The organism is Roseibium sp. JB4-4 (assembly GCF_055693425.1).
Map to the genome: position 1 here is coordinate 344,326 of NZ_CM146333.1, position 57,671 is coordinate 401,996.

General features: G+C 53.9%; 46 protein-coding genes, 1 tRNA gene and 2 pseudogenes (2 of these 49 only partly in view). 29 read left to right on the forward strand and 20 right to left on the reverse strand.

The window, feature by feature from the left end:
• Positions 1 to 1,300, reverse strand: partial view of a helix-turn-helix domain-containing protein gene (locus tag ACZ1HV_RS01630; protein WP_472717108.1) — the 5' portion only. It extends 551 nt beyond the left edge of the window; 1,300 of the gene's 1,851 nt are visible here — the first part of the coding sequence; the start codon lies at positions 1,298 to 1,300; its stop codon lies beyond the left edge, outside the window.
• A gap of 284 nt (positions 1,301 to 1,584) precedes the next feature.
• On the opposite strand from ACZ1HV_RS01630, the gene ACZ1HV_RS01635 reads away from it, so the two are divergent.
• Genes ACZ1HV_RS01635 through ACZ1HV_RS01645 form a run of 3 tightly spaced genes read left to right on the forward strand, consistent with a single transcriptional unit; the run spans position 1,585 to position 6,373 of the window.
• Positions 1,585 to 3,261 (forward strand): hypothetical protein, encoded by a 1,677-nt coding sequence (locus ACZ1HV_RS01635; protein WP_472717109.1) that lies wholly within the window; start codon positions 1,585 to 1,587, stop codon positions 3,259 to 3,261.
• Entirely contained in the window at positions 3,216 to 5,795 is a 2,580-nt protein-coding gene (locus ACZ1HV_RS01640; protein WP_472718389.1) for an autotransporter outer membrane beta-barrel domain-containing protein, read from the forward strand. Before ACZ1HV_RS01635 ends, ACZ1HV_RS01640 begins: the two co-directional genes overlap by 46 nt.
• Positions 5,796 to 5,845: 50 nt before the next feature.
• Positions 5,846 to 6,373 carry an invasion associated locus B family protein gene (locus tag ACZ1HV_RS01645; protein ID WP_298963125.1) on the forward strand — a complete coding sequence of 176 codons (528 nt, stop codon included), beginning with the start codon at positions 5,846 to 5,848 and terminating at the stop codon, positions 6,371 to 6,373.
• 51 nt (positions 6,374 to 6,424) lie between these two features.
• Here ACZ1HV_RS01645 and ctlX read toward each other — a convergent pair whose 3' ends face one another.
• Complete coding sequence (gene ctlX, locus ACZ1HV_RS01650; protein WP_472717110.1) at positions 6,425 to 7,354, reverse strand: citrulline utilization hydrolase CtlX; 930 nt, start codon at positions 7,352 to 7,354, stop codon at positions 6,425 to 6,427.
• A 127-nt stretch (positions 7,355 to 7,481) separates the two neighbouring features.
• On the opposite strand from ctlX, the gene ACZ1HV_RS01655 reads away from it, so the two are divergent.
• A complete protein-coding gene (locus tag ACZ1HV_RS01655) occupies positions 7,482 to 7,907 on the forward strand; it encodes an Lrp/AsnC family transcriptional regulator (protein WP_472717111.1) in 426 nt (141 codons plus the stop codon).
• Between the two features lie 157 nt (positions 7,908 to 8,064).
• Here the strand turns inward: ACZ1HV_RS01655 and ACZ1HV_RS01660 are convergent, their stop codons facing one another.
• The gene (locus tag ACZ1HV_RS01660) at positions 8,065 to 8,532 is read right to left on the reverse strand and encodes a GrpB family protein (RefSeq protein WP_472717112.1); all 468 of its coding nucleotides are present in this window, start codon (positions 8,530 to 8,532) and stop codon (positions 8,065 to 8,067) included.
• Positions 8,533 to 8,836: 304 nt separating this feature from the next.
• On the opposite strand from ACZ1HV_RS01660, the gene ACZ1HV_RS01665 reads away from it, so the two are divergent.
• Positions 8,837 to 9,283: a hypothetical protein gene (locus ACZ1HV_RS01665; protein ID WP_472717113.1), complete on the forward strand. Its 447-nt coding sequence runs from the start codon at positions 8,837 to 8,839 to the stop codon at positions 9,281 to 9,283.
• Positions 9,284 to 9,749: 466 nt separating this feature from the next.
• On the opposite strand, the gene ACZ1HV_RS01670 is transcribed toward ACZ1HV_RS01665, so the two are convergent.
• From ACZ1HV_RS01670 to ACZ1HV_RS01700, 7 genes and pseudogenes are all read right to left on the reverse strand, one after another.
• The gene (locus ACZ1HV_RS01670; RefSeq protein WP_472717114.1) at positions 9,750 to 10,298 is read right to left on the reverse strand and encodes a regulatory protein RecX; all 549 of its coding nucleotides are present in this window, start codon (positions 10,296 to 10,298) and stop codon (positions 9,750 to 9,752) included.
• A pseudogene (locus ACZ1HV_RS01675) lies at positions 10,288 to 11,123 on the reverse strand (MBL fold metallo-hydrolase). The gene ACZ1HV_RS01670 and the pseudogene ACZ1HV_RS01675 overlap by 11 nt, the downstream one beginning before the upstream one ends.
• A pseudogene (locus ACZ1HV_RS01680) lies at positions 11,120 to 11,925 on the reverse strand (TatD family hydrolase). Before ACZ1HV_RS01680 ends, ACZ1HV_RS01675 begins: the two co-directional pseudogenes overlap by 4 nt.
• Before the next feature lie 151 nt (positions 11,926 to 12,076).
• Positions 12,077 to 13,147 (reverse strand): DNA polymerase III subunit delta', encoded by a 1,071-nt coding sequence (locus ACZ1HV_RS01685; RefSeq protein WP_472717115.1) that lies wholly within the window; start codon positions 13,145 to 13,147, stop codon positions 12,077 to 12,079.
• Positions 13,147 to 13,833 carry a dTMP kinase gene (gene tmk, locus ACZ1HV_RS01690; RefSeq protein ID WP_298822581.1) on the reverse strand — a complete coding sequence of 229 codons (687 nt, stop codon included), beginning with the start codon at positions 13,831 to 13,833 and terminating at the stop codon, positions 13,147 to 13,149. The genes ACZ1HV_RS01685 and tmk overlap by 1 nt, the downstream gene beginning before the upstream one ends.
• A 93-nt stretch (positions 13,834 to 13,926) precedes the next feature.
• Positions 13,927 to 15,132, reverse strand: a complete 1,206-nt coding sequence (locus tag ACZ1HV_RS01695; RefSeq protein ID WP_472717116.1) for a D-alanyl-D-alanine carboxypeptidase family protein — start codon at positions 15,130 to 15,132, stop codon at positions 13,927 to 13,929.
• Between the two features lie 75 nt (positions 15,133 to 15,207).
• Complete coding sequence (locus tag ACZ1HV_RS01700; protein ID WP_472717117.1) at positions 15,208 to 16,326, reverse strand: septal ring lytic transglycosylase RlpA family protein; 1,119 nt, start codon at positions 16,324 to 16,326, stop codon at positions 15,208 to 15,210.
• A 756-nt stretch (positions 16,327 to 17,082) separates the two neighbouring features.
• Here ACZ1HV_RS01700 and ACZ1HV_RS01705 point away from each other — a divergent pair.
• The 12 genes from ACZ1HV_RS01705 to ACZ1HV_RS01760 all read left to right on the forward strand — a co-directional run bounded on the left by ACZ1HV_RS01705 (position 17,083) and on the right by ACZ1HV_RS01760 (position 34,269).
• A tRNA-Ser gene (locus tag ACZ1HV_RS01705) sits at positions 17,083 to 17,172 on the forward strand.
• A 281-nt stretch (positions 17,173 to 17,453) separates the two neighbouring features.
• Positions 17,454 to 19,349, forward strand: a complete 1,896-nt coding sequence (locus ACZ1HV_RS01710) for a DUF4114 domain-containing protein (RefSeq protein WP_472717118.1) — start codon at positions 17,454 to 17,456, stop codon at positions 19,347 to 19,349.
• Positions 19,350 to 19,623: 274 nt separating this feature from the next.
• Entirely contained in the window at positions 19,624 to 21,213 is a 1,590-nt protein-coding gene (locus ACZ1HV_RS01715) for a PilZ domain-containing protein (protein WP_472717119.1), read from the forward strand.
• Positions 21,213 to 22,823: a glycosyltransferase gene (locus ACZ1HV_RS01720; protein ID WP_472717120.1), complete on the forward strand. Its 1,611-nt coding sequence runs from the start codon at positions 21,213 to 21,215 to the stop codon at positions 22,821 to 22,823. The genes ACZ1HV_RS01715 and ACZ1HV_RS01720 overlap by 1 nt, the downstream gene beginning before the upstream one ends.
• A gap of 165 nt (positions 22,824 to 22,988) precedes the next feature.
• Entirely contained in the window at positions 22,989 to 24,257 is a 1,269-nt protein-coding gene (locus ACZ1HV_RS01725; protein ID WP_472717121.1) for a hypothetical protein, read from the forward strand.
• Positions 24,250 to 24,465, forward strand: coding sequence for a hypothetical protein (locus tag ACZ1HV_RS01730; RefSeq protein WP_472717122.1), 216 nt, complete (start codon positions 24,250 to 24,252; stop codon positions 24,463 to 24,465). Before ACZ1HV_RS01725 ends, ACZ1HV_RS01730 begins: the two co-directional genes overlap by 8 nt.
• Positions 24,462 to 25,688 carry an SEL1-like repeat protein gene (locus ACZ1HV_RS01735; protein ID WP_472717123.1) on the forward strand — a complete coding sequence of 409 codons (1,227 nt, stop codon included), beginning with the start codon at positions 24,462 to 24,464 and terminating at the stop codon, positions 25,686 to 25,688. The genes ACZ1HV_RS01730 and ACZ1HV_RS01735 overlap by 4 nt, the downstream gene beginning before the upstream one ends.
• 3 nt (positions 25,689 to 25,691) lie before the next feature.
• A complete protein-coding gene (locus tag ACZ1HV_RS01740; RefSeq protein ID WP_472717124.1) occupies positions 25,692 to 27,200 on the forward strand; it encodes an MBOAT family O-acyltransferase in 1,509 nt (502 codons plus the stop codon).
• A gap of 11 nt (positions 27,201 to 27,211) precedes the next feature.
• Positions 27,212 to 29,176, forward strand: coding sequence for a hypothetical protein (locus tag ACZ1HV_RS01745; protein WP_472717125.1), 1,965 nt, complete (start codon positions 27,212 to 27,214; stop codon positions 29,174 to 29,176).
• A 68-nt stretch (positions 29,177 to 29,244) separates the two neighbouring features.
• Positions 29,245 to 30,120, forward strand: coding sequence for a Tll0287-like domain-containing protein (locus tag ACZ1HV_RS01750; RefSeq protein ID WP_472717126.1), 876 nt, complete (start codon positions 29,245 to 29,247; stop codon positions 30,118 to 30,120).
• Positions 30,075 to 32,741, forward strand: a complete 2,667-nt coding sequence (locus ACZ1HV_RS01755) for a PAS domain S-box protein (protein ID WP_472717127.1) — start codon at positions 30,075 to 30,077, stop codon at positions 32,739 to 32,741. The genes ACZ1HV_RS01750 and ACZ1HV_RS01755 overlap by 46 nt, the downstream gene beginning before the upstream one ends.
• 37 nt (positions 32,742 to 32,778) lie before the next feature.
• The gene (locus ACZ1HV_RS01760) at positions 32,779 to 34,269 is read left to right on the forward strand and encodes a sigma-54-dependent transcriptional regulator (RefSeq protein WP_472717128.1); all 1,491 of its coding nucleotides are present in this window, start codon (positions 32,779 to 32,781) and stop codon (positions 34,267 to 34,269) included.
• Between the two features lie 39 nt (positions 34,270 to 34,308).
• On the opposite strand, the gene ACZ1HV_RS01765 is transcribed toward ACZ1HV_RS01760, so the two are convergent.
• Both ACZ1HV_RS01765 and ACZ1HV_RS01770 read right to left on the reverse strand, forming a co-directional pair.
• Entirely contained in the window at positions 34,309 to 34,881 is a 573-nt protein-coding gene (locus tag ACZ1HV_RS01765; RefSeq protein ID WP_472717129.1) for an NUDIX hydrolase, read from the reverse strand.
• A 1-nt stretch (position 34,882) separates the two neighbouring features.
• The gene (locus ACZ1HV_RS01770) at positions 34,883 to 35,722 is read right to left on the reverse strand and encodes a hypothetical protein (protein WP_472717130.1); all 840 of its coding nucleotides are present in this window, start codon (positions 35,720 to 35,722) and stop codon (positions 34,883 to 34,885) included.
• Between the two features lie 480 nt (positions 35,723 to 36,202).
• On the opposite strand from ACZ1HV_RS01770, the gene ACZ1HV_RS01775 reads away from it, so the two are divergent.
• Positions 36,203 to 37,612, forward strand: a complete 1,410-nt coding sequence (locus tag ACZ1HV_RS01775) for a nucleotide sugar dehydrogenase (RefSeq protein ID WP_472717131.1) — start codon at positions 36,203 to 36,205, stop codon at positions 37,610 to 37,612.
• A 158-nt stretch (positions 37,613 to 37,770) separates the two neighbouring features.
• Here the strand turns inward: ACZ1HV_RS01775 and ACZ1HV_RS01780 are convergent, their stop codons facing one another.
• The 6 genes from ACZ1HV_RS01780 to ACZ1HV_RS01805 all read right to left on the reverse strand — a co-directional run bounded on the left by ACZ1HV_RS01780 (position 37,771) and on the right by ACZ1HV_RS01805 (position 44,133).
• Positions 37,771 to 38,310 (reverse strand): GNAT family N-acetyltransferase, encoded by a 540-nt coding sequence (locus ACZ1HV_RS01780; protein ID WP_472717132.1) that lies wholly within the window; start codon positions 38,308 to 38,310, stop codon positions 37,771 to 37,773.
• Between the two features lie 206 nt (positions 38,311 to 38,516).
• The gene (locus ACZ1HV_RS01785; protein WP_472717133.1) at positions 38,517 to 39,488 is read right to left on the reverse strand and encodes a D-2-hydroxyacid dehydrogenase family protein; all 972 of its coding nucleotides are present in this window, start codon (positions 39,486 to 39,488) and stop codon (positions 38,517 to 38,519) included.
• A complete protein-coding gene (locus tag ACZ1HV_RS01790; RefSeq protein WP_472717134.1) occupies positions 39,485 to 39,724 on the reverse strand; it encodes a hypothetical protein in 240 nt (79 codons plus the stop codon). The genes ACZ1HV_RS01785 and ACZ1HV_RS01790 overlap by 4 nt, the downstream gene beginning before the upstream one ends.
• A 41-nt stretch (positions 39,725 to 39,765) precedes the next feature.
• Positions 39,766 to 40,857: a 4-oxalomesaconate tautomerase gene (locus tag ACZ1HV_RS01795; protein ID WP_472717135.1), complete on the reverse strand. Its 1,092-nt coding sequence runs from the start codon at positions 40,855 to 40,857 to the stop codon at positions 39,766 to 39,768.
• A 65-nt stretch (positions 40,858 to 40,922) separates the two neighbouring features.
• On the reverse strand, positions 40,923 to 42,950 hold the full coding sequence (locus tag ACZ1HV_RS01800) for a tripartite tricarboxylate transporter permease (RefSeq protein ID WP_472717136.1): 2,028 nt from the start codon (positions 42,948 to 42,950) through the stop codon (positions 40,923 to 40,925).
• A gap of 76 nt (positions 42,951 to 43,026) precedes the next feature.
• Positions 43,027 to 44,133 (reverse strand): tricarboxylate transporter, encoded by a 1,107-nt coding sequence (locus ACZ1HV_RS01805; RefSeq protein ID WP_472717137.1) that lies wholly within the window; start codon positions 44,131 to 44,133, stop codon positions 43,027 to 43,029.
• A 127-nt stretch (positions 44,134 to 44,260) separates the two neighbouring features.
• Here ACZ1HV_RS01805 and ACZ1HV_RS01810 point away from each other — a divergent pair, with 127 nt between their 5' ends.
• Positions 44,261 to 44,932, forward strand: coding sequence for a response regulator transcription factor (locus ACZ1HV_RS01810; RefSeq protein ID WP_472717138.1), 672 nt, complete (start codon positions 44,261 to 44,263; stop codon positions 44,930 to 44,932).
• Complete coding sequence (locus ACZ1HV_RS01815; RefSeq protein WP_472717139.1) at positions 44,929 to 46,308, forward strand: sensor histidine kinase; 1,380 nt, start codon at positions 44,929 to 44,931, stop codon at positions 46,306 to 46,308. Before ACZ1HV_RS01810 ends, ACZ1HV_RS01815 begins: the two co-directional genes overlap by 4 nt.
• Positions 46,309 to 46,317: 9 nt before the next feature.
• Here ACZ1HV_RS01815 and tcuB read toward each other — a convergent pair whose 3' ends face one another.
• Both tcuB and tcuA read right to left on the reverse strand, forming a co-directional pair.
• On the reverse strand, positions 46,318 to 47,385 hold the full coding sequence (tcuB, locus tag ACZ1HV_RS01820; protein ID WP_472717140.1) for a tricarballylate utilization 4Fe-4S protein TcuB: 1,068 nt from the start codon (positions 47,383 to 47,385) through the stop codon (positions 46,318 to 46,320).
• Positions 47,375 to 48,760 (reverse strand): FAD-dependent tricarballylate dehydrogenase TcuA, encoded by a 1,386-nt coding sequence (gene tcuA / locus ACZ1HV_RS01825; protein ID WP_472717141.1) that lies wholly within the window; start codon positions 48,758 to 48,760, stop codon positions 47,375 to 47,377. Before tcuA ends, tcuB begins: the two co-directional genes overlap by 11 nt.
• 79 nt (positions 48,761 to 48,839) lie before the next feature.
• On the opposite strand from tcuA, the gene ACZ1HV_RS01830 reads away from it, so the two are divergent.
• The 9 genes from ACZ1HV_RS01830 to ACZ1HV_RS01870 form a co-directional block, all read left to right on the forward strand.
• Positions 48,840 to 49,766, forward strand: coding sequence for a LysR family transcriptional regulator (locus ACZ1HV_RS01830; RefSeq protein WP_472717142.1), 927 nt, complete (start codon positions 48,840 to 48,842; stop codon positions 49,764 to 49,766).
• 133 nt (positions 49,767 to 49,899) lie between these two features.
• A complete protein-coding gene (locus ACZ1HV_RS01835; RefSeq protein WP_472717143.1) occupies positions 49,900 to 50,235 on the forward strand; it encodes an MHYT domain-containing protein in 336 nt (111 codons plus the stop codon).
• Between the two features lie 20 nt (positions 50,236 to 50,255).
• The gene (locus ACZ1HV_RS01840; protein WP_472717144.1) at positions 50,256 to 51,152 is read left to right on the forward strand and encodes a LytTR family transcriptional regulator DNA-binding domain-containing protein; all 897 of its coding nucleotides are present in this window, start codon (positions 50,256 to 50,258) and stop codon (positions 51,150 to 51,152) included.
• Positions 51,153 to 51,574: 422 nt separating this feature from the next.
• A complete protein-coding gene (locus ACZ1HV_RS01845) occupies positions 51,575 to 52,441 on the forward strand; it encodes an FAD binding domain-containing protein (protein WP_472717145.1) in 867 nt (288 codons plus the stop codon).
• A 21-nt stretch (positions 52,442 to 52,462) separates the two neighbouring features.
• Positions 52,463 to 52,972, forward strand: a complete 510-nt coding sequence (locus ACZ1HV_RS01850) for a (2Fe-2S)-binding protein (protein WP_472717146.1) — start codon at positions 52,463 to 52,465, stop codon at positions 52,970 to 52,972.
• Entirely contained in the window at positions 52,969 to 55,389 is a 2,421-nt protein-coding gene (locus ACZ1HV_RS01855) for an aerobic carbon-monoxide dehydrogenase large subunit (protein ID WP_298822548.1), read from the forward strand. The genes ACZ1HV_RS01850 and ACZ1HV_RS01855 overlap by 4 nt, the downstream gene beginning before the upstream one ends.
• A gap of 157 nt (positions 55,390 to 55,546) precedes the next feature.
• Positions 55,547 to 56,428, forward strand: a complete 882-nt coding sequence (locus ACZ1HV_RS01860; RefSeq protein WP_472717147.1) for an AAA family ATPase — start codon at positions 55,547 to 55,549, stop codon at positions 56,426 to 56,428.
• A 3-nt stretch (positions 56,429 to 56,431) separates the two neighbouring features.
• Complete coding sequence (locus tag ACZ1HV_RS01865) at positions 56,432 to 57,631, forward strand: vWA domain-containing protein (protein ID WP_472717148.1); 1,200 nt, start codon at positions 56,432 to 56,434, stop codon at positions 57,629 to 57,631.
• A gap of 18 nt (positions 57,632 to 57,649) precedes the next feature.
• A protein-coding gene (locus ACZ1HV_RS01870; protein ID WP_472717149.1) for an XdhC family protein crosses the window boundary here: on the forward strand, positions 57,650 to 57,671 show its start. The gene runs 851 nt beyond the window's last position; the window shows 22 of its 873 coding nt (coding positions 1–22); its start codon is at positions 57,650 to 57,652; its stop codon lies beyond the right edge, outside the window.

Sequence of the window (57,671 nt, forward strand, 5' to 3'; positions counted from 1 at the left end):
TCGCAATGTAATAGCCCCAGGAAATTGGGTAGCGAATGATGAGTTCGTAGGCGTAGGTGGCGTTGGTAATTTCAAGTGGGAAAGAGAAAAAGTAGACCGCGACAACCAGGCCGCTGGTAAAGAACAATAACGAAAGAGCAATCGGCATTGCCTGTGGCAATCCTTCTCTGATTTTGTGCAGAGCGACGATCAACAGAACCAAGGGGCAGAAGAAGTAAATAACATGCAATGGCACTGCCAGTGTCCATGGATCCAGGACCGCAAGAACAGTTGAGATAATGGTGGTCACAGACAAGACGGAAAACAAAACCCTCAGGCGTTTCTGGCCTGCATCAACCTCGAGCAAAATTCTGCAGTATTGGACATTTGCAAAGGCCGCGACCCCGGTGAAAAAGAACATGACCGGCGACATCACCGATACGGGCAGGGTGATGCCCAGAATTTTATGAAGCCACCCATCATAGAGAAACGAGAACAAAAACTGACTGACGAGATAGAGCGAATAATATTTGTAAAAACGGGTTTCTATCTGACGAAAAATGATCAGGCTGAAGATCGTGATTGATAACACATAGCTCAAAAACAATGCATTCAATATCATCATGCCGGTGGACCAGTCTGCAAACAGGTCCGGCGTGATGATGACCGGTTTCAAAGTCGGTTCAACGGTTCCGGCAACACGAAGATAGAAAACTTTTCTCTCGTCTGGCCCCACAACAAGAGGCAGGCCGGGCTTCATGGAACGAGATGCTCTTTCCAATTGAGGAACGGTGCGGCCATCTCGAGCTATGAAGACTAATTCTTCTCGGGTTTGTTCATAAATAATTACGTCATCGAAAATGGTTTCAGCAAATGCGACCAGCCAGTGTTTTCTTGTTTCATGGTCGTTGTTTACAGCAAAGCGGAGCCATAGGGTTTGGCCGGGCAAAGGCGCTTGCAGCGCCGTGGCACAGGGAAGTCTGGTAAACTCCTTTTGGGTAATCTCACCGGTCTTCAGAGAGTCTGAGAGATCAATATAGTATTCCGCGTTCAGTGAGCGCAGTTGATCGCTTTGATTTTCCGAAAGAGTGTTTTCAAGTCCATTGATAAAACCGGTCGCGCATGTGTTTCCGGGATCTTCAGCTTTTGACTTAACAGTCGCTATGAAGATCAAGAATAGTGTGGCGAACACAAGCGCAGTTCGCAGTTTATATCTCTTCATGAACCTCTGAACTTCGATCTGACCGGCAGCTTGCACATTCGCGCGCATATCGGACAAATGCAAGCGCATATCCGTCAAAATACGGATGTCATATTCCAAACATTGCACGTGCTTGTCACAAAGCCTGACTGCTCCGGACCCGCTGCTGCATTCAGCATCATTCAGCGGGCACTCAACATGACTTTGTGACAATGAAGCGGCTTGATTTGACCTTCTATATGTTTGGACATCGCACGAGACATCTCTCGGTGTTGACAATAACGGCGGCAGCGCTGCCGTTGCCGGAATTCGCGACTGCGTGCAGGTGCCGGGCTAAGATCATTTTAGGCGCAGCAATTCTACTCGGTGTTTCAGCCGCGCCAAGCGTGTCGGCGGATTTCAATGTGTCAACCGAGGCGGAACTGCGTGGAGCGATCTTTGCTGCCAACACCAATGGTGAAGCGGACAATACGATCAACCTGTCTGGAAATCTTGCCGGGTCAAACGCACTGACTCAGTCGCTTCCGATGATCACTGGTGATCTGACAATCAATGGGAACGGCAACACTATTGATGCCAACGGCAATGGCCGCGTTTTTTTCGTCCAGGCTGGTACGGTTTCAATCAGCAACGTGACGGTGAACAACGCCGTTGCTCAGGGCGGTGCTGGCGGGAATGGTGACGCAGGCGCTGGCGGCGGCGGGCTTGGTGCCGGTGCAGCTGTCTTTGTGAACACTGGCGCTGTCGTAACAATCTCAGGTGTCAACGTCGGCGATGCCTCGGCAACAGGTGGAGCTGGTGGAAATGGTGGTGTCAATGACAACAGCGGCGGAGGAGGCGGCGGAGGAATTGGCGGAAATGGGGGACAAGGTAGTCTGGCTGCAAGCGGCTTTGGTGGTGTCGGCGGCGGCGGTGGTGGTTACGAAGGGAATGGTGGGGACGGTGGGTTCCTAGGTGACGGTAGCGGTGGCGGTGGCGGTGAATTTGGCAACGGTGGCAACGGTGGTACTGGTTTGGGCAGTGACGGTGGTGGCGGCGGTGGTGGTCAACAAGGCAATGGCGGCGACGGTGCATTCAAAACTGGCGGCGGCGGTGGCGGAGCGACTGCGAACGGAATGAACGCTAGTGTTTCAGCCGGCCTAGGCGGTGGAGCTGAAGGTGGCGATGGCGGTGACTTCAGTTCGGGCGAAGACGCAGCCGCGTTCGGTGGCGGTGGAGGAGGAGGAAATGAAACAGGAGGTAATGGCGCGTTTTCCGGTGGCGGCGGTGGTGGTACAGAACTGTTTTCTGGCGGTATTGGCGGTGTTGGCGGTGGCGGCGGCGGTGGTGGAAGTCTTGTTGCCGCGTCGAACAGGGGCGATGGTGGTGACTTTGGCGGCGGCGGCGGTGGTTTTAACGCAGGGAACGGAGGTTTTGGCGGCGGCGGCGGCGGTTCAAATACAGATGGGTCAATGGGCGGTGGGGGAGACGGAGGCTTCGGCGGTGGCGGTGGCGGTGGTGACCGCATTGGCCTGGCAGGACGCTTTGCCGGGCGAGGTGGAGTCGGTACGGGCGCTGATGGGGGCGGCGGTGCGGCCCTGGGCGGTGCAGTGTTCGTGCGCGATGGCGGCAGCCTGACGATCGCTGACACCGACTTTTCCGGTACCTACAATGTAACGGCAGGCAGCACCGGCGGCACTGGCAGCGCGACAGCTGGTCAGGAGCTGGGCCGGATTTTTTATCTTGATGGTGCGGGAACGACGACTCTGGAAGTCAATTCTGGTACCCGGGCGTTGGCTGGCTCCGATGCGATTGCTGGAACCGGGGCGATTTCAAAGTCAGGCACCGGTACATTGGTGCTGGCGGGCGACAATACCTATACCGGCGGCACAACGGTAAATGGGGGAACCCTGCAGCTTGGCGACGGCGGGACAATCGGTAGCGTCATCGGTGGTATCATCAGCAACGCTACACTGAGCTTCAATCGCTCTGATGTCGTCACATTTTCCGAAGTCATATCCGGCTCAGGGGAGTCTCCCAGGCGGGAAGCGGTACGCTGGTTTTCACAGGCACCAACACCTACACCGGCGGCACGACGGTGACGTCGGGCACGCTCGTCAACCAGGGCACAATAGCCGGGGCTGTTGTCAATAACGCAAGTTTCACCAATCAGGCCGGGGCCACGACGGGGGCGGTAACCAGTGCCGGCACCGGATCGAATGCTGGCACGATTGCGTCTCTGATCAACACCGGTGGCACTTTCACCAACACGGGAACGATTGCCGCAGGCGCCTCCAACAGCGACGGCACGACAACCAACACCGGGGCGATTGGCGGCGCGCTTGTCGTCTCGGGCGGTGTGTTCAACCAGAACGCAGGCGGAACGCTTGTCGGCAACACGACTGTCAGCAGTGGACAGCTGAATGTGAATGGGACGGGTACACTTTCGTCTGCCAGCGTCACCGTCAACGGCGGAACGCTGTCCACCGATGGCGGATCGCTTGCGGCCACGGCCGGTGTTCAGGTGAATAGCGGAACCTTTCAGCTTGAGGGTGATGAGACGATCAACACACTGATCAATGCGGGGACGGTGGCAATTGGCGCGGGCAACACGCTTTCCGCAGCCGTCATCACCAATTCCAGCGGCACGATCCGAGTTCGTGAAAATGCGACGCTTCAGGGCACCGGCAATACACTGAATAACAGTTCTCTCATTGATGTTGCCACGAATGGCACGGTGAGCGATGCCGGAGCGATCAACAATCTGGCCAATGGCTTTATCAACTTCAACGGCCCCGGCGGCACAGCCACATTTGCCTCAACAACAACCGGTTCTATCTTCAATGACGGCACCATCAATGTCGTTGACGGCGATGTTCTGGTGACCGGCAATCTCACCAATCAGGGCAGCGGACAGCTCGATGTCGCTGGCGGTGACATGACCGGCATCGGCGTGCTGACCAACACCTCCACAGCCACGTCCGGTGTCTCGGTTGGAGAAGGGCGGCTGCTGTCGGCCGATACGATCGTCAACAGCACAGGCGCGATGCTTTCCAATGCGGGAACGCTGACCGCGGCCAGCGGCTTGACCAACGCGACTGGCGCGACGCTCACGACCACTGGGACGTTGAATGGGGCGGTGACCAACAGGGGCACCCTCAATGCGACGGGCACGATCAACGGTGCTTTTACCAACGGGGGTGTCATTTCGACAGGCGGCAGCGGGGCTATTGCAGCGGTCACCATCAACGGCAATCTCGTACAGACGGCCGATGGATCTCTTGTTGTCGATGTGGACGGGGCAAGCAGCACCAATGATCGTGTAACGGTCACCGGCACGGCAGATCTGGCCGGTACCGTCGATCTCAATCTGATAGGCGCTGATCCTGTCGGGCTCTTTACGATCGTCAGTGCAGGGGGAGGGGTCACCGACAACGGGCTTGCGCTCGGCACCATGCAGACCTTCACCAATCCGCTGACCGAGGTTCAACTGGTCTACCCAAACGCGAACGATGTGGCGCTCAACTTCAGCTTCACTGCCGAGGCAGGCACTTTCAACTCGAACCAGACAAACACCCTGACCACGCTCAACGCGATCAACAGCGGCGATACCGGCGAGACTGGCCCGATAATCCAGGGATTGTTCAATCTGGGATCTGTCGAGCAAATGAGGACAGCCCTCAATCAGCTTTCTCCGGAGATCGCGCTCAACACCGAGACGGCCTCTTTGTTCTCCGCGGCTAATTTTACGAACAGTCTGTTTTCGTGTCCCGTTGAAGGCGGGGCCCATGCGTTCATACGCGAGGGCGATTGCCTTTGGCTACGCCCGCAGGGGCGTCTTCTGAGTGTTGACGAAACAGCGGAACGGATCGGCTTTGAAGAACGCGTTGCCGGCATTTCCGTTGGCGGGCAGTATCAAGTCTGGACAGACTGGTACACAGGGTTCGGGCTTGGATACGAGCAGGGCACCCTGGACAGCAACGCCAGTGCCAGTGCCCAGAGTGACCGCTTTCATCTCGGGGGCACGCTGAAGTACCAGCATGGTGCTCTGTTGATCGCAGGGGCTGTCTCCGGTGGCATCGGCGCTTATGAAACCACCAGAAGTGTCAACTTCGGCGGTCTTGGTGCGGTCAACAAAGGCGGCTACGACATCTCCTATGCAGGTGCCCAGATGCGTGCTGCCTATCTGCTGGAAGACGGCGGTTTTTTCGCCAAGCCGCAGGTGGATCTGTATCTTGCCTATCTTGACCGTGACGGCTTCGCAGAGACCGGCAACTCTGCGACAGCTCTCAGTGTGGACAGCTCCCAAGAGACGTATTTTTCGGTCACGCCCGCGATTGAAATCGGAAGCGAGCATGCGCTGCCCAATGGCTGGACAGCCCGCATGCGCCTCAAGGCCGGTGTCACGCTTTCTTCGCAGGACCAGAACTCTCTGAACGCCCATTTTGCAGGTGCTCCGGCCAGCGCGCCGGGCTTTGAGAGCACGTCTGACGTAGACAACGTTCTTGCCGATGTGGAAGCCGGCGTGACGTTGCTGTCGGCCGGCAACACATCTCTCGAATTCGGCTATCAGGGCCGCTTGTCACCTGGTACGCGCCAGCATGGAGGTTTCATCAAAGCTTCGCTGAAATTCTAACGCGGCCTCGCCGTCAATCCAGCCTTTCCAATCTAAAAAGGAGTTTGACTATGAACCAGCTTAGCCACCGTTCAGCGTGGGCTCTCCTTCCGTCAAGTTTGATCGCGGTGACAATTGCCTGTACTCCACCTGCTTTGGCGCAAACGAAAGCCAACACAGAAGCTGGAAAAAACGGCTCAAACTGGATTGTGAATTGCGGCAATCAGAGCGGGCAGGCGACCAGATTTTGTACCATGTCACAGACTATTCTTGAAACTCATTCGCGAAAACGGATTGTCAGCGCTACTATTGTAAAGGATAGCGGGGCCTGGGCCATGGGGCTATTGCTTCCTCATGGTCTCGATTTGACCTCAGGTGTAGCAGTCTCGATTGATGACGGAACGGCAACTCGATACCCGTTTAGGACAGCCGACAAACACGGCGCTTACGTGCGGGTTGCACTGCCAACCAGAATGATTGCAGAAATGAAGTCGGGGCAGGTGATGCGGATTGGGGTTGTCAGCGTCGGAAACCAAAGTGCAAAAATGGAACTTTCACTGACCGGTTTCTCAGGATCCCTGGCGCTCATGGACCGATGAACGCTGCAATCAGGCACAGAAAGACTGAGATAGATCAGGTGTTCAAACCACTCAGGGCCTTTCACTCAAATGAATGCCTGCGATCATGCAACGGACGGAGCCACCGGCAAGCTCTATGGTCGGGATGTTGAGCGGCAACAGTGAAACATGAGCTTCAAGAAGTGCTTTCTGGCTCGCATTCAGCGATTCCAGGGCTCGTTGAGACAAGGCCAGTACCGGGCCATCTGAGCCGGATAATTCAATTGCATTTCCCGCAAAATCAGCGATCTGCTGCTGCGAAAGTTCGATGACTTCGCGGTGTCCGCCATGGATACGGTCAAGGACTTCCTTTCGGCGTACCCTGTCTGAAATGCAATTGCTTCCTATCATCGCAAATCCGGTTCCAATGCACATCAAAACGTTGGTGTGATAGATAGGTGTTCCTGACAAATCGAAAGCATCGAAAACCATTGGTTCGTAGTCGAAGTGCGCGCAAAAGCGCTCCAGCAAGACTTCGCTGGTTCGTCTGGACCGGGCCGCATAGGCGACACGTTCAAGATGGTCGATGACCATGGCACCCGTGCCTTCCAGAAAGAGGCTGTCTTGTTCCAGACCGGAATAATCCCTGATGTCCTGAACTCGAAATCTCTGTTTCAGCAGCTCCAGCACGTCGTGCCGGCGTTCTGAGCGTCGGTTGGGCGAGTACATTGGATAGACGGCAACATGGCCGCCTGAATGCGTGGAAAACCAGTTGTTTGGAAAGACTGAATCCGGCGTTGCGGCGCTTTTATCCTCAAATAGATGTACCCTGATACCGGCATCTGACAGCGCGCTGACAGCTTGTGTCACCTCACTATGAGCTTGCGAAGCGATCTGTTCCGCCGTGCTGCCGGCAGCCTGTCCCTGAAACGTATTGTCTTTGGCTGTCTGGACGTTTGGTGTGAAACGATGAGGCCTGATCATAACCACCGATTTTGGCGCTTGTATCGAAATGTTGTGCATCTAGCTCTCCGGCGACTTCAGGTGCCTGCGCAACGATAAGCCTTCAAATTTGCAAATGTTATAGCCAAGTTATACATTATGTCAGCTACATCTGAGCAAAATGCTATCCTTTGACGAGCAAAATGCAATGCATGTTTTTGACGAACTCGATCGCCAGCTGATTGCGATTTTGAGAGAGGACGGGCGGGCACCCGTCGCCAAGCTTGCCACGATCCTCAACGTCTCCAGGGCGACGGTGCAAAACCGGCTCGACAGGCTATTGGACAGCGGTTCCGTTCTGGGCTTTACCATTCGCGCAAGAGAAGACCACGGTCCAGATGGCGTGCACGCAATCATGATGATCGAAGTTTCAGGCAAGTCGACAACCAGCGTCATTCGAAAGTTGCGCGGTCTGCCGGAACTGCGACAACTTCATTCGACCAACGGCAAATGGGATCTCGTCGCGCAATTGACCGCCGTCAATCTCACGGATTTTGACCGTGTGCTCAGAGATGTCCGAGGGGTTGACGGGATCACAAACAGCGAAACATCGATTTTGCTGAGTTCCGTCTGACTTGCGTCTGGCGAACTTCTTCGTTTGCCTTACAGGTCACGTTGTCACTAGCGAGTATGGCCACGAATTGACTCATTCAGAAAGGGCAAAGGCAGGGTTGAGACAGGGCAGGGACGTCCTGCAAGGTGCTTCGAGAAGAAATTGAAGTCTGAGCACGTCACGCGTCAGAAAAGGCAGCCAGCCAGCCGGTGTCTGATGCCCAACGATCCGCCCGTCGTATTATCTGCCAGAAGTAGTCGTCTTTGCCTTGTGTATAGGCTAGTCGGTTGTCGTGGTGCTCGTTGGCCAGTGCCCGTTTAAGATCTACATACGCTTGATGTTCTTTAGGGTGTGTTCGCATGTAGTCTCGGAACAAGAGAGCCCACTGTTCGTGCCAGCTTCCGGCATGGCGCATATGTATGTGGGTGCGTTCATTTCCCGGGTCTTCTCGAAAATAACGCTTTGAAAGGTCTGGGTTTTTGGGTCTCCAGCAATATCCTATTCCAGCCATTGCCGACACAATGGGATCAAACGGCTCAAATTCAAGAACGGAAATTTGAATGTCGATTATAGGCTTGGCAGCAAGGCGCTCAACTGATGTGGAGCCAATATGATCGATCTCGCAGTGCACGCTCGCCGAGTACATTACGTATTGCTGTAGCCTTCTGCCGAAAGTCCATCTGCCATTGGGCATTCCAACTTTCTATTTCGATTTTCTGGGACAACATTTGCAGTCCTATTTTGCGTATTCGCGTTACAGAGCGGCCGTCATAACCATTGATCGTTTTTCACTTATGTGTCGGTCTCAGAGGAAGGCAGAACAAGAAAGGCATTGACACAAATCGCCGTAGGATATCCATTTGCCTCACCTAAAAGTTGCAATAATTCAATAAAGCATCTTGTTCACTTTTCAGGACAAATCAGGCTCCTGCAGTTTCTATGAGGCGGAAATGAAAAAAGTTCTTTGTTTATTGCCATTTCTTGCGCTCGGTGGATGCGTTACGGATGATACTCCAGCTTCAACTCGACCGAGCAAGGACCAGCTGATTTGTATTGAGTCAGGCTTTGTTCCGGGGACGCTTGAGTTTTCACAATGCCTGGCGACGGCCAAAATCGCGCGCAAAACTGCTGAAGACCTAGAAAAGGAACGCCAAAAGGAACAGGAGAAACGCGACACTATCAGTGCAAGCCTGGCCAATGAAATTTGTATCGAATTCGCCAGGAAAAGAATGCCGTATCCGGTCATCAGAAATCAAACCGTGCATAACATCAGTGGCGGATACAGACAAACGATACGGGTAAGTTTTGAACTAGACGAACCGGGAACTTCGTATTCATCCAGAAGCGCGCAATGCATCATACGCGGTCGAGAGGTTGTCGATTTCAAGATTACCTAATGACTGTATTTAGGGACTTTTGGACAGATCACAGATAGGTCTAAGCGAGATCCAGGCTCTCAAAGGATGGCGTTGTTCGGGCGTCCACGAGCCCGGGGACCTTGGCCTGGTCTTTGAACCGGAACCGGTTCACCAGACGGCAGATATGCCGTCTGGACATGTTCATGAGATAGGTACGGTCGATGCGCTGGTATCGCCGTCATCGACAAGGGCAAAAACTTCAATCCACTTTCAGACATGCTCGTTCATCGATACCCATCTAATACGCAATCTCCTAGGGCCCAACAAAGCGGGAAGTCAGACATTCTTGAAAAGACCGACACCCGTAGGTAGAGCAGCAAATGGATGGCCGCATGCTAAATTCGCATAATCAATATTATGGAACTTTTTTATCTGATCAGGAATAGTCATGAAACCAAGGGCTTATTGTTGCCAGCGACACAACGATCCCTGCAACGCATCACGATCAATCAGAAAAGCCACTTAGACTGTGCTCGATCTCATCCGACGTGTCTATGACCTGTCGCGCGACTTCAAACGCAAATCCAGCACGGCACATCGCAGCCAGATCTTTTTCCCGGCGTAGCTCACGATCTGAAGATTTGCGATACGGACCGAGACGTCGTCGACGCGCAAATGCAATAGCTGCGTCAAGCTCGACTTCATCGTCACTTTCAAGCACGTTTTGCAGAGTGTCTCGGTCGACACCCTTGGCAATCAGCTTAGCCTCAATTTTGCGTTTGGATCCGCCGCGCCGTCGCATGCTGGCAGCCTTGGTCTCAGCGTAGTGTAGATCATTGATCAAGCCAGTCTCGACACACAGTGCAACAACGCGGTCAATCATCGGGTCGTAGTCTTCCGGATCCAACTCAAGACTATGGCAGGCCTTGAAGACCTTCCTTTGAAGAACCTTTTGAAGATTGGCTGCGGATGACGCGTAACGTTCCAGATAATGAAGCGCTGAACGCTTCAGCCGTTCTTCGGTCGGTTTTTTATAGCGCCGACTAGCTTGCATAGTCCGAGAGCACGATGTCGTCGTGGGTCTCTTCCAAAACCAGCTGCAGACCGTCATATGCCGGTTCTATGGTTGCCGGCAGCTCAGCGCGCAATGTCGCGTAGTCCAAGTCATTGTGTAGATTGGTGAAAACAGCCCTTTTTGGAGCCAGTCGATCAGTCCATTCAAGCGAGTCCTGAAGGCAGAAATGGCTTGGGTGCGGCCGCCTGCGCAGACAATCAAGCACCAGAATGTTCTGATCTTTCAAGGCCTTCTCGCTATTTTCAGGGATGTCAGAGACATCCGGGACGTATGCAAGGCCGGACGTCTTGAAACCCAGGGCATTGATTTCGCCGTGAATGACTTCAATTGGCTCAAAGTTTAGAGTTCCACCAGCGCCGGTAATTTCTATTGGTGTCCCGATTTTAATGGGCTGATGCTCAAGTATGGGTGGGTAATTGGAGCCCTTGGGCGTTTCAAAGCAATAAGAAAACGCAGAATATACTCTTTCGTACGTTTCCAAGTCCATGAAAACGTTAGTTTTTTTCCGTTTCTGACCCAGAATCCGCGCAGGTCGTCAATTCCGTGCACGTGATCGGCATGAGCGTGGGTGTAGAGGACTGCATCGATGTTCTGAACATTGGCTGCCAGGAGCTGTTGTCTCAGGTCCGGTCCAGTGTCAATCAACACGGTTGTACACTTGTCGTCCACACGCTTTTCCACAAGCATTGCACAGCGCAAACGCTGATTTTTCGGCTCGCCAGGATCGCAGTCACCCCAGTCGTTGCCAACGCGCGGCACGCCGCCGGATGACCCGCATCCCAAGATGGTTGCTGTCACCGTCATTGAGCGGCTACTTGGGTGAGTTTTGCAGGATTCGGGACCTTTTTGAACAGACGAAAGAAGTTTTCGGTCGTTTGGCGTGCAATTTCGGCTTCAGAAACACCTCGGGTTTCGGCCAAAACAGCGGCGGTCATTGCAGTGTAAGCCGGTTCGTTACGCTTTCCGCGCTTGGGTTGCGGCGCCAGATAAGGCGCGTCGGTCTCAACGAGTAACCGGTTTGCTGGCAAATCGCGCGCGATATCGCGCAATTCTTCTGATCGTTTGAATGTAAGGATACCGGAGAAAGAAACGTAAAGTCCAAGTTCAATTCCGGTGAGGGCGAGGTCGCGCCCGGACGAAAAACAGTGAAGAAGTGCAGGAAATGCCCCTTCCCCATTTCTTCACGCAAGATACCGGCCATGTCTTCATCAGCATCTCTTGCGTGAATGACCAACGGCAGCCCTGTTTGCCGCGCAGCTTCGATATGGATGCGCAGTCCCTCAGCCTGAGCGTCTCGCGGCGCCTTGTCATAGAAGTAGTCGAGACCTGCCTCTCCGATCGCGACCACCTTTGGGTGAGCTGCAAGGCTCACAATTTCATCAACCGGAATGCCGCGTTCGGTGCCAGCGTTGTGAGGGTGTGTGCCGACGGAGCAGTAGACATTGTCAAACTCTTCGGCAATGGCGCGCACCTGATCAAATTTCCGCACGTGGGTGCAGATTGTGACCATCAATTCGACGCCTGCGGCCTTTGCCCGCGTGATCAGTTCGGCGCGTTCACCGTCAAAGTCGGGAAAGTCGAGATGGCAATGGCTGTCAACAAGCATGAAAATTCCAAGAAGGGTTGTTTTAGAAGTCGCAACACGGTGTTTCAGCAGGCCTTGATACAGGGAAACAGGCAAGATCCCAAGAGGCAGAATTGGCAATGGTTACGAACGATACTTGGCGCTGCAAACGGCAAGATGAGGACGTATTTCGTTAGCCAGATGCCGCCCTTAGAGAAAGAAAGAAATCCAGAACGACCTGTTTCCGGTCGAGATTGAGTGCGTCTGCATCTCGTATTGCCTGGTTTGTTTTCTCGCTGAGTTCAACAAATCCATATGCGTTTCGAACGTTGGAGCTGAGATCCTGGCGCATGCGCTCGTGAAGCCAAGCAAGAGCAATGTGCTGGAAACTCTCCCAATTGTCGGCCTGCCCGCGTGCTGCCACGACGTCAGCCAAGGCGTGAACGGCCGCGAGATCGATCTGAGCACCCTGATTTGCGAGTTTCTTCATGCCCTTGGCGATCGCAAGTCCGTCGCCGGACAAAAGCGTAATCGCCGACCTCAGGCTTCCGTCGGCAGCCGCGGCCAGTTCTGCCAGATCCTCGCCCGACGATGGAACAAGATCAGGTGAAAGGTCCTCCAGGCCACTTCTAATTTCTTCTGGAGACAGTGCTGCGAGGTCCAGCCTGCGGCAGCGCGAACGGATTGTCGGCAGCAAACGACCCGGCGCATGACTTAGAACCAGAAACAGGCATTGCGCCGGTGGCTCTTCCAGTATCTTCAGCAAGGCGTTGGCAGAACTCATGTTCATGTCGTCGGCCGCGTCAACAATACAAATGCGCCAGGCCTTTGCAGAGGCAGTGGTGCCGAAAAACGAAACGGTTCGCCTGACTTCGTCAACGGGAAGGTCGGATTTGAACCGTTTTCCCTTTTCGTCCCAGGGCCTGCGCAAATGAAGGATGTTCGGGTGGCCGCCTGCCGCCAATTGCCTGGAAACAGGATTGTCCTCTGGCACAGACAGATCTTTTGCGGATATTACCGACGGTCCGAAACGGTCAGGATTTGCAATGACGAAACGGGCAAACCGAAAAGCCAGTGTGGCTTTACCGATCCCTTTTGGTCCGCCGAGGATCCAGGCATGGTGTAAACGCTCGGACCTATAGGCCTCCAGGAGGGCAGTTTCGGTCTTGGAGTGCCCGATCAGCCGATCTCGTTCATGGGGCAAAGGATACCCTGAGATCGCATCAACTTCAGGCAATTCTAACGGTTCGTTTCTACGCGCCATCAGAAAGCCGCCTCCGCCGTATCGGCGGCCGTTGCGGTTTGCTCAAGTTCATGCTGGAAAGCGTTCAGAACGGCGCCTCGGATAGCTGTTTCCACCTGATCGGCATCTTGCTGACCATCAATAACCGCAAATCGGTAGTCTTCTTCCCTTGCAAGGGCCAAAAAAAGCTGCCGCCTGCGTTCATGCACCGTGAGCGCTTCGCCTTCAAAACGGTCAGGTCCGCCACTGGCGTCCGTCTCAGAGCGTTGGACAACCCTTTTGAGGCCCACTTCAGCAGGGACATCGATCAGGATCGTCAATTCGGGATAAACACCTGCAACAGCCGCGGTTTCCAACAATTTGAGATAGTCAGGGTCAACACCGGCTTCCCCCTGATAAACCCGCGTTGAATCGGCATAACGGTCACACAACACCCAGGTTCCCTGCTCCAAGGCAGGTCTTATGGTCGTATCGACGTGATCTGCACGGGCGGCCGCGAAGAGCATGGCTTCACCTCTGGGGCCGAGTTCCCTGGCTTCGCCGGAAAGCAGAAGTGCGCGGATTTTCTCCGCACCCGGAGATCCCCCTGGTTCCCGGGTCACCACAACCTTTGTTCCGTAGCTTTCCAGGAAGGTCTTCAGACGGGCAATCTGAGTTGACTTGCCAGCCCCTTCACCGCCCTCGAATGTAATAAAGTGTCCTGCCACCTTGGCTCCGGCTCCGCAGACTGTGTCGATCTGAAATATTCTTCGGTGGTCTTTTAACAGCAAATCTGAAGTGTGTGGACGGGTCGGCTGAAATTATCCGATCCAGCCGAACAGCAACTCCTGCAATCCGTCTATAGCACGAGAGAAAAGCGTGCCTTCAGCAACAGATTGCCCGGTCACGACCGGAGCGCGATAGACAATACCGTCTTTGCCGATAACCCTGATTTCGCCCGCCCGGGTTCCTTTTTCCACGGGTGCTTGCAGAGGTCCTTCGTAGACGACACGAATGCGATATTCGAGTGTTTCGCCATTTGGCAACAGAACATCGATGTCGCTGGTAGACACAAGCGGAACAGTGTTCTCCACACCGCCATGGACACGGCCGTCGGCAATCGTTTCACCGGCGGTGAACACCGTTTTGATGATGAAATAGTCCCAGGCACCTTCAAGGACTTCTTTCAAAGTCTGAAGTCTGTGTTTGTCAGAAGTCAGACCTGCGACGGACGCAATGACACGCCGGCCGTTTCTGTCAACCGACCCAAGGCCGGAATAGCCGTCATTGGGATCGTTACCTCCGCCCAGTCCATCGAGATTGCGAATTTCGCCCAGAAGCGGGTTTTTGTTGCGTTGAAAGATCTTGTTCCAGGTGAATTCCGGTATCGCAAACAGGGGGTAAAGGTCATCGTGCTCTTCGACGATGTATTCTCCAAGGCGCGCTTGATCGCGCACCGTGGTCTGGCTCGGTACTTCGGGATAACCGGTGGGATTGGCGAATTTGCTGTTCGTCATTCCTATCGATTGAGCCAGATCGGTCATGCGCTTCGCAAAGGCATCTTCGGAGCCGTCAAGGCACTCAGCCAGAACAATCGCCGAATCGTTGCCATTGTGGACCAGAAGACCTTTCAGAAGGTCTTCTATCGAGATTTCCGACTTGATGGCTGCGAACATGGTTGCGCCGCGTCCGGACGGAGCGCCCCCGCTGCGCCAGGCGTGTTCGCTGACCTTGCACGTTTGTTCTAATTTGAGCTCATCGTCCTTCAGCGCTTTAAAGACTGTTGCAGCTGTCATGACTTTGACCAGCGCTCCAGGCGCAAAAGGCTTGTCCGGTTCCTTTGCAAAGAGAATTGTTCCGGATCCGGGCTCGAACAAAAACGCCATCGGCGCCTTCGTGACGATCGTTTCAGCCGCACTTACAGTGCCCGGAAAACCAGTCAGGATTCCTAGCAATGCAAGTACAAGTGTTTGAAAGGGAAAGCGTATCGGCTTCGGGAAACAGGTCTGGATGAGCCTAAGCAACATGATTCCGTTTGCTCTTTTTGGACAAAACGGTCTCAAGCGGAATACGGCTGATGACACACCAGCCGGGTGTCCTAGCTAGTTGCCGTTTCGAGTATTGGCTGCCAGTTGGCGCATGGTCAGACCTTGACCTGATACATGCGTCAGTGCTGCGTGCGCGTCTGAAATCCGCTTGTTTGCAGCAAATGAAGAAATTGCACTGCCGCCAACGAGACCTGTCGGCTGTGCGGGTGCCGGCACACGCAAGACGCCGAGCGTACCGGCTGCAGGTGCACCTGATGGCGAATATGCAGATTCAACAGGCTTAAAGCTGTTGTTAGACGCAACTTTGATCGTCTGATTGCCGGATTCAAAAGCAATTGCAGGATCAAAGGCGACGGCAACCCGCTGTGCCGAGAAGGTGCGTGAAGCCGTGACGGTTGTGGGGGCGAGATAAGGTCTTGGACCTGGCGCCGGAACGCTTCCACTGAAAACGACCGGCTGCGTTGCCTGAGGTTCAGCAAGTGCAAGCAAGGTGCCTGGCCGTGTTGCACCTGGTTGTACAGCACCTGGACCCTGATAGCTCGCCATCAGGTATTCTTCATCCTGCCCATGGAGCGGTGCACGGCCGACATATTCGACCTTCACCTTGCCAACGCCGGACGTTTTGGTGTCGAGCATGGTTGCGACACGTTCGGAAAGGTCAATAACGCGGTTTCCGTGGAAAGGTCCGCGATCGTTGACACGAACAATCATTGACCGCCCATTGGCGACATTCGTTACGCGGGCATAAGAAGGAAGCGGCATCGTCGTGTGCGCGGCCGTAAGGGCATTCCTGTCGAAGATTTCACCATTGGCCGTCTTGCGGCCGTGAAAAGTCGGGCCATACCAAGAGGCAAGTCCGGTTTTCCTATAGTTGGGATCTTCTTTCGGATAATACCATTTTCCGGCAATCTTGTATTTCTTGCCGACAACATAGCGTCCACCGCCCTTTGGTACTGGCTTGCCTTGCGCAACCATCCGCGGGCTGGCTTTCACACCATATTTCTTGGGGCTGAACTTTGCTTTTTGTTCGGTTGGGGCAGAACTACAGGCGGCCAGAGCCGATACAGCTGCCAGGGTCACCAACCCGGCGCAAACCTGAGACCAGATTGATCTGGCCGGACGGTCATCCTTTTCAGGTACCCCTAAAGACGATCCCGCTGATTTGCAGGTCATTTCGCCTGTCCCTTGCATACTGCCGTCCTACTCACTGACGCGTTGGCGGCCCCGCAACTCACGCGCTTTACCCGGCGCTTATCAGCTGTGCCGGTTTTGAAGCATATTGATTGATCTCGTCGATCAGTCCCCGTGATGACACACTGCCCCCGCTGCACGTCCCACGAATGCCCTTTTAAACCTCAAACGTGTTACTTCAAAGTAAACCCTCAGTCGAGGGAGTTTTCGCCGTGAAATCTGCCTTTGCACCGCATAAATTGCCAATATGGTTGCAGAGCCTTCGCGGCGCTTTTGTAACATATTGTAATATATGGGAAAAATCTCGGGATTTCCGAAGGTTATGTGTGTTGCGCCCCAGGCACAGTGACGGAAAAAATGTCAAACACTCAGTTTGTGATGTGCATCACATCCACCCCTGTCAAATCCGCCTAGGTTGAACTCATTGCTGATGACCGCCCTGTCACAGCAGTGCTGGACCCCACCTCCAGCTTCGGCCGCCGGTTCAAAACCCTGCCCACGACACCGGACCGGCGGCCTCTATCTTGGTTATGTTCCGGTGCCGGTCGCACGTCCTGCCCCTACCCCTGAAAGCGACGGGACCGGAACATGCCAAGGATCTCCGTTCTCCTCAGCGCTCCTTCCACACGAATTTCGGCTTTCAGCAGATTCAAGCTGAAACACGGCCTTGACTTTCCGTTCAATACCGACGAAAGGGAATTAGCAACCGCGCATCCAACATGGTTCGTAGCTGCAAATGGTGAGGTGGCCGAGTGGTTTAAGGCAGCGGTCTTGAAAACCGCCGTGCGTGAGAGCGTACCGTGGGTTCGAATCCCACCCTCACCGCCATTTTTCTTATAAATGTTGAATTGAACACCTGTCCTTTCGGGTCATGTTTGAAGTGCAAACAAACTGCTGTCGAGTGATCGTCTGGTTTGTGCTCCGTCTTTTTCCAAATTGAAAATTGAACTTTCCAATTCGCGAATCTGTTCAACAAGGTTAAAATGACAGATCTCTATCTATCTGTTTTTACTTGTTAAAATAGAGATTCCTGTTTCCGTCCGGTTGGCCCGGTGCCTGCAACTCCTTCGTTGACCATCGCTTCGGCGAGTCAGACAAAGGAGAGAAAAATGGCAAGTTTGCCCGCAACGCGTCCCATGATCGGGACCAATGAAAATGATGTGCTGAACGGAACCAGGCATTCGGACGTAATGTCCGGACGCTTTGGCGACGATCTCATGACCGGCCAAGGTGGCAATGACGAGATTTGGGGTGGTACCGGCGACGATACGCTCTACGGCAACAACGGCAACGACATCCTTTATGGATCCGGCGGTCCGAACCTGGTTCAGGTCACCAGTATGGAAATCACCGATGATTATCCGGTGTCAGTTGTGTTTGAAGGTGAAACCGCCGGCTACCGGAACACATTCGGCTATTACAAGGTCGCCGACGACGGGACCATTTATGATGTGGAATTTGTCTGGCCGAACGCGTCCTTGCAGGGCAGCGGCGGCAGTCTGATCCAGGGACAGTCCCGGGAATATCTGAATGTGCAAGCGGGCGATAAGATTGCCTTCTTCATCGTTTCAAACGGATATGGCCGCAACAACGGTTACAGCGGTCTCGATTTGGAAAACGGGTCACTGCATTTCCTGAATGCCGACGGGTCAGCGGCAACGCTGAACAGCAACAGTCCGCGGCTCTATCACCTTGATCAGAACGGTACTCAGACCCTTATCAAATATGATCCCTACCACACAGCCGCCCATGGTGACACGGTCGGGCTCAATCCGGACAACATCTTGCACACGACCGGTGTATTGAAGACGGACAAAGGCACGATCACGCTTGGCTTTGAAGATCTCTTCAATGGCGGCGACCGTGACTTTGACGACAGCGTCTTTACGGTTGATATCGGTCTGGCTAACGCCTTGCTGCTCAACGCGCATTATCAGCAGGAAAATGGCGGGACAGACCCTGAAGGCAATGGCGGCGACCAGCCGGTCGTGATTGAACGGACCGACAATGACGTCTTGCATGGTGGCTCCGGAGCGGACGAACTTCACGGCCGTTCAGGCGACGATCAACTCTATGGCAACAATGGTCATGATTCCCTTCACGGAGGCAGCGGAAACGATGTGCTCGACGGCGGTTCCGGCAACGACAGCCTCTATGGGAATTCTGGAGATGATGTCCTCTACGGAGGCCAGCATGACGATGACCTCAACGGCAACAATGGAGACGACACGCTCTATGGCGAAACCGGAAACGACGATCTGAATGGCGGAACCGGCAATGACAGTCTTGATGGCGGTACCGGCGACGACAGTCTGATTGGCGGATCCGGCGACGATGTACTTATCGGAGGCTATGGTGAAGACATATTGAAAGGCGGCGCCGGGAACGATGAGCTGCGAGGCGGGCATCAGGACGACAAGCTTTACGGCGGTCATGATGACGATGTCTTTTACGGTGATGCCGGCAATGACTACATCCATGGCGGTCGCGGCAATGACACGGTCGACTATTCCGACTTTGACGTCGATCTGTCGATCCTGCTGCACAACAAGCGGGCCCATGGACAGGAGATCGGAACCGACAGCCTGAACTTTATCGACAATATTGTCTCAGGTGGCGGCAATGACATCCTGAAGGGAACGTCCGGCGTGAACACGATTGACGGCGGCGCAGGCAACGACCAGATCCGTTCGCTCAGAGGCAGTGACTCGCTGACGGGTGGCGACGGAGCAGATACGTTCGTGTTCAGAACTTATGACCTGGTCGGTGTTGATGAGATCACGGACTTCACCATCGGTCTCGACTTTCTGGATTTCAGCCACCTCGCCGGTCGGGATGATGACCAGACCTTCCTGGCACGTTTGCAATCCACGAGTGCTGATGGAGATACGACCCTTTCGGTGGATCTTCAGGACAACGGGACCTACCAGGACATTTGCACATTGAACAATGTCGACAATCAGTCGGTCACGTCCCTGTTCGATAGCAACTGCTTCATCTTCTAAAGGTGATTGAACCGGATTGCATTTTGGCAAATGCGATCCGGTTTCCTTCTTGTTCAGATTGTCTGTTCATTTGCAAAATTGAAAAACGAGAAACAACCATCGGCCGCAACGAATTTCAATTTTGCAAAACCGACAAGAACATGGATTTTCACTTCCAATCTAAAACAAAGCAAAAACAGTATCTTATATAAATTTCCTAAACCTAATTCAATACTCACATCTCCACGAAGCCAATTGGCATTCCTTTTGCGTTGTAACGGTCATCGGAAAACCAATGGGAACTGTTCAGTTGGAGATTATTCACGAAAGACCCAGCCAGAGGCTGCATTACCGGGTGACAGCGCCGATGCGCGTGACACTTGGCGAGCAGACTGTTGATGCTGTTGATTGGGGTCTTGGTGGATGCCGGATCTCCGGTCTTTCTGGTGACCAGCCGGCTATCGGTTCTCACCACACGCTTTTCTGCACATTGCCGTTTCAGGGTTTCAATATCACTCTGAAAGCTGAAGCCGAAGTCGTGCGCCGTCACGAGGATGCAAATCAGTTGGCATTTCGTTTCACGGAGCTGGGAGAGCGTGAAACTGCTTTGATGCAGCATTTTGTCGAAGACCTGGTACGCGGCAAGATGACCGATGTTGCTGATACAATCGTGCGCATCGACACACCGGTAACGCCTGTTCCTGTCAAACCCGACCCAAATCCCGCAAACGATATTCCCGTTCGACGCTGGCCGACAAGGCAAATAGTCATGTCCTGCTTTTACCTTGTGCTCGGTGCAGTGGTTTTCGGCTATGTCGGCATATATGTGTTTGCGACGCTCTTCCGCCTTGAAATTCAGTCTGCCGTTATCAGTGCGCAGCGGATCGAGATTTCTGCTCCTTTCAACGGACGTCTCCTGGAGCTGAGCCATCGTCAGGGTGCGCAGGCCGCAGCCGGTGCTCTGATGGCCGTCATGGCGGATACGGGTCACAACGCCAACTTACAACGTGTCAGATCGGATCTGGCTAAAACCCGAGCCGAACTTGCTGAAACAACGGTCATGCTCGAAGAAGAAGAGCGTCGGTCAAAGGGGTATGAGCTGGTGGCGAGGAACAATGTTCGCCAGGCAGAATCTCAATTGTCCGGATTGGCGCTTGCAAGAGACAACGCGTTGCTCAAGTTGGAGCGTGTCCAGGGATTGGCCGCAAAAGGTCTTGTGCGCACCGATGATGTTGAGGCAGCTGAACTTGAAGTCAAATCGGTGGTTTCGGACCTTGAGCGTAAGAAGATACACATTGAGGAGCTCAAGGAGCTGATTGACGGCGGCGCAAGTGTCCGCCTGTTTACGGGGAACAGTTTTGCCGGGCGAACCGCTGAATTGAAGGCGAAGGTGGCCCGTTTGACGGCGCTTCAGGGGCACTATGCACATCTGGAAACAGAGCTGTCCGGAAAGGACACCGATCAGAAAATCGTGGCTCCTTTCAACGGACGCGTTGTCGAGACCCTGGCTGCCTCGGGAAATATCCTAAAACAAGGCGAACCGCTGCTGGTGTTCGAAGAAACCGGCGCAGAAACCGTAACGGCATTTCTGACGCAGGAAGAAGCGGCACAGGTTCGCATCGGCAGCTCCGCCAATCTTTTTCTGCCGACAGAAAACAGATGGATCGCTGTGGAAGTTGCTGCGATTGACAGAACAGCGGGTTTTGTCGATGAGGTCACGGAAACGCATCGTTTCCGTGCGCCGGACGCCCGGTCGGCAAAGGTGACCCTTTCCCAGGTCTCCGGTGACCTGCCCGCCAGCGGAACGCCGGCGACCGTCTATTTTCAAAGATACAGAAACAATCTGGTGTTTCGCACGGCGCAACAGATCCTCGAGGCGATCTGATGGACAGTCGCGAGATCACAAACCCTTACGACGTCGATGAAATCACGCACCGTCCCAGAGGCTGGGCGAAGTGGACACCCTTCTCGATTTTTCAGATCACGCTCTATTTCGGACTTTGTTTCATCGGTCTGACAACCTTTGAAAATGTCTTTTTCAGTCCGGCGACCCAGGAAATAACTTTCGTCATCGGGCTGCTCGGCATCTGGCGGTACGGCTGGTGGTTCACCCACGCCGTCAGGGCATGGATCTATGGTCGCTTTGTCTATCCTTCCATGAGGGATGCCGGTCGAAAGGTCTGGGATGATGGTTGGCGGCCACGGCACCTTCATTTCATGATGACAACCTACAAGGAACATCGGGACATCACTGAAAAGGTTATCAGATCCATCTGTCGGGAAATTCGCGATGCGGGTGTTCCAGGTACCATCTGGCTCGGGTCGGGAGACCGTTTCGACGAGGAACTGATCTCTGAACTGTTAGAGCGAGAGTGGTCTGATCTGGATGTAACCCTGCACGTCGTGAGACAGAACCAACCCGGCAAACGACTGGCCATCGGTCTGGTCTTGAGAGCGATGAGCCGCGGCGATGTTCAAGCGGATGATCTGATCATCTTCATGGACGGAGATTTCATTCTCGCCAAAAACGCAGTCGGCGCCTGTCTGCCCTTGTTCAAGCTCTATCCGGATTTGCAGGCATGTACGACGGATGAAGAAGTGCTTTGCATTGGGCCGAGGTGGATTGCCAACTGGCTGACCATGCGTTTTGCCCAAAGGCGTCTGGCCATGCAGTCACACTCGCTGTCCGGCCGCGTCTTGACACTGACCGGCCGCATGTCGGTCTTTCGTGCCAATCATCTTTTGAAACTCAAGTTTATCCGGCTTTTGGAGGCGGACCATCTCGAGCATTGGCTCTGGGGGAAGTTCAGATTTCTGTCCGGAGATGACAAGAGCACCTGGTACTACATGCTTCAATCAGGATGCCGCATGCTCTACGTGCCCGATGCGATGGGATACACCGTTGAGGTCATTGAAGGTTCCGGTATGGACCGGATGGTGCAGAACTTCCGCCGCTGGTCAGGTAACATGCTGCGCAACGGTGCGCGCGCCCTCGCCCTCGGCCCGCACAGGATGCCTTTTTTCATCTGGTGGTGCCTTCTGGACCAGAGGGTTTCCATGTGGACGATGCTTGTCAGTCCGGTGTTGGCGATTTGCACATCGGTACTGTACGACCCCTATTACATTTTCGGCTATGTCGTCTTCATCTGCATCACGCGCATGCTCTTGTCGCTTTTCCTTTATGGCTACGCACGAAAGGTAGACCTCAGCTATCCGTTCATTCTCTATTTCAACCAGCTCATCAATGCCTCCGTTAAGGTCTACTGCATCTTCCGCCTGTCGAAGCAGCGCTGGTCCAATCGGGGTGACCAACGCGCCGGTGAAGGAGATGGGCTGATCGCTAGATTGCAGAACCTGATGGCGAGTTATCTGACGGTGCTTTACGTCACAATGCTGTTTGTCGGCGTTTGTCTGATGGCCGGGCTCATCGATCCACCAAGCAGTGGCATGGTCACGAACGTGCTCGGGTTTTCATCGCCTCAACCGATGTCCTGACGTTTCCCAAAATGCAAATTGCCCTTTTCAAATCCGAAAGCGAAACAGGGCTGCAAATTGCAAACAATCCAATAACATTCTGAATAATAATACCTTTTTGCCTCGCTCGAAAGTGGCCTGAGTTTTGTTTCTGTAGTGGCAGCAACTTAATTCGGAGGCCTTCAGATGAAACTGAGACCGAAAGTCTACACCGCAGCATTGGCACTAACCGGCATCATTGCCCTTGGTCCCGTTGCGTTCAATACGGTTGTTGACGCCTATGATCACAACAGAACGTTCGACCTGGGGCTCGACAAGCAGGAAATCAGCGTCAAGGCGCACTACCCACTTTACAAAATGATCGAGTATCCACGCATCAAGGCCTCAACGGTTGTCCTGGGCGACAGCCGCGCTCGAGCACTGCAAGACCGCTATTGGCAAGAGCTGGGGCGCAACGATGTCTACAATTTTGCCTATGGCGGTGCGACCGTCTACGAAATCTACGACACTTTCGACTACCTGCGGAACAACGTCGAACTCGAAACACTGATTGTCAGCCTGCCCCTGCGCAGCATGGATGCGCGTTTCAAAGGTGGCATGAACCGTGTTCCAGAAGCGATTTCGATAGCGAACAATCCATTCGCCTACTACACGAACTGGTTTGTCGCCAAAACCGGCTGGACGCTTCTGAAGGACAGATATCCTTCTGTCTTCACGTCATTGAACGACATTTCCCTTTGGCCTGTCCAAAGCGCGAACGCTGCCGAGTTCGGCGGGCGTGACATGCTGAGTGTCGAAGCCTTGCTTGATCCAGCGCTCTGTGACGAATGCGTTCTCACCACACCGAACGGAACACTCGTTCTGCCGGCGATCCATCGCCATGGCGGCCTCGGGTTTGGACACTGGGCCAGATACTGGCCGGAGATCACCATCGATCGTGATCTTCCTCAGCTCTTTGCAAAACAGGTCGGAACCAACGGAGCCGCTGATTGGAGGCGTTTCAAGCAATCGGACGATCTCTGGGAGAAGGTTGAGGAAATCGCTCGTTGGAGCACCGAAAATGACGTCGAACTCATTTTTTTGATCCCTCCGACCATTGCTGAAATGCAGCGCAGGATTTCCGATTTCGGACTGTCGACAGCAAACCACAAGTTCAGGGAGAGGTTGTCCGAACTGGCCATGGTTGTCGACTTTGATTTCGACGCCCCATTCACGCGGGAGTTGAACAATTTCACCGACGCTTATCATTTCGGTTCTGATCCCGCGCGCAAGATTGTCGGCGAGCTTGTTCTGTTGACGAGCAGTAACAGCGAGCACAAGGCCGAAGCGATCGGGCGCCGCAAGGGTCTGGCGTGTCCCGTCTCCAGCAATGACGTCAAGAACAGCCACAGCGAAGGAACCCTGACGCTTCTGGAAGGTAGCTCCTGCCGGATCTGGAGGCGGAAAAATGGGTAAAAAACTCAATCTCATGAGCGATCTGATGTTCGGTTTCACCGGCTTCATGATCGGAGCCGCAACTGTTTCATTTCTCGTTGCCGGTCAAAACGATGACCACCTGGTGCCAGAAAAAGTCGAATGGCTTTTCGACAGATCAAACGCAATGTCGTGCCAGTCCTGCACCGGAAACTTTGACCGCTTTGTTGATCCGGAGATGCAAAAATGACCAGGACCGCCAAGAGATTGTCGATCTGGAAACTGATGCTGCTTGGTACAGTTTTCGGCGTTTCAGGTGCGATTGCCCTTTCCGGCGATGTTGTACCGGCGAAGGTCAAGTCCGAGCGTATCGACCCGACAATAGAAGAAATGATCAAGCAAGCGCGTGGACTGCAGAAAGTCGGACGATGGGACGCTGCAGCGGACCTGCTTACGCAGCTTGCCAATGATGGACACCCAGTTGCGCTCTATCACTTGGGCCGGGCTTACAAAAACGGCTGGGGCGTTGACGCGGACCTTGCACAGGCTCGGTTGATCTTTATGGAAGCAGTTCGGTATTCCTTCAGCTTCAGGGGTGAAACCGCTTATGAGCTGGGGCGCCTTTTTCAGCGTTCCTCAGGGGAGCGCTGTGCGGAGATAGCCCTGCAGTGGTTCAAAAAGGCGTTGGTCTGGGACTATCCCAAGGCGCATGTACAGCTTGCCAAGCATTATGAGCGTGGCATCGGCACCGAGCGAAACCTTCCTGCAGCGTTTGACCACTACGAACAGGCTGCCATTCACGGTTATCCGTCTTCCACCATCAACTATGCTCGTATTTTGTTGACTGGCAGATACGGCACCATTGCCGACCCGGAAAGAGCCGCCTTTTGGGCGAGCAGAGCAATCGAGGGTCTGGAAAAGAAAGCTCGGGACGGATCTGCTAGCTCAGCCAAGACGCTTGGCCGCATCTTCCGTGACGGAGAATTTTTGCCGGCGGATCTTTCACAGGCGAAAGACTGGTTCTTGAGGTCTGCCGATCTCGGGGATGCAGGCGCAATGCACGACTTGGGCCAGATGATCCTGGCTAGCGACCCTGATGAGGACAGCATTCAAAACGCCCTCAATTGGTTGCGGTTAGCAGCAAAGGCTGAGCATGGCGGAGCACTTACCGCGCTTGGCAGACTGCATTTGAGGGAAGTCTACGGATTGCCCAGCCAAGAGGCAGTCGACTTTTTCGAGCGTGGTGTTGATGTCGGACATCCAGGTGCAATGGAAGAACTCGGCAGGCTTTACGCCGTTGGGCAACATGTTCCGCAAGACCGGACGAAAGCCCTGGAACTCGCAGGCAAAGGTGCGGACCGAGGACATCAAGGCAGCGCTCGTCTCCTGAAGGAAATTCAAAAAACCGATGAGGCAAATCTCACGGTTATCGAGCGTTCAACTCAACCCAATCAAAGCAAGACGGAGGGCTAAGTCATGGTCTTCAGTTCATTGGAATTCATGTATCTGTTCATGCCGCCGGTTCTTGTCGGCTACCTTTTGCTGCGGCATTGGGGTTGGGAAAACGGCATCGTATGGTGGCTTACCATCGCATCACTCGTGTTTTATGCGTGGTGGACACCCATATACCTGCCCCTCCTTCTGGGGTCCGTGGTCATCAACTACGGATTTCACCGCATCCTGAGGCAGATCCGCGACAAGTTCATCCTGATTGCCGGCATTTGTTTCAACCTGGCACTCATCGCGGTGTTCAAATATGCCGACTTCTTTATCGGCAATGCGAACTTGATGTCCGGCGCGGATATTCCACTGTTGCATCTTGCGCTGCCGCTCGCGATTTCGTTCTTCACCTTCCAGCAGATTTCCTTTCTGGTTGATACCTACAAGGGCGAAATCTCTGAATGTGACTTTCCACGCTACATGCTGTTTGTCGTTTTCTTTCCACAGCTGATCGCCGGTCCGATCGTCATGCAGAAGGAAACGATCCCGCAGTTCAAACTGCCGGTCTTCCGCAACAAACTGGTCTTGAACCTCGCGGTTGGCGGCACGCTGTTCGCTATTGGGTTGTTCAAGAAGATTGTTCTTGCAGACGGCATTGCACCTTACGCCAATGGCGTATTCAACCTTGCGGAAACAACCGGCGGTGTGCCCTTCGAAGCGGCCTGGATCGGTGCACTGGCCTATACGTTCCAGCTCTATTTCGATTTTTCGGGATATTGCGACATGGCACTGGGCCTTGCCAGAATGTTCGGGATTCGTCTCCCGGTGAATTTCAACTCCCCTTACAAGGCGACCAGCATCTCCGACTTCTGGCGTCGTTGGCACATCACGCTTTCCCATTTCCTGCGGGATTACCTCTATATTCCACTTGGCGGAAACCGTTCTGGTCCGGTGCGTCGTTATGCCAATCTCATGATCACTATGCTGCTTGGCGGACTGTGGCACGGTGCCAGCTGGACATTTGTCTTCTGGGGCGGCCTTCACGGAGCCTATCTTGCTATCAATCACGGCTGGTCTGCACTGTCAGAAAAGGGCTATGTACCGAATGTGCTGCCTCGGCCAGTCGGTCTCTTTCTTTCCCGAGCGCTTACCTTGCTGGCCGTTGTCGTCGCCTGGGTGTTCTTCCGTGCGGAAAGCTTTGCAGGTGCCACGAATATTCTTCACGGTATGACCGGGTTGTCGACGGTCTACGAACCCAAGCTGTGGGAAGGTCTGGTAACAGGAACTGCACCGATTTGGGCCGGTCTGATCTGTCTCGCAGCGATAGTGTTTCTGCTCCCGAATTCCATCGAATTCACGGAAAAGTACAACCCTATTCTCGGCCTCAAGAAGTTTGCCGCTCAGCGACGCAGCGAAGGGTTTTTTCCGGTGCGCTGGCAACCAAACGCCGGGTGGGCTGCTGCGGTCTCCATTCTGTTCGGTGTTGCTCTCATCCAGACCTATCGTTTGGCTGAAATGACCGAATTCATCTACTTCAACTTCTGATGGAGCAAGACATGCGAATTTGCTTATTGTTCCCGTTGATCCTGATGTTCTGTTGTCCTACTTGGGCAGCAGAACCTTATAAGGGTTCAGCAGCCGACAAGCTCGTCCTCCCCGCTCAAGGGATAAGCGTTGACCTGAAGTCTGGAGAGGTATCGAGAAAAGGCGTCTCCGGCCAGTGTCTTGAACAAGTGTCACAAGCAGGTCACCATCAACTGGTTGCTGAGAAAATGCCTGGTGATGATGCGCCGGCAGTCACGTTGAACAAGATCCCCGTCACATGGATCAGCACCGTTGCTGGCGAGGCCCGATTGGGCAGCCTCAAGCTTTCAAGAGGCGGCTCTCTGTTTGCACTTCGCAAATGGAAAACCGGTGATAAGCAGACGGAGTTGCTGCAAGACGGTCAGGTTGTGCTGACCTGGAAACGTGGCTCTGCAGTCAAGTTGCTCCAGGTCCGGACCGGAGATGTGGCTGTTCTTGAAGAGCGGACAGACCAGGCGACGAAACTTTTCCGATATCGCCGGAACTCAAACGGTGACATTACGACCGACCGGGAAGAGCTTGTGGACTTCGGGAGTTGCAAGCCCGGTCGATTGCGTCTCAAGGACAATATTCTTTGGTCCTGGCTTGACTGTGATGGTGACGATCGCAAAGGCATCTACCGAATTTCGCTGCAATCAGGCGAGATTGGATTGCCAGTAATTTCCGATCCCGATGCGGACTTTGTAACGATGCCCAAGGCATTCAAGCTGAGCGAGGGGGAAACTGTCGCTGTCGTAGATGGTACATCTGCTGCCAAATACTTTCACTTTGCTCTGAATGGCCTCCTGCTTTCGCAAACAGGCGAAGTGAGAGCGTGTTCGTCTGATGCGGAAGGCCTGCAAAGCTGGAATCAAAGTTATCGGCTGAGAGCGTTGGCGACCCTTTATGCCAAGACAGGTGCATCTGTTTTTTCCGACTTGGCTCGCAAGTCGATCCGCTTGAGCCTTTCAGCAAGCGACGGCAAGACCGGGCGCGCAGGATCCAACAATCCTTCTTGCGGCTGGAGTTCAACGATTTATGGCTCAGAGCCGGGTAAACGGCTCAGTCTCATGATCAATCAGGCCATGATTTCAAATGCTCTTTCTGCCAGCTGCGACCTACTTGGGTCTGCCTGTCCAACACATCTTGCTTACCGGATAACCGCAGCTTCCATGTGCCTCGTAAAACACTTCGAACCTCAAATGGACGCAGAAACCGGCCTTTACAGGATCGACGAGAATGACGGGTTCCGTTTTGCAGGTTCCGTCGCACCCTGGAATTGGCAAATTGCCTTTGCCGAGGTTCTGGACCGTATCAACGATGATGCCCTGCAATTGCGCGCCCATGAGATCGCGATGCTGTACCTGAATTCCTGGAAATCCACCTCGAACGGGGCGTTATGGCGATATTGGCCTGATGCCTATTATCGGGAAAAGGGCTTGGATGATGAGCAATTTCGAAAACAACGGTTTGAAGACACCGGCCATGCCGGCATTAGTCTGCTGAGCCTTGGCCGGCTTGTGGATCAAGATCTGATAGACGGTAAAGGCTCGGTCGGAGATCGTCTTGATTATCTGCTGTCATTCGGCACGGACACGCCTCGCGACCTTGACGGCAAAGGCCCGCGCTCCGGTCGATGGTTTCCATCCGGTGGTTGGGCGAACTTTGCAACCGACCGTTTCAAGGCAGCGATGAAGAGCCCGGTGCCTGGCGCGCGCTCCGCCGACGCTCTCTACGCTTATGTGGCGCTTTTCGACCCTGATGAGCCGTTTCACCTGACAGTGGACATCTTCGTTTGTGCCGATATTTGCCGGCGGGAACGGCAACTTACCTATGAGAGTTGGCAGTCTTATCTGACCGAGAATCCCTTCTTTCAACTTCGACAATCAGAGGCACGGAGTGAAAGTGAAATCACGCCTGGGGAATTTTTCAAAAAATCGAATTTTTATAAACCATGAGCAGGCATGATCCCCAGAGCCCTCCCAAGGTTGCGGGCTCGAAGACGGCGGAGCGAAGGACGAAAACCATGCGCACCTGGATTAAACAGATGAGCCAAGATGCAACATTCTGGCTGGTTCTGATCTTCATCTCCGCTTCCGCCATCGCGGCTTACGTGCTTGCGGTTGATTTCGGGCAAAAGACGCGAACAGCGGACCTGTCAGCGGCGGCAAAGGCACAGTCTGATCTTCTGACCGCAACCCGGTCGTTTTATTCCCGGGAAGTCATCGACAAACTCTATTCATCTGACGTCAGCGTCAGTCATGAGTATCACGACAAGGAACTGACGATACCTGCCCCGGTGTCCATGACACTGGCCCTTGAGGAGGAGCTCAGCCGCCAGGGGTCGGAAAGCACAATAAGGATGCTCTCCGAATATCCGTGGCCCTGGCGCACCGGACGTCAACTGGATGATTTTGAAAGAGAAGCGCTGAAGGCGCTGCAGGAAAATCCGGATCAACCCTTTCAACGGCTCGAACAGAGGGACTTCGGCGCAGTTTTCCGGAGTGCCACGGCAGTGCGCATGGAAGGAAGCTGCGTTGCCTGTCACAACACACATCCTCAATCGCCCAAACAGGACTGGGAAATTGATGACATTCGAGGATTACAGGAAGTCGTCATACCGGCGAGCGCTCTATTTGGAACAGGTTTCACGTCCATCAACAATTTGATGTTCATGCTTGCAGTTGCATTTGTTGCCGCCGTCGCGTTGACACTTGTGCTCTCAAATCAACGACAGCGGGCAACCAAGCGTCTTTCGGACATGGCGACCGCAGAAAGGAGAAAAACGAAGCCCTCGTTGCGGCTACCCGTCGTGCAGAGGCCGGTGAAGCACAGGTCAGTGCAATTCTTGAGACCATGCTGGAAGGCGTTCTTTCTATCGGGACCGATGGCAAGATCCTGAGTGTAAACCCGGCGGCCTGTGAGATGTTCGGAGCAAAGCAACCTGCGGAACTTGTCGACCTGAAAATCTGCGATCTTCTACCCGACACCGAAAACTCCGACCTTCCATTTGAATGCTGCAACAAGGGCACACAGCCCCTTGAGATTGCTGCAGCCGGAATGCGTTTTGAATCAATTGGCAAACGCATGGACGGGCGCGAAACGCCGGTAGAGTTGTCTCTTACCAAGTCCAGATCCGGTTCTGCGAACATCTACACGGCAATCCTCAGAGACCTGACGGCTCAAAAGGCAGCAGCCGAGAAGCTGAAGCAGGCTGAAACCCGGCTCGTCGATGCAATCGAGTCTCTTCCAGATGGCTTCGTTCTCTATGATGCCGATGATCTCCTTGTTTTGTGCAACAGCAAATACAAGGAATTCTACAACAGAAGCGCGGATCTGATCGAGCCAGGCAAGAAGTTCGAAGACATTATCCGAGGCGGCGCGAAGCGCGGTCAATATCAAGTGTCCGACCATGTGCTAGAGGAATGGGTTGCCTTGCGCATGGAACGTCATCGTAACCCTGGCGCACCCATGGAGCAGCATCTGGATGATGGACGATGGCTTCGCGTGATTGAATCGCGTACCAGCGAAGGTGGTCTTGTCGGATTTCGTGTCGACATAACAGAACTCAAAAAACGCGAAGAAGAACTAAGGCGCAGTCAGGACCTTCTGCGCAACGTCGTGGATGCTTCCTTCGATGGCGTGATCGTCATGAACGGCGAAGGCATTGTCCTGGATTTCAGTCCGGCAGCCGAGGACGTATTCGGTTGGTCGGCTAATGACATCATTGGTCAAAAGATGTCCGACTACATCATTCCAGAAAAATACAGACAGATGCATGATTCCGGACTGGAACGTTTTCTGGAGACAGGAGAAGGCCCGGTTCTCGGCAAAAGAATCGAAATTGAAGGACTTCACAAAGAGGGTCACGAAATCATCGTGGAACTGGCCATACGCAATACCAAAGGAGCCGAAGGGCCTTTGTTCCTGGGATATGTGCGCGACATCACCGAACGAAAGGCTGCCGATGCCGCTTTGAGGGACGCCAAGGAAAAGGCCGAGGCTGCGAATGAGGCTAAAGCGAAGTTCCTGGCCATGATGAGCCATGAGATTCGCACACCCATGAACGGAGTGCTCGGTATTTTGAGCTTGTTGCGGGATACCGATCTTGATCCGTCACAGAAAACCTATGTCAAAACCGCAAGAGAATCTGGGCGCTCACTGCTGGAGCTCATCAACGATATTCTCGACTTCTCCAAGCTTGAAGCCGGACGCATGGAACTGGAGCATGCCCCCTTCCGCCTGAACACGTTGGTCAAGAGCGTTATGGATCTTTTCAAACCGATTGCTCAGGACAAGGGATTGGGACTGTTCCTGAACTATCCAGAAGATGTGCCGGTTCTTGTGGTTGGCGACGCTGGCCGCCTTCGGCAGGTTGTTTTGAACCTCGTCTCGAATGCGATCAAGTTTACCGAAATAGGTTCAGTTGAGGTGACTGTCGAAATTGCTTCAGACGATGTGCGTCGCCCGACTTTCCGCTTTTCTGTCAAAGACACAGGCATCGGAATTCCGAAAGACAAGCACGAAAGCCTCTTTGCTGAATTTGTCACCGTCGACAGCAGCTATACCAAAAAACAGGGTGGCACGGGCCTAGGGTTGGCGATCTGCAATCAGATTACCCAGTTGATGGGCGGTGAATTGACGTTAGAAAGTCTGCCGGGGGCCGGCAGCACTTTCCACTTCGCTATTCCAATAGAACTTGCTGATGATCAGACGGCCATTGACGAGACTTCTTATGAAAATCCAGAAACAGACTTTCCCGAGGGGCTGGTCATACTGCTGGCAGAAGACAATGCGACAAATCAGATTGTTGTCAGTCACACGCTGGAAAATGCAGGGTGCGACATAGACATTGCCAACAACGGCAAGGAAGCCGTGCAAGCCGCACAAAAACGGGACTATGACTGCATCTTGATGGATATCTCGATGCCCGAAATGGATGGTCTGGAAGCAAGCAAACTGATCAAGAGCGGGCGCCGAAACGCCAACACCCCCATCGTTGCCTTGACCGCTTATTCTCTCAGGGGTGATCGCGAGCGGTTCATAGCGGCCGGGATGACGGACTTTCTGGCCAAGCCCGTCGAGAAAGAAGACTTGCTCGCCTGCATTTCATCAAATGTCGGTCCGCGTGGAGATCAGGGAGCTGATGATATTCAAGGCAACGATGAAAGTAGTCTGTCGGCTGCCCGTGAAATTCTGAGCACCATGCCTGAAGAACTGCAAAAGAAGCTTCTCACCCAATTCATAGAGGATACTTCCAAGCGACGTGAAGCTGCGAAACTGGCTGTCGAGAATGATGATTTGGAGAAACTTGAACGCGCGACCCACGCGCTCAAGAGTGTTGCTGGAACCTTTGGTGCAGGCGATCTGACAAACATTGCCGCGGCAATCAACACCCTCGCACGAGACAACAAGTCATCAGCTGCCATGTCCAGGTTGGATGAACTGGAAGAAACATGTGACAGAACGTTAGGGGAAGTGAAAGCTTTAGCTGACGAAATGGGCATCACTTTATCCATTTGAAAGCTATTTGTGTCCCGTTCGCCCGGAGGAGTGTGAGTTGAAAGTTCTGATCGTAGAAGATGCACTCCCGTTGGCCACTGTCTATGGCCATCAACTGTCTCGAGCCGGTATTGACACGCTACATGTCGAAACCGGTCGGGATGCCATAGACCGATTGCGCAAGGGCGGTATCAGCGTTGTCCTTCTGGATCTGCAGTTACCGGACATGAACGGACATGATGTCCTGACTATGATTGGTGACGAACAATTGCCCGTCACAGTGGTTGTCGTGACCAGTTCAGGCTCGATCAAGACGGCTGTCGAGGCGATGCAGGCTGGAGCCTACGACTTTTTGGTCAAACCCGTCGCCGAAGAAAGATTGGTAACGACGACACGCAATGCGCTTGAGCGTGAAACGCTAACCGAAGTCGTCGAAGAAGTCCGGAAGCCAACGACCCAGAAAACCAATCACGGGTTTGTCGGCTCATCCCTGCCCATGACGGCTGTCTACAAGATGATCGAGAGTGTTGCCCGCTCAAACGCATCTGTTTTCATCACCGGTGAAAGCGGAACTGGCAAGGAAGTTTGTGCCGAGGCCATCCACAAGTCCAGCCCACGTTCCAAAAGGCCTTTCGTACCACTCAATTGCGCTGCAATTCCCAAGGATCTTATCGAGTCCGAGATTTTCGGCCATGTTAAAGGGGCGTTCACCGGCGCGACCTCAGACCGGGATGGTGCCGCGGCAAGGGCTGATGGCGGAACGTTGTTTCTGGATGAAATCTGCGAGCTGGAACTGAACCTCCAGGCGAAACTTCTTCGGTTCTTACAGAGCGGTACGGTGCAGAAAGTCGGTAGCGACACGCTGAAGAAGGTTGATGTGCGGATTGTCTGTGCAACAAACAGAGATCCATTGGAAGAGGTCGAAGCAGGCCGCTTTCGTGAAGATCTTTACTACCGGCTTCACGTGTTGCCGATCGGTCTGCCTCCGCTTCGTGCAAGAGGCGCAGACATATTGGAACTCGCTCGTCATTTCCTGCTGCAGTTTGGCAAGGAAGAACAGAAGGCATTCGAGGGATTTTCGGTCGAAGCGGAAGAAATGCTCATGGGTCATTCCTGGCCCGGGAATGTTCGAGAAATGCAGAACACGATACGCAACCTCGTTGTTTTGAACGAGGGACCGATCGTCGAAGCCGATATGTTGTCTACGTTGGCTGGCCGCGTTCCCAATACTGCTCGTGAGACTGTCGTCGTTCCTCGTCAGGCACCACAATTGCTAAACCGGTCCTTTACTGCAGAAAACGGCGTAACCGGCGATTGGCCGAATATCACGCTTTTGCTCGGGCAGTCCTACGAAACTCTTGAGCGGCAGCTTATAGAAGCAACAATTGATGCTTGTGGCGGTAGTTTGCCGAAAACGGCTCGAGTTCTTGAGGTCAGTCCGTCAACGCTCTACAGGAAGAAGGAAATATGGGCAGCTCAGGAAGATGAGGAAACTCAGTCCCTTGCAAATGATGGCGAAGGTTCAGTCTCCCAGGAAATGGAGAACTGACTGTCGGTTGACTGTCAGTTCCCGTTTAGCCGTTGATTGCTAGTCTTCAAGATACATTTCCGCCAGACCGATTGCAGCGACGTGTGAGGCAATTGGAGTTTTTCCGCTCAGCATCGACCGTTTGACTTCTTTGCGAGGAACAGTCAGCAATGTCGACGTTTCCAGATCTCCCGAGTTTGCCTCACTCAATTTGATTACGTGACTGGCAATGAAGACATGCGATTTGGCGATCTTCTGATTGCCGTGGAGCACCATTGTGGGGGCCGCAACCCATTTTCCTCCACCGTAACCAGTCTCTTCAAGCAATTCCCGTCGCGCCGAAAATTCAGGGTCTTCACAGGCATCAATTTGACCGCCAGGCAAAGTGAGACATGTCTCCCCCACTCCGTGTTTGTACTGCTTCAGGATGAGTACTTCATTTTGTTCCGTGACAGCATAGATGCTGGCAAACGACGGCAGATCGATCTGATAGTAGTCGTCCACGATGCGGCTGTCCGGCAGACTGATCGTCTGGCGTAGCACGCGAAGGCGGTCGCCGGCTTCAAAGACCTTTCGGCTGTCCAGTATCGACCAACCGGTCATGTCGCGGGTTTTGGACTGCAAGGCACGCATCTCAGGCCTCCTCGAGAATGGAAGTCGGTAGCTTGCAGAGGTATTCGTGTCCGGACATACAGCGTTTTTCGTAGCTCAAAAGTTGACTGACGTCGCAGGGACCACCAACGACCGTGCTGATGTCTGCACCGGAAAATGAGCTGTGCAATGGCCGGGCAAAGCTGCTGACGGAGCGATGCTTGAGATAAGCAATCAATCGCGCTGATTTGTGCCGCTTGATGAGATGATTGCGAACGATCGAGCTGTTGAATGTGCCCGGCATGATCAATAGGCTGTGGTCTGTATCCCTATAGACTTCATAGTTCGGGAAACGGGCACTGAACTCGTCCAAAATGACCGTCAGTTCACCGCGCTCGCTTTCCCAGATCCTGTAATTCTCGATTTGCCTGGCAGTGCTGTTGGTGCCCGCAAGGCAAATACGGAGTGATGCCGGACCGCATTCTATTGTTGGCGTTCTCTTGGCTGGATAATTGCTTTGCTGCACAACTTTCGCAACGAATTCGAAGAGATCGTCGGAAAAGTCATGCTCATGCCTGATCATGACTTCGTTTTGAGACCAGAGTTCCGCGCCGGAGTTGGCAAAGACGCCGGTCAATGACCTGATAAGCCTTTCAGGTAAGCGCAGCAAAACATCGTTGTAGCTGGATCGGCTCAGCAGATAACAAGGACGCAACTTTGCGAAATCATCGAGATAGTTTGCCAGGCCGTACTCTAAGTGCGCTTGATCGTTTCTTACCAGCGCGTCCAAATCCAAAAGAAAGACATCATTCAGTCGGTTTGCGGTGCCTGTGACCGGTCCGGACACACGGCCGACTGGGGCGAATACTGGTTTCGGAAACATGTTTGCTTCTCCTCTAGAAAGGGTTTGTTGAAGCAGTTGCAAGGACTTCGCCAGTTATTGGATTGGAAAAAATATTCCCAAAAGCTAAATAAAAACAATTAGGTAAGCTGTACTTGGCATTTGTCTATTATGGTCGTATGACTTTTGACTTTGCGAAACGGCAATTGCGTCATCTGAATTTGCAAAGCACGAACTGCCTGCATGCATTTGCGGTGCTCTTTATAAATACGCGTGTGTATGGCGGCTGTGGAACAAGACCGATTTATCGATCGGTACTGACGTCTGAACTCGGCTGCCCTTAAAAGTTTTCAATTTGCGCAAAATCGAATTCGTATTTTTTGATTTTCGGAAGTGCCAACATTAATTCAATCATCTTGAAAAAATATAACTATCTGTTTTTAATAATGAAAATAGGATTCGCTCGAATTGGCACGGTCCTTGTTCTCTGTATCCCAGAACGATGTTTCCAGGAGAAAACAGATGAACATGTATATCGGCAACCTCAACACAGCTCAGAAAATCGACACCCTCCCTTTCAGCATTGCAGAGCCAAAAGCTTCGATCAGTGTAATTGGGCTTGGTTATGTCGGTGCGGTATCCCTCGCCTGTCTCAGCTCTCTCGGACACCGTGTTGTTGGTGCCGATATCGACCAGAAGAAAGTCGACTCAATAGCCTGGGGCAATAGCCCAATTCATGAAGACCGCCTCTCCGAACTCTTGACGCGCGGTGTTTCTGAAGACCTCCTGTCTGCAACGACCAACCTTCAAAGAGCTGTTCGTGAAACGGATGTAACCTTCGTGTCCGTTGGCACGCCGACCAGCAAGGACGGTGGCTGTGATACGCGAGCGATCGAGGCAGTTGCAAAAGGGATTGGTGAAGCACTCGCTGACAAAACCGCGTTTCATGTGGTGGTTCTTCGGTGTTCGGTTCCACCTGGCACCACACTGGACATCATGAAGCCGATCATCGAACGGCATTCAGGCAAGGTTGCCGGCATTGACTTTGGAATAGGATTCAATCCGGAGTTCTTGCGGGAAGGCACGGCAGTCGCAGACTTTCATGAGCCGCCCAAAACTGTGATTGGGGTTACGGATACCAAGACCGCAGAGGTTCTTTCGAAAATCTACGAGCCGGTCGACACGTCCCCTATTGTGACAACCGTTGAAGTCGCCGAGCTGGTGAAATACGTCGACAACGTCTGGCATGCTGCAAAAGTCTGTTTCGCAAACGAAGTTGGCCGGCTTTGCAAACCAATGGGCATCGACAGTCACGCCGTCATGGACATTTTCGTTCAGGATACGAAGCTCAACCTTTCTCCTTACTACCTGAAGCCGGGATTTGCTTTTGGCGGTTCCTGCCTTCCCAAGGAGGTCCGGGCAGTCAGTCACCTGGCCGACAAACTTGGAGTCGACCTGCCAATGATTGATGCGTTGATGCCGTCCAACCAGAAACAAATCGACCAAGCGGTGGATCTTGTTGAACGAAGCGGTGCGAAAAAGGTTGCGATCCTGGGCGTTGCTTTCAAGCCGGGCACTGACGACCTGAGGGAAAGCCCGGCACTTGAGGTAATTGCGGAACTCAAGAACAGAGGCGTCGAAGTCACTGCTTTTGATCCTGCAATTCAGCCGGGACCGCATATCAAGCAGCAATTCGACTACATGCAATATGCAGCTCCTCACCTTAAGGACGTCGTTGAAGACCTGCCGAAATTCTTGAAAGAGGCTGCCGCAGAAGCAGTCGAACAAGCTGATGCGATCATCGTATCGCAAAAAATTCCAGGTCTTCGGAGTGTGCTGGAGTCCAAAAAAGACGACGCGGTGATTGTGGACCTTGTCCGCATTTCAGCTCCGCTCCCTGCCTCTTCCAATTACACGGGAATTGGTTGGTAGGACCGCACACTCCCATCCGCTCCCTTTCGCCCCATCGCCCACCTAAGAAAGGGAGCGGATACTCTTTGCCAGGCCAAGCGCCTGGCAAAGCTGTCATCACATTGGCTTGCGGTTTCACGAGGTCCAATTGGTCAGGACCGCTCTTCAATGACCGGGATTCACCAATAGATCGGCTTTCCAATCGCTGAAACGCACCGAGAAGATCCCTTGATGGACGTCAGAGGTGTTTCCGTCAGGGATTGCCCAAGCCAACCGAATGGATATTGCAGCTTGAATGGCGCAGCCACATCCTCTTCGGTAATCGGTTCGAAGCCGACCCGAGAATAGAATTTCGGATCACCGTAGGTCAAAGCAACCTCAACACCGGCTTGTGCGAGTGTTTCTAGACCAAAGCTTATGAGACTTTGACCAATCCCCTCACCTTGGTGTGCGGTTGCAACCGCGACAGGCCCTAGCACGAATACATCGCGCTCATCCTGGTCGAAGACCATCCGGGAGAACATGATAGCAGCGACGACTTCTTCTTTGTGAACGGCATAGAACGTATGGAGGTCATCCGAGGCAGTTTCCTGCATGAGATCACGCGACAGTCGCCCGATCAGTTCGCCTTCTTCAGCCCCTTCTGCTTCTGCAAAAACGTTGCCGAAGAGTTTGCAAATGTCGCTTTCGCGGCCGCTCGCGTTTACTAAAAACTCCACAGGAAGCCCTCTGCTCAGGTCATACCAAGTTGCTGCAATCGAACCGGTTCAAAATAAATATCAGTCGAGTCCGCAGATTTGAATTTTGCCTAAAGTCCTCGGGTACCGCAATCAGGACGGGATATCTTAAGCCATGTATCCAGCAAGAGACCAATATCGAAGGTTGTGAATTGGAATTCGAGGCCAATGAGGTCTCGTTTACACCATCAGGATATCCAAACTTCCGGGTTGATCATGTGAATGGGCTTGTTTTCCGCATATGCGACGATCTGATCGAAAATATCAGAAAACTGAAGGTTGAATTCATCTTCGGTGACGTAGCCTATATGTGGCGTTGGCAATACGTTTGGTGAGGTCAAAAGCGGATTGCCGATATCCGTCAGCGGTTCATTGTCAAAGACGTCAACTGCCGCAAAGATGCGGCCTTTGGCAATCTCGGTTTCCAGATTGCCCGGTGCGATAAGGCCTGATCTGGACGTGTTGACCAGAAGCGAGCGCGGTTTCATGGATGCCAGATCTTGCTCTGTAATGATCCCGCGTGTTTCAGGTTTCAGCCTGACATGCAGGCTAACGATATCCGACGTTGAAAAAAAGATTTCCCGACTTTCTGCGAGTTGAACACCGTCAGTCCTAGCCCGCTCTCTGCCATTCTCGGACGACCACCATTGAACATTCATGCCAATGGCTTGCGCATAAGTGGCGACCGCCTTTGCTATACGCCCATACCCATAAAGCCCAAGCGTGCGACCGCGCAGGGTTCGACCAACGCCCATTTGCCAGTTTCCACGGCGTATGGAAGCAACCTGTTCCGGAATTTGGCGAAAGCTTGAAAGCATCACGGCCAACGTCAGTTCCGCCGCGGCATAAGACGGGGTGTCTGAATGCATGTTGGAGCAAAGAAGCACGCCATTTTGTGTGCATGCGGAGACATCGATATGTGGGTAAACGCTTCGCTGGGAGATTAGTTTCAAGTTCGGGAGCTTGTTTAGAAGCTCCTCGGTAATCCTGGTTCTCTCGCGGAAGAGCACTAGACAGTCAGCCTCTTGAAGACGGTCAGCGAGGATTGAGGCGTTTTCAACATGATCGGTCCAGACAGTGACGTCATGGCCGTCAAGTTTGTCAAAACAGGGCAAGCTGCTCAGTGTGTCAAACCAGTCATCAAGAATATGTACTTTCATCGACTTTCCACGCCGCCTCCTGCAACAAGGGTTCTTGGAGTGGGAACAAACACCTCGGAGCTCATGGCATGCAGCGCTCTTGTCACCTGCATTCGTTTGGACAAAAGAACGTTGTACTGAAGGTCGCAACCGGCAACAGGCGTTGGGTAGTTCTTGATTTCATCGGTAATCTGTTGTCGCGCGATCTGAAGTTCAAGTGTTGCAGCCTCGATATGTGCATCGTATTCGGTCTTCATGTTGTGCACCCGTTTGAGGAACTCGATGATTGGCAATTTCGTCAGTTTCGCGACCAGACAGTTGCCGGCACAAACACCTCACCTGTCGCCAGTTTGCGCGCGGTTCTGAGCAATCCCGCCGACTTGACGTTGAATCGCCCCTGCTGAATTTCGTAGTCTATCAGCACTTCCATTTTGCCCATCGGATGCTCAAGCTGCAATGTTGCTGGTGTGGCCGGTCGTTCAGTGAGGAGCCTTTCGCCGACCGTGCCGGGAGCTAACAGACAGGAAGCCAGGCACTGGGATCCGGTGACAGCCAAAGTGGGGTGGCAGTTCCAGGGCATGAAGTAGCGTACTGATGCCGTTCCGCCGTGCTTTGGTTCCGACAGCAATCCGAATTTCGGCGTCACGGATTTTCGGACATCTCCAAGACCCATGCGCTCCCCGGCAATCAGCCGGACGGCTTCCATCTTCTCAAAAAGGCCAGTGTTCTTGTCGATATCTTCCGCGCTTTCTTCGCCGGTCAGGCCGAAGTCACGGGCGAGACCGATGACCATAGGCATGGCAACATCCATGCAAGTTACCGGGACCTCATTGATGATTTCCTGTGTATGCCCTGTCGGGAACAAGGCTCCGGTCAGGCTTCCTTCCACCTTCATGAATTGAAGCTGGATCGGAGCTGCGGTACCCGGAACACCGTCGATTGCAGCATCGCCGTCGTACTGAACGACGCCACCGGGGGTTTGCACGATTTCGGAAACAAGCATTCCTGTATTGACGGCTCTGATCTTTACTTCTGTCACGTCGCCACTCGGATCCACCAGGCCCATTTCGATTGCTGCAGGGCCGACACCCACCAGAATATTTCCGCAGGAGGGTCTGAAATCGACCAGCTCTTCTTCAACACCAACCTGTGCGAAAAAATAGTCGACATCTGCCCAATCGTCCTCGGATTTTGACAGCATGGCAACCTTGGTCGTGACGGCCGTGCCTCCTCCAATCCCATCGATGTTGAATGGGTGTCCGGACCCAACAATTGAGGTCAGCACTTTCGACAGGACATCCAGATCCTGTGGCAGGTCGCTTCGCTTGAGGTAAGGCCCGCGCGAAGAACCGCCGCGCATGAAAATGAAAGGGGTAGATGTCTGGATCATTCGGCCGTCTCCCTGATCAGATCAACTGCATTGGCCGGTTGCACCGGAGTGTCGACTGGTCGTCTTCACGTCAGTGGCCATGGAAGTTTTGCGAAGGACTGCAATAGGCCCGGCGGGAAATCGCGGTTTAAAAGCCAGGCCATGCAGCACATGAATGCAATGCCGCAGGCGCCGTAGGTGGCGGCGTAAGCAAAGCTGCGTTTTGCGCGATAGTGGATGAAGGCAACCAGGAAAACGGCAAGTGCGAGAATGAAACCAATGAGGGAAGTCAGGATCAGCAGGCCGGCGAACCATGCCAGCGTGCTCCAAAGCCCGTGTCGGTTGTCTTCCGAATTGCCTGCTTCACTGTCGCAGAAGAGCGCGTGACTTTCGCTCGCACCGCGCATCTGAAACAGCAAAATGATGCATCCGAGGATTGAGACCAGCCCGATGAATTGCGGGAATACCCTGTCTGCTGACGCGTAATCCGGGATCAGCGATGCATTGGTGAAGGCAAATGCGAGATAACCAAGGATGGCCATCAGGAAGATAAGAGGCGCGCGCTTCGTGCCAGTCGCAACATCACCTTCGGCGCGGATATTCTTCGATTGGCGCAATCCGACCACGACGGACACGATCGTCACCAGAATAAGAATGATCACGATGGGCGAGAATATATATTCCATGCCTTCCGCAAACCCTTTGCGGAACCTCGAACTGGCAATTTGCACTGCCTGGTTGGCATAGGTTTCCGCAGGGTTGGAGAGCACAAAGCCAATCAGGAACGCCGGCCGTGACCAGTCGAAACGCCGCATCAGGATGCCGAGAAGACCTATGGCGAAAAGCGCGACCAGATCCATCAGGTTCTGACCTGACTGGAACGCGGCGAACGAAATGATCATGAACAGGAATGGGGCAAGCAAAGCGAAGGGAATGGTGGTCAATCGTGCTATGCCACCGGATCCCAGAATGCAGATGACCGTGCCGACTACATTTGCCAGAGCCAGAAGCCAGACAATCGCGTAGGTGACGTCAAGATTGTTCTTCAGCATCGAGGGGCCTACCTCGATCTGACCTGAGCCGAGCAATGCAACGGCACCGATGAAAACCGCCATTGATCCCGATCCGGGTATTCCGAAGAGCAATGTCGGCACCAGACCGCCGCCTTCCTTGGCGTTGTTGGAGCTTTCCGGTCCGATGACCCCCCTCACATCACCGTTGCCGAATTTTGATTTGTCTTTGGACGTCTGGACGGTGTGGCCATAGGCGATCCAATCAACCACGGAACCGCCGAGCCCCGGGATGACGCCGACCGTGACGCCTATGAGAGAGCAGCGCACGCTGAGCCAGATATTGGCAAACCAGTCACGCACGCCGTGCAGCCAGCCGCCGCCGAGCATTGAGCGCTCGGAAATCGCGCGGTCCTGGCGAAGAAGAGCAACAATTTCCGGGATGGCGAAAATACCGAGGCCAACGATGACGAGTTTCAGGCCATCAGTGAGATAGGGCATGTCATACGTGGCCATGCGCAGGGCACCGGCGCTGTCGCCTTCGCCGATCGTGCCAACCATCAAACCTAGGCCAGCGGCGACGATGCCTTTGATGGCAACCTGTCCGGCCAGAATGCCGACCATCGACAGACCAAACAATGTGATCATCAACAACTCAGGTGTGCGAAATTCAAGCACAATGGGCCTTGCAACCAGAATGAAAACCGTGAGGAACGCGGCGCCAACCAGACCGCCGAACAGGGACGATGCAAAGGCTGCAGACAGGGCGCGCGCTGCTTCGCCCTTTTTCGCAAGTGGAAAACCGTCAAGGACTGTTGCCTGAGACGCAGAAGATCCGGGGATGCCCATAAGCACGGAGGCAAACGTATCGGATGTCGGCACAACCGCGACCATGCCAATCATCAGCGCAAGGCCAAGAACTGGGTCCATGCCGAACATGAAGGGCAGCAGCAGCGACAAGCCGGCAATGCCCCCCAGCCCAGGAAAGACACCGATGCATAAGCCCATTACCACGCCAAGGGCGAGGTATCCGAGAACTGCTGGCTGAAAGATCATCGCTGAGGCCTGGGCGAGCGCCGGCATAGCGGTACCGAGAATGTCCACTGGATCGTCTCTGATTTGAAAGAAATTCTGGAGTGCCCGTCCGGTCAAGTCCGGGCGGGCCGAGGGTCCGTTCGGCCTATTTCAGCGAGACGCCGTAGCGCTCTTGCAACCAGCCAACGACAAATTCCTTGGCGCTATCTGGAACTTCCGTCGCGCTCTTCAGAGCCCCGTCCGCTTCTGCACCGGTCATTTGCGGATATTTTCCGAGGCGACCCGACGATATTTCAGCGAAATCTCCACGTGCCTTGACGGCTTCGAAGGCTTTTGAATAGGTGTCGATGGCGTCCTGAGAAGCGCCGTTTGGAAGAAACACCATTTTCTGAGCCGGGAAGCCAGCAATGAAGAAGGCTTTCCAGGCATCCCACTTGGCACCAGACGTTTCGCAACCATCTGTCGCTTCACAGACTTCCTTGAAAGTCGGCATATCCGGAAAAGTTGGATCGCGGACAATGTTGCCTTCTGCGTCCAATGCACCCCAGCTCATCATCGGGACAGCAGTTCCGGCTTCAACCAATGGTGTAACGCCTTTCAGATAGGAAGAAGACGTCTGGTAGTCGATATTCGCTTCACCGCGTTCAAACATAAGCCGTCCGTCGCCTCGGCCTTTGATGCCGAAGACAGGCTCCACGTTCAAACCGAGCATTTCCCACGCCAGCAAAGGCACAAGATCAAGCCGCGTTGCTCCCTGAGAGCCGTAGATGAAGTCCGTTTCACGAAGCGCACCGGCATCGTTGCCATTCATTTTATCGGCTAGGTCCGGGGGGAGATAGGCTACACCGCCCGTTCCTGATGCAAGGACAACGTTCCAATCCTTGTACTCGTAGCGGACCCGGGGGTCACCGAGCAGATAGGGAAATTGCGTCGAACCGGAGGATCCGAAAATCACAGTGCCTTCGCTGTCGCCGAATTTCTGGTTCTGGAACCAGTTGGCACCCTTTGTGGAACCGGCACCCGGCATAAATTTGACAACGACCGTCGGGGTGCCTGGCAGCGCTTCACTCAACAAGGGGGCGTAGAAGTTTGCCCATTTTGCCGATCCTCCTGTCTCGGAGAACGGGATTACCCATTCTACAGTTTTCCCTGACAGATCAAGATCTTCGGCAATTGCTTGCGCTGGCACCATAGTACCAGCTGCGCACATGACACTCAGCGCGAGCTTGCGCGCTAGATTTTTAAGAACCATTTTCTCCTCCCAATGGCGCAGTCAATCTGGTTTGAACTGCTGCGCGTTCAGACCGCCCTAAAGGCGGCTTGATGCATCCAGATTTCCCTGCGAAGCTTGCAGCAAGCTTTCATCGAAAAGAAAAAATATGCGGATCGCGTTGGTCGAAGATAATGTGAGCCTCGCCAAAGGCATAGCCTACCAATTAAGGGATGCGGGGCACTCTGTGGACATTCTCCATGATGGAGAGGATGCCGAGTTCTTCCTGAAACAGGAAGATGGAGACTTGATCATTCTTGATATCAATTTGCCAGGCAAGAGCGGACTAGAGCTCCTGGCTGAACTTCGAGAGCGGGAAGACCCCCGTCCCGTCATCCTGTTGACTGCACGTTCTGAAACACAGGACAGGGTCCTGGGGCTTGACGCGGGCGCGGATGACTATCTCGTCAAGCCATTTGAGATGGAAGAGCTCGCTGCCCGCATTCGCGCGCTTGGCCGGCGCAAAGCAACGGCGCCTCGGCAACTGGCAAATATCGGTACGCTCAAGTTCGATATAGGCTCAATGCAGCTCTTCGATCGGGACGAGGTTCTGGAAGTTCCGAGAAGAGAGCTTGCGTTACTTGCCGCGCTCCTGAACGCCAATGGCCGCACCGTCTCTAAAGCCAGCCTGCTCGACCAGCTTTATGGAGCCGGAAGCGAAACCGATGAAAAGGTCATCGAGGTTTATGTTTCAAGACTTCGCAAAAGGCTGAGCCCGCACGGTGTCAATATCCACGTTCACAGAGGTATCGGCTATTCCCTGAACAGGACCACATCATGAAGAGGTCTTATTCTCTTCGCATCCGCCTAACCCTTATCATTCTCATTCCCCTCCTCTTCGTTGCCGGTGCAGCGAGTTTCTGGCAGTTGAACAACGCACGCCTTACCGCCGGGGATGTTTTCGACCGTAGCTTGCAATCGGCTGCTCTTGCCGTATCCAATGACGTTGCTCTTTCCAGCGGTGATGCGCTTGGGATCGAAACGCGCAAGATCCTTGCCGACACGTCCGGTGGGCGCGTTTACTATCATGTCTATGCACCCGACGGCGTCATCGTAGCCGGATATGCGACACCACCAGCAGGCATTCCGAGCGCGGCAGACGGAGATCTCAATGCCGTTTATTTCAACGGCGTTTATCTGGGGCGTGAAGTCCGCGGTTATCGCATGCGTACTCATATGCAAGTGGATGGCTTTAGCGGGATCTTCACTACGACCGTCTGGCAGGATGTCAAGATCCGCTCCACCTTTGTTCGTGCGCTGATTTTAAGGTCCCTGATTGTCATTTCGTCGATTATTCTGTCGCTTACTCTTATCGTTTGGTTCGGCGTCAGGATCGGGCTGCGGCCTTTGAACGATTTGCAACAAGCAATTGACCTTAGATCCGGCGATGAGCTGAAACCTATCCAACGCGCGGTTCCAGTGGAAGTTAAGGGTATTGTTTGGACACTTAACCGGCTGCTTGGGCAGGTTTCCGATGCCATGGCGACGCAAGGTGAATTCATTTCAAATGCGGCCCATCAACTTCGAAATCCCCTGGCCGGCGTGCTCGCGCTGGCCGAGTCGGTCCGCTCGGCAAGATCAGAAGTTGCCATGCGGGAGCGGGCTGACGATCTCGTAAAGGCGGCCAAGGAAACAAGCCAGCTTGCGCAAAAACTCCTGACCTACGAGCGTACGAAGTCGATCAGCCCGGCTTCGGAAAAGGAGCACTTTTCATTGCGGGACCTGATCGCCGAACTTGTCTCGGAATTTCAATCAATGCCGCATCGGGGCGTTGAGTTAGAAGCTTCACCAGGCAACGAAATCCTGGAAATCACCGCAGACAGGACGATGGTGCGGGAAGCGGTTGCCAATCTGATTAACAATGCGTTGAAGCATGGCGGGCCAAAACTCTCAAAGATATCGGTTTCTTGCGAAAGGAACGAAGGTTTCCTTTCTATCTTTGTCGAGGACGATGGCAGAGGATTGAACCCGGAAGAAATCCAGACCGCGTTGCAGCGCTTCGGTCAGGTGTCTGCAAATAGTGACGGCAGCGGCCTTGGGTTGCCAATTGTGTCGCGGGTTGCTGAACGGCATGGCGGATCATTGGAACTGACAGCGAGACAGCCAGGACTAACGGCTCAAATTTCGCTGCCAGCCAGCCCTTCCGGCAAAAGATAGTTTGAGCCCTTACATGGCTGGCTTGCGCTGCGCATCCCTGATCAGTGCAGCCAATCGATAGAACCCGTGGACCATCTTTGTATATGGCGTGAGGAGGAAGAAACTCAGAACGGAACCCAAGTGAACTGCGAGGAGCAGCGGCATCAGACTTGTGCTACCCAGAGCGTAGAGCAGCAGTCCGCTCAACGCGACCAGAAATAGAAGGGCGACAAAAGCCATTTCTCCACCCCATGCGGAAGGTGCACCCAGGTTCCTATCCGCTTTCAACTTCAAGCCCATCAGCCAAAGGGATCCCGCGACCATGAAAATACCGCCGGGTATTCCAAGAAGTTTCGGTAGGGACCAGATCGGATAAGGTGCGGGTACATCAAATACGTAGTGCAGGATGGTCGCGACCGAAGTTGAGGCGAAGCAGAGCAGAAAACCGTACATGATTGCCTGGTGGGCAAATCGGCGGGATTGGCTGAACCTGTCTTCCTCTTCAAAATTGCATCCATCGCCGTGACCGCCTGCCAGATTTTTCATTCTACCGGCTGAACCAAAAGCCTCGACGATATGCGAGAACTGCACAGGTTCTCCGTCCGTTGCGCGCCAGTATCGGCGCATGCTGATGGCGAGGCTGAAAAGGGGAAACAGGAAGGCAGGAAGAAAGATCGAGACCATGGCCGAATGGGACAGGACAGCATAGAACCCTTCACCGTCAGCCGATCCAAGCGCGCGTATAGTCAGAAAAAGGACGGCGAAGCAAAGAACGGACGCAAGGGCAATCATCAAACCGCTGTTTTGGAAATGTTTCGCGAACGCCCTGGGCCACGCGAAGCGATCCCAGCTGTCCTGACGCACCTCTGCCAGGGCCTTGGGTAGGTTCAGATCAAATTCGTGCGGGGACGTATACTGACAAGCGTAGTAACAACCGCGGCAGTTGTGACACAGATTGGCCAATTGGGTGAGGTTGCCGTCACTGAAAAAACGTTCGCTGTGAAGTGCAGGAAAGACGGAGCAATAGCCTTCGCAATAGCGGCAGGCGTTGCAAATCTCGGCCTGGCGCCGGGCTTCCTGTAAGAAATCAGTTTGCATAATTTGCTGCCTCCCTGCCCGCGATCCGGCCAAAGACGGTTCCAATGGTCATGCCAAACCCAGCAAGATAGCCTTGTCCCAAAATTGAGCCGGCCATTGTTTCTCCAGCTGCCCACAAATTGTGAATAGGCCCCTGCCTGGTGCTGCATTGGGCGTTTTCATCCACCTTCAAACCGAGATAGGTAAAAGTCACGCCGGTTCTCAGGCTGTACCCATAGAACGGTGGTTCATCTATCGGGCGTGCCCAGTTGGTTTTGGCGGGGGTCAGACCGGAAGTTGCGACACCATCAAGTTCGGTCGGGTGGAAACGTGAGGTGTTTCCACAAGCCTGGTTGAAATTTGCAACCGTGTGCAGAAGTTTGCCCGGTGGCAGATCCATTTGTTCTGCAAGTTCTTCCAAACTGTCGGCTTTGATCGGCGGGAAAACCGATGGCATGAAGAGCTCAAGCGATTTGGCATCGATGATGACATACCCGACCTGATCAGGCTGTTGAGCAATCAACCTGCCCCAGATTGCATAACGCTTGGGCCAGACGTCTTCCCCCTCGTCAAAAAAACGCTCCGCATCTCTATTGACCACAATGGAGAACGGCACACAGTCCAATCGGGTCACGATGCCACCATCGAATTTTGGTGAGCGTCCATCGATGGCGACGGCATGGCACTGAGTTGGATCGCCGACGGAGCTGACCCCCTGGTCCAGAAGGTCTGCGAGGACGACACCTCGGTTATAAGGTGTTCCGCGGATCAGGAAGTTTTTCGCCGGCGGCCCCCAGGCGCGGGTCAGCCAGTCGGTATCCGCCTGAAACCCGCCAGAAGCGACGACGACTGCTTTCGGCTCCAGCCTTTTTTCTTCTCCCTCATGCGTGAAGTCCACATACTCGATCCTGTCGTCAACCAGTTCAAGATGAGTGACATGGGCCTCATAGTAGACTTTCACGCCCAAACTCTCAGCCCTGCGGTAGTAGGCGTTGACGAGGGATTTTCCTCCTCCCATGAAAAACGCATTTGTCCGGCCAAGCGAAAGGGTGCCGGAGAGTGAAGGCTGAAAGTGCACGCCATGATCCTGCATCCAGGTCAGGCACTCTTGTGAGGTTCGGATGGTAAGACGGGCCAATCCCTCATCCGTCTTGCCTCCGGTGACCTTCAAAAGATCGTTGAAATACTCTTCTTCGCAATAGTCGTCGACAAGAGGCCCGTGGGGCCCTTTGTGCATACAGCGAAAATTTCGTGTGTGCCTGGAGTTGCCACCACGATAAGACTTGGGTGCAGTCTCAAGGACAAAGACACTTGCCCCTTGTTCCGCCGCAGTCATCGCTGCGCAGAGAGCTGCGTTGCCGCCGCCTATTACGACGATGTCGATGTCAGATGTCATGGGGTGCTTCCTCTCGAGTGTCGTCTATCAGGCACCCTATTGATTTGACCAATGATCATTTTTGAATAATTGTTGCGTAATGCGCATTAAATTCGACTTCAGCGATCTTGAAGTTTTTCTGGCGGTTTTGGAAACTGGCTCATTCCATCATGCGGCTGATCGATTGAACCTTTCACAATCAGCAGTTACCCGACGGGTTCAAAAGTTGGAAAAGGCACTTGGGTCAGTGCTTTTTGAACGCACGACCCGGGCGGTGCGGCCGACACTTGCTGCCAAGAGGTTGCAGGCTAGAGCCGCGGATATGCTGGTTACAGCAGCGGATACCACCCGTGCAATGCGCGATGAGAGCGTTGCCTTTGCTCATCAGCGCAGCACGTTGATAACGGTTGCCGCCATCCCGACTGTGATCCCGAATTTTGTACTGCCTGCCATTCGAGCGTTTGAGGAACAAGGCTTTTCGCCGCGATTTCGCATCTTTGACGCGGCGGCCAACGAAGTCTCGGAAGCTGTCTCTCAAGGTGATGCGGACTTTGGGGTCTGTTCCATAGGCGCGCTGGACCCAAACACGAATTTTGACCCTCTACTCGACGACGCCATTGTGCTTGCCCTGCCCGAAAATCATCACCTCGCGGAGCGGGAAGTCATCCGGTGGCGGGATATTGCAACGGAAAGGTTCATCCTTCCGGCACGCGGCACGGGAAACCGGGTGTTGATCGATGAAGCTTTGGCCAGTCGACGCTTGTCCGCTCAGTGGACCTTCGAGGTGGGACGGTCAACGACGGCTATGGAGCTGGTTCTTGGTGGGCTTGGCGTTGGGTTGTTGCCGCAATCGACCATCCGGTCTCATATGGGTCAGGACCTGACTTTCAAATCGATCGCGGATTTCGACGTCAGACGCGCGATCGGTCTTTTGACAAGAGCTGGTGTTTCAATCAGCGAGCCTGCCGAAGTTATGATGAACCTATTGCGCGCAGTGTTAGTGAATCCCAATGAGTCCGCAATTTGAAGACCTTGCGTGAGTTCGGCATTGGACCTTGCTGCCTTGACTATTTGCCGCACCCGCTCCTTTGGCATATCATCCCGTCTATGAGGAGACCGGCGCGATTCAACGCCGGATGTTATGGGAGGTTCAGAGCAACATGCCGGTGACGCACGAGCCCTGGCTCGTGGCGCTATCCCTTGTGATGGCCTTTCAGGGAAGCTTTGTCGGACTAAGCCTGGCGGTTCAAGTCAGGAACGCTGTCGATCCGCGTCGGCGGTTTCTTTTGGCCGGAGCGGCACTCACACTCGCCCTGGCCATCTGGTCCATGCACTTTGTCGGCATGCTTGCGGCGCGATTGCCGATAGCCGTCGACTTCCTCGTGCTGCCAACGCTGCTTTCGTTTCTTGTTTGTGTGCTTGTGGTTGGAATTGCGGTCTTTGCAGCCAGCAATTCGCGGCTGACTCCCTTAGGCTTGGACTTGCTGCTTTCGTGATGGGAAGCGGCATTTGTACGATGCATTACCTGGGTATGTATGCCCTTCATGAATCGCTCAACATGGCTCACGAACCGGCCTATGTGCTTGCAAGTTTTCTGGTCGCCTTTAACGCAGCAGGTCTGGCGATGTGGCTTCTATTCGGCCTTGGACGCCGTCCGCCGATCGTCTTTTCAGCTGCTGTGCTCGCGCTTGCAATTTCCGCCATGCACTACACTGCGATGACCGGTCTGACTTATGAAATGAAGCAGACGTTGGCCGGAACCGTCGGGCCTTCTTTCAGTCCAGGTGTTCTGGCGATTGTCGTGTGCTGTGTAGCGTTTCTCGTTTCGGGTCTCTTTTTGCTTGCCCTGGTTCCGGCGCAGGGTGCTGAACCCTCACTTGAGGAAGTGGAGACAGTTCAAGATACCTCTCTGCCAGACGAAACCGAGATTGCGAATGCGCAGTTTTCTGAAGAGCCTTCATCACAAAAGTCGCAACTTGTTCGAAGGAGCGCTGCCGGATTACAATCTGCAACAGTTGCGGCGCGGGCCCAGTCTGCACTGGCAAAACGAACGATCCCGATCGAGAAAGACGGACAGAAGAGCCAGATCGGCATAAAGGAAATCTACGCCATTCATGCTGATGCGCACTACACGCGGCTCTATGACGGGTCTCGCGAATTCTTCTGTCCTCTGTCCATCAGCGAAGCCGAACAACAGCTCGATCCCAAAACCTTCAACCGGGTCCACAGAAGTCATATTGTCAACATCAGCCGTGTGGCGAGTTACAAACGCGCTGGCGATGGTGGCGTTCTTGTTCTGGATGGAGAAGATGCACAAACTGTGCCCGTGAGCCGTTCTCGTTGGGGACGTGTCAAAGCCCGCCTGTCTTCATTGGCGGAAGCCGCAACAGAACACACTGCGGTCGCTCAGTAACTCGTCAATCCTCAGATATCGCCTACATTTGTGCAGTGCAATTTCCCTCGAAATTGTCGCCGTTCGTGCAGGCCTGCACGAACGGATGGTCAATTCCTCAATCGTTTATAGGAATAGTATTCCTTGCGTAAAAGATCAGATTTTATGTCACTTTCGCGGGAAATTAGATTTCCGGGTCTATGAAATGCGTAAGAGTTATTGCCGTATTTCGTGCAAGTGATTGCGTCGTTTGTGCATAAGCTGGTGCTGTTAATGCATGGTGCCTTGAGTGTGCGGTGCACCTTTTCCCAACCTTCAAGCATGTGACAATCTGCCACCACTCCTGGAGGCGGTGCACGGTCTGGCCGGCCCAGGCGTTTGTTAACGCGTTGAGGTGTTCGGCTTCGGTTCTCGTTCAGAACCGGTTGAGGGAGGAAACGGACGTGATACCTGGTGAATTCACCTATCACCGGCCATCATCGGTGGCCGAAGCAGTTGCAATCCTGGTTAGTCATGGAGATGAAGCAAGGCCGCTGTCCGGTGGGCATAGCCTCATTCCGATGATGAAGCTCCGGATGGCTGCTCCTGAACATCTTGTCGATCTTGGCGGGATCGCTGATCTGAAAGGTGTTGCTGAAGACGGCGACACGATCACCATCGGGGCGATGACCACCCAGAGCGACTTGATCGCCTCAGAGTTGCTCGCTGCGAAACTGCCGATTGTCTGCGAGACGTCGGAACTGATCGCCGATCCGCAAATCAGGTATCTTGGTACGCTTGGCGGCAATGTCGCCAATGGAGATCCGGGTAACGACATGCCGGCACTCATGCAGTGCCTCAACGCCGATTACGTATTGACGGGTCCAGACGGGGACAGGCGCGTTCCGGCTCGGGATTTTTATGAAGCCGCCTATTTCACCGCTCTTGCACCCGAAGAGATCCTGACATCCATCAGGATCCCGGTACCACCGTCCGGACATGGTTATGCCTACGAGAAACTCAAGCGGAAAGTCGGAGACTATGCGACCGCTGCCGCTGCAGTCGTACTTACAATGTCTGGCGGGGCAGTAAGCACTTGTTCGGTTGCGCTCACCAACGTCGCCGACACGCCCCTTCTTGCGAAGGAAGCTGGCGAAATACTGACGGGTTCATCGCTTGACAGCGACACAATCAAGCGTGCGGTCGCAGCCGCGGAAGCCATCACGGAACCGGCCTCAGATGGCCGTGGACCTGCCGAATATCGAACCAAGATGGCTGGTGTCATGCTGGAGCGCGCGCTCGCACGTGCGGCCGAGCGGGCTCAGGGCTGATCAGGATTTTGGGAGAGACAAATGAGTGATATTGAACAGGTCCCGGTCAGCTTGACCGTGAACGGCAAGAAAGTGCAACGCTTTGTGGAGCCACGCACGCTTCTTATCCATTTTTTGCGCGAAGATCTAAATCTGACGGGGCCGCATATCGGCTGTGAAACATCCCATTGCGGTGCCTGCACTGTGGAGATGAACGGCATGTCGGTGAAGACCTGTACTGTTTTTGCCGTCCAGGCAAATGGTGCAGAGCTAACCACGATCGAAGGCATGGCCAACCCGGATGGAACGCTTTCTGCGCTCCAGGAAGGGTTCCGCCAGATGCATGGTCTTCAGTGCGGTTTTTGCACCCCTGGAATGATTATGCGCGCCCACACGCTTTTGAAGGAAAATCCCAACCCGACGGAAGACGAAATCCGTATGGGAATTTCCGGCAACCTATGCCGTTGCACCGGATATCAGAACATCGTCAAGGCCATCCAGTACGCCGCAGCAAAGCTGAACGGCACTGACATTCAGGAGGCTGCAGAATGAACGACATGACCCCGACACGGGAACAGCGTGAAGCAGCACTTGAAGGCATGGGCTGCAAACGCAAACGCGTAGAAGACATCCGGTTCACACAAGGCAAAGGCCAGTATGTGGACGATCTGAAACTCCCCGGCATGGTGTTTGGCGATTTCGTTCGTTCTCCCTATGCCCACGCGAAGGTCACCAAGATCGACGCGTCCGAGGCTCTGAAATTGCCCGGCGTCATTGCTGTTCTAACGGCTGAAGACCTTAAGGGTGTCAACCTGGCCTGGATGCCGACGCTTGCCGGTGACGTTCAGATGGTGCTGGCAGACGGCAAGGTGCTTTATCAGAACCAGGAAGTTGCCTTTGTCGTGGCTGAAAACCGTTACATTGCGGATGACGCAATACAGTTGGTTGAAGTCGAATACGAGGAACTTCCCGTACTGACCGATCCATTCAAGTCCTTGGATGAAGACGCGCCGGTCCTCAGACCGGACCTGGACGGCAAGATGGAAGGTGCGCACGGACCGCGCAAACATCACAACCATATCTTTACGTGGGAAGTCGGCGATAAGGACGAAACGTCAAAAGCGTTTACGGAAGCGGATGTCACGGTCAAGGAAATGATTTCCTATCACCGTACGCACCCCTCTCCGCTTGAGACCTGTCAGTGTGTCGCCTCCATGGACAAGGTGAAGGGCGAATTGACGGTCTGGGGGACGTTCCAGGCACCGCACGTCATTCGAACGGTCGCGTCGCTGCTGTCCACCATACCTGAGCACAAGATCCACGTGATTGCACCGGACATTGGTGGGGGGTTTGGTAACAAGGTTGGCGCCTATCCTGGCTACATCTGCTCGATCGTTGCCTCAATCGTAACGGGCGTTCCGGTCAAATGGGTCGAGGATCGAATGGAGAACCTCTCCACGACCTCGTTTGCCCGCGATTATCATATGACAACGGAAATCGCGGCAAAGAACGACGGTACGGTGACCGGTCTGAAAGTTCATGTTCTTGCCGATCACGGCGGTTTCGATGCGTGTGCCGATCCGTCCAAATGGCCGGCAGGTTTCTTCAACATCGTCACAGGGTCCTATGACTTTCCAACAGCTCATCTTGAAGTTGATGGGGTCTATACCAACAAGGCACCGGGTGGCGTTGCCTATCGGTGCTCGTTCCGTGTGACGGAAGCAGCCTATTGTATTGAACGGGGCATGGATATTCTGGCCCAGAAGCTCGGTATGGATCCTGCTGACCTTCGGATCAAGAATTTCGTCAAACCGGAACAGTTCCCCTATCAGTCGGCGCTCGGCTGGGAATACGACAGCGGCGATTATCATACCGCCATGCACAAGGCGATGGATACGATCGGCTATCGAGAATTGCGCGCGGAACAGAAGGCTAAGCAAGAAGCGTTCAAACGCGGCGAGACCCGGGAAATCATGGGGATTGGCGTATCTTTCTTCACGGAGATAGTCGGCGCTGGACCATCCAAGAATTGCGATATTCTGGGCGTTGCCATGTTCGACAGCGCAGAAATTCGTGTCCACCCGACGGGGTCGGTGATTTCGCGAATGGGGACCAAGTCGCAGGGTCAAGGTCATGAGACAACTTGGGCCCAGATCATCGCGACGGAAATCGGCATTCCGGCTGATGACATCATGGTCGAAGAAGGTGACACCGACACGGCACCTTATGGCCTTGGAACATACGGCTCCCGGTCGACACCTGTTGCGGGTGCGGCAATTGCTCTTGCAGCGCGCAAGATCCGCAACAAGGCTCAAATGATCGCGGCGCACATGTTGGAAGTGTCCGAGTATGATCTGGAATGGGATGTCGACGGTTTTCAGGTAAAAGGCAATCCGCAAGCCCGTAAGTCCATGAAGGAAATCGCCTGGGCTGCTTATCATGCACCCCCTCAGGGAATTGAGCCGGGTCTCGAAGCGGTCAGCTACTATGATCCGCCCAACATGACCTATCCGTTTGGCGCTTACTTCTGCGTCATGGATATCGACGTTGATACAGGCGTGGCCAAGACCCGGCGTTTCTACGCACTCGATGATTGCGGCACGCGCATCAATCCGATGATTATCGAGGGCCAGGTGCATGGCGGACTGACAGAGGCATTCGCGATCGCAATGGGTCAGGAGATCCGCTACGACGAAACCGGCAATGTTATGGGGGCGTCTTTCATGGACTTCTTCATTCCAACGGCTGTTGAAACACCTCATTGGGAAACCGACCATACGGTAACGCCCAGCCCGCATCATCCGATCGGCGCAAAGGGCGTGGGTGAAAGCCCCAATGTCGGCGGTGTGCCGGCGTTCTCGAACGCCGTGAACGACGCCTTTCAGTTTCTTGGGAGCACCCATATCCAGATGCCGCACGATGCGTGGCGGATCTGGCAGGCTGCCAAGGAACTCGGCGCTCACGGCTGAGGTTGCTGACGCCTTGGGCCGCATCGCAAGAATGCGGCCCAAGAAGGCTTTTATCGGATATTGCCGATCGAACCTCCGACCAAGTTCACTGTCCGGAAGATCTCGAGGACAGTGAAGTCTGCTCCTCATCTCCTCAACTCGAACGAAGTGCAATCGGATGAGTAAGACCAAAGACCAAATTGCAGAGGCATTGGCAAAAACGGGCTATGTTGCCGATGAGGGACTGGCGACTGCTCTTGTTTTGACTGAAATGCTGGGTCGCCCCTTGCTTCTTGAAGGGGAAGCCGGCGTCGGGAAAACGGAGGTCGCCAAGGCGCTGGCAAGTCTGGAGGAAACAGACCTTATCCGTCTGCAGTGTTACGAAGGCCTCGACCGGTCCGATGCCATTTACGAATGGAACTACCAGCGACAGCTCCTTGCAATAAAGGCAAGGGAAGGATCTGGAGATGACGCCAACAGTGTCGAGGAAGCTGTTTTTTCAGAAAAATATCTTCTGGAACGCCCTCTCCTTTCGGCGATAAGACAGGCTGAACCGCCTGTTCTGCTGATCGACGAAATAGATCGGGCTGACGAAGAGTTCGAAGCGTTTCTTCTTGAAATTCTTTCGGATTATCAGGTCTCGATACCCGAATTGGGAACGGTCGAGGCCGTCACGATCCCGCGTGTTGTGCTGACTTCAAATGGAACGCGGGAATTGTCAGATGCGCTGCGGCGCAGATGTCTTTATCACTATGTCGACTATCCGACGCCCGACCGCGAAGCGCGAATTCTGCTTTCAAGGGTCGACGGCCTCGATGCCCGGTTGGCACTTCAGATTTCTGAACTCATGGGCAAACTGCGCAAGGAAGATCTGGTCAAGATCCCCGGCGTTGCGGAAACGATCGATTGGGCGGCGGCGCTTCTGGGACTGGGAGCGAAAGACCTGCACAAAAACAGAGAGCTGGTTTTCGACACCTTGACCTGTGTCTTGAAAACCCGTGAGGACAAGTCTCGGGTGACAGTTGAAGTTACCGACAGGCTGCTTGGAAAGGTGGCTTGAGTGATGAACGCTCTGCGCCTTGAAACACGTGAAGACGTTGGAGCTGTTTTGCGTGCACGGCTTGCGGGGTTTGTCCGGTCGTTGCGCGACAGCGGCTTCAAGGTGGGATTGGCCGAAACAAGTGACGCATTGCATCTTCTTCAGACACCTTTCGTGCACCGGCAAGACAGGTTGAAATCATCGTTCCGCACACTTTTTTGCGGACGTCTTTCGGATTGGAAAAAGTTCGACGAATTGTTCGACGCATACTGGGTTGGCAGAGGCGTGAAATCCGGTGTGAAAATCAGTGGCTCCAGCCCGCGCAAAGGTATGAAAACCATCCGAGAGATGGTTGATGTGGAAGGCTGTCGGCAGGACACAATCGCTGGAGATGTCGAACGTCAACCCGGCGAGGAAGATGAAGAAACCGGTGAAACGCCTTCTGGCCGGAGAGAAGGTGCAAGCGTCGCTGAAAATCTCGGGCAAATAGACTTCAGGAAGATAGAAGATCCCGAAGCCTTGAAACAGGCTCATGAACTTGCGGAAAGACTGTCGCGGTCCATGCGTGTGCGGCTCACGCGGAGAGACCGTCAGAAACGAAAGGCGCGTCGCCTGGATTTGCGCCGGACGATCCGCCATTCCATCGCTCATGGCGGTACGCCTCTCGAACTGATCCGAAAAGGACCGCGCCAGCAGCAGCTCAGGCTTGTGGTCCTGTTGGATGCGTCCGGATCCATGAACAACTATACAGGCGTCTTCACCCGTTTCGTGCACGGTATCCTAGACAATTTTCGCGAAGCCGAAGCATTCCTGTTTCACACTCGCCTCGTCCATGTCTCGTCTGCGCTTTCAGAGCGAGATGCCGGTCGGGCGTTGGATCGCCTGGGGCTGATGGCGCAAGGCGTGGGCGGTGGTACCAAAATCGGTGAAGCATTGGCTGACTTCAATCGTTGGCACGCTGCGCGGGTTATTCATTCGCGAACTTGCGTGATGATCTTGTCGGATGGATACGACACGGGCGCTCCCGATGTTCTGGGAGAAGAAATGGCGCGTCTCAGACGCCGTTGTCGACGGATCGTCTGGCTCAACCCGCTTATCGGTTGGGAGGGCTATGAGCCCTCAGCGGGCGGTATGCAGGCAGCATTGCCGCATGTCGATCTCTTTGCGCCTGCGCATAATCTTGAAAGTCTTGCAGCGCTTGAACCTTACCTGGCCGGGCTTTGATCCATGGGGGATGCACCAATGAAGCATACAGGCACAATTT

Bases quoted from the DNA above. Each gene is read 5' to 3' on its own strand.
- ACZ1HV_RS01645 (WP_298963125.1), top strand. From the start codon at position 5,846: ATGAACCAGCTTAGCCACCGTTCAGCGTGGGCTCTCCTTCCGTCAAGT.
- ctlX (WP_472717110.1), bottom strand. From the start codon at position 7,354: ATGCACAACATTTCGATACAAGCGCCAAAATCGGTGGTTATGATCAGG.
- ACZ1HV_RS01655 (WP_472717111.1), top strand. From the start codon at position 7,482: ATGCATGTTTTTGACGAACTCGATCGCCAGCTGATTGCGATTTTGAGA.
- ACZ1HV_RS01660 (WP_472717112.1), bottom strand. From the start codon at position 8,532: ATGTACTCGGCGAGCGTGCACTGCGAGATCGATCATATTGGCTCCACA.
- ACZ1HV_RS01665 (WP_472717113.1), top strand. From the start codon at position 8,837: ATGAAAAAAGTTCTTTGTTTATTGCCATTTCTTGCGCTCGGTGGATGC.
- ACZ1HV_RS01670 (WP_472717114.1), bottom strand. From the start codon at position 10,298: ATGCAAGCTAGTCGGCGCTATAAAAAACCGACCGAAGAACGGCTGAAG.
- ACZ1HV_RS01685 (WP_472717115.1), bottom strand. From the start codon at position 13,147: ATGGCGCGTAGAAACGAACCGTTAGAATTGCCTGAAGTTGATGCGATC.
- ACZ1HV_RS01695 (WP_472717116.1), bottom strand. From the start codon at position 15,132: ATGTTGCTTAGGCTCATCCAGACCTGTTTCCCGAAGCCGATACGCTTT.
- ACZ1HV_RS01700 (WP_472717117.1), bottom strand. From the start codon at position 16,326: ATGACCTGCAAATCAGCGGGATCGTCTTTAGGGGTACCTGAAAAGGAT.
- ACZ1HV_RS01710 (WP_472717118.1), top strand. From the start codon at position 17,454: ATGGCAAGTTTGCCCGCAACGCGTCCCATGATCGGGACCAATGAAAAT.
- ACZ1HV_RS01715 (WP_472717119.1), top strand. From the start codon at position 19,624: ATGGGAACTGTTCAGTTGGAGATTATTCACGAAAGACCCAGCCAGAGG.
- ACZ1HV_RS01720 (WP_472717120.1), top strand. From the start codon at position 21,213: ATGGACAGTCGCGAGATCACAAACCCTTACGACGTCGATGAAATCACG.
- ACZ1HV_RS01725 (WP_472717121.1), top strand. From the start codon at position 22,989: ATGAAACTGAGACCGAAAGTCTACACCGCAGCATTGGCACTAACCGGC.
- ACZ1HV_RS01730 (WP_472717122.1), top strand. From the start codon at position 24,250: ATGGGTAAAAAACTCAATCTCATGAGCGATCTGATGTTCGGTTTCACC.
- ACZ1HV_RS01735 (WP_472717123.1), top strand. From the start codon at position 24,462: ATGACCAGGACCGCCAAGAGATTGTCGATCTGGAAACTGATGCTGCTT.
- ACZ1HV_RS01740 (WP_472717124.1), top strand. From the start codon at position 25,692: ATGGTCTTCAGTTCATTGGAATTCATGTATCTGTTCATGCCGCCGGTT.
- ACZ1HV_RS01745 (WP_472717125.1), top strand. From the start codon at position 27,212: ATGCGAATTTGCTTATTGTTCCCGTTGATCCTGATGTTCTGTTGTCCT.
- ACZ1HV_RS01750 (WP_472717126.1), top strand. From the start codon at position 29,245: ATGCGCACCTGGATTAAACAGATGAGCCAAGATGCAACATTCTGGCTG.
- ACZ1HV_RS01755 (WP_472717127.1), top strand. From the start codon at position 30,075: ATGCTGGAAGGCGTTCTTTCTATCGGGACCGATGGCAAGATCCTGAGT.
- ACZ1HV_RS01765 (WP_472717129.1), bottom strand. From the start codon at position 34,881: ATGCGTGCCTTGCAGTCCAAAACCCGCGACATGACCGGTTGGTCGATA.
- ACZ1HV_RS01770 (WP_472717130.1), bottom strand. From the start codon at position 35,722: ATGTTTCCGAAACCAGTATTCGCCCCAGTCGGCCGTGTGTCCGGACCG.
- ACZ1HV_RS01775 (WP_472717131.1), top strand. From the start codon at position 36,203: ATGAACATGTATATCGGCAACCTCAACACAGCTCAGAAAATCGACACC.
- ACZ1HV_RS01785 (WP_472717133.1), bottom strand. From the start codon at position 39,488: ATGAAAGTACATATTCTTGATGACTGGTTTGACACACTGAGCAGCTTG.
- ACZ1HV_RS01790 (WP_472717134.1), bottom strand. From the start codon at position 39,724: ATGAAGACCGAATACGATGCACATATCGAGGCTGCAACACTTGAACTT.
- ACZ1HV_RS01795 (WP_472717135.1), bottom strand. From the start codon at position 40,857: ATGATCCAGACATCTACCCCTTTCATTTTCATGCGCGGCGGTTCTTCG.
- ACZ1HV_RS01805 (WP_472717137.1), bottom strand. From the start codon at position 44,133: ATGGTTCTTAAAAATCTAGCGCGCAAGCTCGCGCTGAGTGTCATGTGC.
- ACZ1HV_RS01810 (WP_472717138.1), top strand. From the start codon at position 44,261: ATGCGGATCGCGTTGGTCGAAGATAATGTGAGCCTCGCCAAAGGCATA.
- ACZ1HV_RS01815 (WP_472717139.1), top strand. From the start codon at position 44,929: ATGAAGAGGTCTTATTCTCTTCGCATCCGCCTAACCCTTATCATTCTC.
- tcuB (WP_472717140.1), bottom strand. From the start codon at position 47,385: ATGCAAACTGATTTCTTACAGGAAGCCCGGCGCCAGGCCGAGATTTGC.
- tcuA (WP_472717141.1), bottom strand. From the start codon at position 48,760: ATGACATCTGACATCGACATCGTCGTAATAGGCGGCGGCAACGCAGCT.
- ACZ1HV_RS01830 (WP_472717142.1), top strand. From the start codon at position 48,840: ATGCGCATTAAATTCGACTTCAGCGATCTTGAAGTTTTTCTGGCGGTT.
- ACZ1HV_RS01835 (WP_472717143.1), top strand. From the start codon at position 49,900: ATGCCGGTGACGCACGAGCCCTGGCTCGTGGCGCTATCCCTTGTGATG.
- ACZ1HV_RS01840 (WP_472717144.1), top strand. From the start codon at position 50,256: ATGCATTACCTGGGTATGTATGCCCTTCATGAATCGCTCAACATGGCT.
- ACZ1HV_RS01850 (WP_472717146.1), top strand. From the start codon at position 52,463: ATGAGTGATATTGAACAGGTCCCGGTCAGCTTGACCGTGAACGGCAAG.
- ACZ1HV_RS01855 (WP_298822548.1), top strand. From the start codon at position 52,969: ATGAACGACATGACCCCGACACGGGAACAGCGTGAAGCAGCACTTGAA.
- ACZ1HV_RS01860 (WP_472717147.1), top strand. From the start codon at position 55,547: ATGAGTAAGACCAAAGACCAAATTGCAGAGGCATTGGCAAAAACGGGC.
- ACZ1HV_RS01865 (WP_472717148.1), top strand. From the start codon at position 56,432: ATGAACGCTCTGCGCCTTGAAACACGTGAAGACGTTGGAGCTGTTTTG.